The organism is Candidatus Melainabacteria bacterium (assembly GCA_003963305.1).
Classification (GTDB): domain Bacteria; phylum Cyanobacteriota; class Vampirovibrionia; order Obscuribacterales; family Obscuribacteraceae; genus PALSA-1081.
Genome location: RXJR01000004.1, coordinates 291,248 through 348,918, shown reverse-complemented (window position 1 = coordinate 348,918; position 57,671 = coordinate 291,248). Strand labels below are relative to the sequence as shown.

The window sequence follows — 57,671 nt, the reverse complement described above, 5'->3', positions numbered from 1 at the left end:
CTGGCCGACCTCGAAGTGCCCGACACCGATGTCAAAATGTACGATTTGCCCGAGAATGTCACTCTCGCCATGTCTGCGCTCTTCCTTGGTTACCCGGTGCAACGCAACGACGACTATGATGCACGCGCTTATATGGACTACATTTGCGGCTGGTTCGAAAGCAAAGGCAATACCGCCTGTTTGGCTATAACGCTTCCATCTAATTCGGCAACCTGCCTCGGTTATGTGTACAAAGGACAGTTCTGTGGTGCCTTCTATGTCGAAGACCAGCAGTTCAGGACCGACAAAGAGTTTGTCTACGAGCTTTTGCGCAATGATCCGCGCGCTAATGTCGAAGCCAGTATCTTGCCTCCCGAGATGACATCATCGGCGGTGCGGTTCGGCTTCAGCTTGAGTATGGCTAAAAAGCGCATAGACGGGCGCTAATTCGGCATCTCGCCTTAACCGGCATCGAACAAACTTCGGCCAACGCGCCTCGAGCAATAAGGAAACTCAAGGCTTCAATTATTTGGCGTTTATTTTTACGTCAAACGGTATTACAGATGGTATCGCTGGTTGGAAGTAATCTTTCAACTGCCAAGCCAGGTCATTGTCTCTATTTTTATAGCGTCTGCCCAGGCGCAAGAAATAAGTAGCAATTTCGGGGTCTTGCGGCGCCAGCTGATTGGCTTTAGCGTAGAGCATCAGTGCTGCTTTATAGTCTCTGCGGGCTTGTTCGAAGTCTTTGCCCAGTCTGAACAATCCCCGGGCAAAGTTTGGCTCCATCTGCAGACCTGCGTAATACTGGCTGATAGCCAGGTCGTTCAAGCCGGCGTGATCGAGTGTATCGCCGAGGGCGAAATAATAAGCAGCGTTTGGCTTGATTTTTTGCACTGCCGCGCTTATCGAGGGCAGTTCCTTCTCCACGATTGACCGGGGCAGGTTCGTCAGAACTGTGTTGAGCAGTCGTTTTGCATCGTAGTCGTTGGAGGTCAAGTTAGAGGTTGTATTCAAAAACATCAAAGCAGGCAGGAGCGCTTCCTGGAAATACCCACACCAGATACAGGCTCGTGCGTATGTTTTGGCCACGATGGCTTTGGTCGGATAATTTGCATATGCCACTCTCAGTGGTGACAACGCTTCTTGAGTGCGTCCCAGTCCCATCAAGGCAAAGGCTTTTACTTTGTAGGCCAGCCAGAATTGAGGATGAGTTTTGATCTCTTGTTCGGCTAAGTTGAGGGCGTCTCCGTAACGCATTTTCTCCAGGCAGACTTCGCCCAGAGCCGAGCGCAGCCCTTCGATTTCCGGATTTTTTTTCAGGGCCAGGTTGTAGGCAAAGGCGGCATCATCGATCTTGCTCCTGGCGGCAAAATAGTTGCCGTACCAGAAAAGTACCTCAGGATCGTCGGTAAATCTCTCGTGAGCAGTCTCAATCATATGCATCGCTACATCGGAGCGCCCGTTTTTCAGCTCTTGTTTGACGCGCAGCATCCAGAGGTGGGCATTGTTTGGTGCCAGTTTGACTGCAGCCATGTATTGTTCGCGGGCCAGGTCGGGCAGGGCCAGCTGGTCATAGCAAGCGGCCAGCTGACAGCGTGCATCGACGTCGTTTGGATTCTTATCCACTGCTTCAGCCAGTCGGTTCAATGTTTGCTGGCTGGGTTTTTCGTCTCGTACAGGGGCCGTGTCTGCCCCGGGCGTCATCGCTTGCACTGAATTTGGTGCAGCAAAAGTGACCAGCGTCACCGCCGCCAATGTCAATGCCTCCAGTTTGCGCATCTCTCTCTACCTTGCCACTGCCTTGAAAGACAATACCACCACGGTTCGGTAACCGGGTTGTTTGTTAGGGCTGATGCGTACAGTAAACGTGCTGCCTTCTCTGACTGCAGTCAATGTTTTGCCGTCTGGTGCCATGTCGAGCAGCTTCCAGCCGTAGCTAGTCAGGGCTGTTCTGTACCATTCCATGACCTGTCCTTCATCTTCTGTCGCTGCAAAGGTCAGACCGATTCTGTAACCGGAGCGGTCGTTGGGATAACGCAGCCCTGTCAAAAATTTTGTTCGCCCTGTGAATGTCGGCACATTGGGAATGTCGACCGGCTGGCTCAAATTTTCGCAGGCATATTCTCTGTCTGCTGTAACCGGTCGATACACCCTCGGTTGAGCTTTAGCATTCGAGTTTGTGTCTGCGATACATCGAGATGCTGTCGCTGCAAGTGCGACTGACGCAATTGCAGCGATGCAGAGAGTTCGAGCTGTGATTATGGTCATCCGCGTCCTTCGGGTGCTTCCATAATATTAGCAGGGGCAGTGCCAGGGTTGACCGGCATCGTAGGCGCAATTTGAGAAGCGCAAGATACCCTGCAAGCAATTGAAACCGGATGAATTGGTCCAATCGAGGTTGTTGCGGTAACTGGCAACACCGTTGCAGTCCCATGGATTTGGGAACCCTTGCTCACCTGGAATGTTTACATACGCAGGCACTACTGGCAGGTCGGTACCATTGACGCGGGTGTCGGCGTGGATGCTTGAACCGTCGGCAGTGATACTGGAGACGTTGATCCAGCTGGGCAAGTTGCCCTGGTCCGTGACTTTGAAAGTGCCGTTGCTATCCAGCCAGATGAATCGCTGTGCGCCCATCGGCAACGGAGTGTTGAGAACGGCTTGAATCTCCGAAGCGGAAGCGGTCGGTTTGATCTGATGCAGTTTGAGAGTCATGATTGAGTAGATTTGTGACTCAGCTGATGCCGTCTGTGGATACTGCGAGAAGCTGGTCAGCAAGCTGCCGATCGTTCCTACCTGTCCGAACTGGATTGGATCGTTTGGTCCGATTGCGGTCGGGAAATACTTCAGTCCAGTGCACACACCGCCGCTTGCAGAAGCAGGCAGATCGTTGATTACGGCTGGTCCGCCGCCTGGACGTGGGTTGATGACACCGGCTTTCTCACGTTCGAGAGCCATCAGTCCGTTCAACTGACCAGCGCCACCCTGCGAAGGCAAGTTGGTGCCATATACAGTCGCCATGGAAGTGAGGTTGTTTACGCAAGTAGGGTTGTAACCCGGCTCACCTGCTGACGAGTTGGTGTTTGTGCAAGCCGAAGGCGTTTCGTTTGGTTGAATGCCGTCAGCGAAAGCCTGTTTAGGACTTGGTCCATCGAGTCCATCAGCGAGGTTGGCAGGTACCGGCGTGGTTGGATTGCCGGCTGCTATCTGAGCTTTCTTCCAGTCCTGAATGTCGACAATTTTTTGTGGATTTTGTGACATCGCACCATTGGCGGTGACGTAGACCGTGTTGTACATGAGCACGTCGGCAAAAATGTCGCGACCGCCGCCACCGTAACCGTTGGCGTTCAACCCTGCCGCTGGAGGCTGAGTGTTGAGCTGGCCTGTGCCGGAGAATGGAGACTGGCCTGGTCCGTTCATGACTGCGATGAAGCCGCATGGGATGCTGGCTGTGAACTGTCCTGCCAGGGCGACTGTGCCGGCAATGGCGCATGATGTGGCGCCTGCGAGCTTGCCCTGATGAGACTCGTAACCTGAGCCGCCAGACTTGAATGCATTAGGTGGAATGCGACTGGCAACTGCTCCGCTGGCACCGGAAAGAGGAGTTGGCTTCAGGCGTCCGAAGTCGTACTCGCTTACCAGGTGAGGGTTCGTCATTGGTCGCAGGGGCACGCCCATGAGTGGGTAGCTCGAGTTGTCGGTTACTGACGGAATGTCGATGAAAGAATATCCCTTCAAGTAAGTCGAACCGGCCTGGCTGACGAGAGTGCTGCCGAGGAAAGTCGGATTGTTGAATGCCGGAGGAATTGTGTTTGGGTTGAGCTGCAAGTTCGTGGCGGTATTGGGTGCCATGTAAGAAACGTCTTTGATCGGACTGACGTTATCAGGGGCGGTGCCGTTATTGAGCATCTTTATACTTGCAATTTGCGCCAGGTTTTTGAAGTTGATATCCATCTGCTGGTCGCCGGCCAATTTGTTCGCCAGAGCTTTACCGATACCATCATTAGGATTGGCGAGCAGATCGATTAGCGTTTTAGCATCTGAGACACCAAGCGGATTAGTATCCGATGCAGCATTCATGGCTACCAGCATCGCCTGTCCGACTGCTCGGTTATACGTGAGCAGATCGAGTTCGTTGGTGGCCGGATCTCTCAGCTGTCCGAAATTTTGCTGGGCTAGAGCCAGACGAGGACCAGACATGTCGTAGGGTCCACCGTTGAAGAGTTTCAGCGACGGATAGCGCAGACTTTGTTTGGCGACGTTGAGGTTGCCTGAGTCAGTGGCGTTTTGCAGTTCTCGGGCACCGCCCAGTAACTTGCTGAGGAAGAATATCCCCATGCCGATTACCATGATTACTAAAGTGGTCACGACCACTAAAGATAGCGTTGCACCGCGCTTCCCATGACGTCGTCGCATATTAACCTCGCGAAGTGGTAAGTCAGAGTCTCTGTTGATTGCGAAAACAGCATAAGCCTAGCAAGCCAGCTAACCCGAGGTCGCTGAGTGTTTGTTAGAAAACGCATAGGTTGGGCCTCTGCGTTGCTCTGCCGTTCTATTATTATCAAGAGCTAATCTGTTTCCGTCAATGCGTAGAAGTACGAATGAGGATGCGTCAGGGCTCTGGAACAGGGCTTTTTTGGCGCTCATCAAACGTAATACTCCTGCAAAACGCTGATTGCTCTTGATTTTGCTCTTTCAGTTGGTTGCACTATGCAGAGATTACCTACAGGTGCCGCCATCTGATTCGAGCTGACTGTCGCTTGCTAAGCGCTTACCACTCTTCAACCTTTCAGATAACAACAGCGAGCTGACATTATTCTGAGAGGCGCATGAGCCTGTTTGGCGAGCATTTGGCAGTCGAGCGGGTTTCCTATAACGAACTTGATGTCCTTTATAGTAGCGTCGAATTATTACTGAAGTGTGACTAAACCGGACTAGCCGTTATCTTCGCCCCACTGCTGCGAGCCTGAATAGACACTCTGCTCATGTTGTTCGCTGTGCTCTTCCTGTCCGCCTTCACTGGCATCGCCTGTGGTGTCGTTCCAGGTTGGAGCTTCAGATTGATGTGAGCCTGAGGTGTCTTCATGTTCATTTGCACCGAACAAGTTCAACTGCTCTCCTTGCATCGAGCTAGAGCCGGATTCATGTCCATGCTGCTCATGCCCGTGCTCGTGAGAGTGGTCATGACCATGCTCGTGCGAGTGTTCATGTTCATTGTGCCCGTGCTCGTGTTGGTGAGCATGCTCGCCGTTGTGCTCGTGCGAATGCTCATGCTCGTGCTCATGGGAGTGACCATGGTCGTGATGCTCGGAGTGTTGAGAAGCACCTTCCTGCTGGCTTTCAGACTCGACAACTCGAGCTTTGAGCCGATACGTTCCTGTGACAGGATCGTATTCAGTTTGGAAGGGACTGCTGTCGGCAAACGACACCAGATCTTCTTCTGTCTCGTGTTCCACGGACACTTCCGGCTGCTCCTCCTGGCTCGACTCTTCCGGCTCGGCATGAACATGTGGCTCAGCTTGCTCGTAAGGTCGCACTTCGGAAGCTTCAGCGGCGATTTGTTCGGCCGGAGTTTCCTGGCGCGGGCGTGCACCCATTTCGTTGAAGACGTGTTCGACTGCAGTGATGTTTTCAGTCAACGTGGTCGACTCTTCCTCATCGTCGTCGCTGAAGCTTTCTTCAAAGAGATTGGCCTTAGGGGCGAAGTCTTCGTTGTGCGCGTCGAACTGGGCTTGATCGTTGTCTTCTTCGTCTTCAGACTCCGATTCATTGTATGCAGCTCTTTTTACGCCGCCTTTCAACTCGCGTTCGGCTGGGTCGGCGAGCAGGTCGTCCGGCATTTGATCCAGAATTTCCTCAGGCACGTCTGTGAAGTCTTCTTCCTCAACTTCGTCAACTGTCGGCAGAATTCGACCGTTGTGAGCGGTTGCTGCGCGCAACTGTCCACCACCGGCATTTTGCTGCCGGAGTGGTCTGCGGTTGTTGCCGCCGCGAGTTTTGGTCGTTTCTTCTGGACTCTTGAAGCTGATTACACGACGGTGTTCGGCAGTTCCAAGCTCGAGCGTCGGCACTACGCCTAAGCCTGAGCAGCCTGTGCAATGAACGGTGAAGAGCTCACGCAGGCTCTGACCCTGGCGGCGACGAGTCAACTCGACCAGACCGAGGTCTGAAAGTTGGCCGACTTGAGGCTTGGCACGGTCTTCTTCCAGCACTCTCTGGAAAACTTCCAGGACTTGTTGTTGGTCTTTGCGGCTGTCCATGTCGATAAAATCGACTATCACCATGCCGCCGATATTGCGCAATCGCAACTGCCGCGGAATTTCCTGTGCCGCTTCGACATTGGTTCTGCGCACGGTCTCAGCCTGGGTGCGCGAACTTGTGAATCGACCCGAGTTGACGTCGATAACGGTCAGGGCTTCGGTCGGTTGAATGTTGAGGTGTCCACCGCTTGGCAGTTCGACCCGGTCGGAGAGAGCGGCTTCGATCTCTTTATCGACACCTTTTGAAACCAGCAAGCTGTCATCGCCAGTGTGATAACTGACGCGCGTCGTGCGACCGGCCCAGCCTTGCAAGTATTCCTGGGCGCGCTTCTGCCCGTCCTGGCTGTCGCAGATGATTTCGCTTACATCGTTGGAATAAGCATCACGGATGACGCGGAACAACAAATCCTGGTCTCTATAAATGAGCGATGGACCGATTGAAGCCTCGCCTTCTGAAACCACCGTCTGCCAGCGATCCCAGAGCTGCTCGAAATCTTCGAAAAGTTCACTCTCGCCCTGTGCTTTAGCTTCTGTACGGATGATTAGACCGACGCCGGGAGGCTTCATCAGGTTGACCACTGATTTCAAGCGGGCTCTTTCTCTCGCTTCGCTGATGCGTCGTGAAATCGAGACTCCTCGCTCTTCGGGAACGAGTACAAGGAATCTTCCAGGCAGACTGATTGCTGTGGAAACTCTTGGTCCCTTGTGGCCGGTTGGTTCTTTAGTGATCTGCACCAGTAATTTTTGTTTGGGTACCAGGCGTTCTTTCAACAGACCCTGCCCGGGCACGTCGTTGGCGTGGAGAAAGCCCATTTTGTCTTTGCCCAGGTTGACGAAAGCAGCGTCGATGCCGGGCAGGATGTTTTCCACGGTGGCTGAATAAATGTCACCCAGCAGCAATTCACCGCGGTTTACGAAGAACTCGACCACACGTTCGTTTTCGAGTATCGCCGCAATGCTGTCTTGCTCGGAGATTACAAGTGACTTTTTCATAAGGTTCCTCTTATTGGTTTGAAAAATTGAATTGAGTACGCACCGTATTCGGAGCGCAAATCAGTCGAGTCGGGCTTGAATGCTCGATTGCATTTGCTAGCCCGGTGTTTGGAAAAGTGTTGGGTTTTGATTGAATCTGATTGAACATGGGATTTAGGTGTTGAACAAAGGAGTTTCGCCCCGTCCCTTCAACTGGGTGCGGGTAATCCGCCAGACAGCTTCGGGGAAAGGCTTATCGTCTGGTTGCAAGCACTTCAAAACATGGTCCGGCTTCACATGCATTGCTGGTCCGTGAGCAAGTTCCAGTTCGAGAGTGCCAGTTGAGGGATCAACCAGCTCGATGGAAAGGATTCCTGGGCGAATGTTTTTTCTTTTTGCAACGTTGGGCGCTGCATTTTCAGTTGATCCTTTCTGCGCGAGCTTTTGGGAGGATGAACCACCCGCTTGATCGGCATCAGGAGACTGTAAGAAGACTTCTTCTTTGGCGAGCAGACTCTGAATCAGTTCGTTCAAAGCGGCTCGATATGCCTCCAGCTCAGTTCGTTCTGCGTTGGCATCCGCAAATCGAACCAGGCGAACTCTGTATGTGGCAGAGCTGAGAATGGAAGCCAGGGCCATGTTCGAAACCGGAATTTCTCTGGCTTCGAGCATCTGTATTTCAGGAGGTAACTGCGCATTGAAGCGCTTGATGAAGTCGTCGGTTGAGACGACAACTGAGAGATCTACTTCGCCCACTTCACATTCTGATTCCTGGAACAGCGCCAGTGGTGCTGCAAGATTCAGTCGAGGAGCAGGATTGAATCCCTTTGTATAGGCAACATTCAAAACTGCCCGACGCGATGCGCGGGCGAGAAGATGCTGCAAATCGAGGTGAGAAATAAATCGCAAATCACCTTTCTTGGTGAATTTGAATCTAATTCTCTGTAGTGCTTCGTTGACCGGTGCCTCCGGTGGTTTTGTGAAGAACAGCGACGGATGACTGTCACCGTTTGATTCTTCGACTTTTACTGCCAGCTCTTTGACGAAAGGATTTTTCTTCATCACTTCCGGTTTAGGTGCAGAGAGCTGATGCGTGGTATCGAGTTCGGTGCAGACGCCGCAAGCATGGCAAAGGTTCTCGGTGCACGGAGCGGTTTCGACTGCCGCTACGGCTTTTTCCCATTCCTTTACGAGCCACCAGTTGTTCAGCCCGATGTGGATTGCTTCCCATGGCTGTTCGGAGCCAACCGGTCTGTCGGTACAGGCCATATCAATCAATGTAGTGTTCATGCGGGCGGCGACATTGTGCCAGATCTGCGGTTTGAAATGTTCGTCCCAGGCATCGAAAACGGCGCCGTCTTTCCATGCTTCGTAAATCATCTTGCTGACGTTTCGATCGCCGCGAGAGATTACGGACTCGAGCAAGCTTATTGTGGTGTCGGTTAAATTGAGCTGCACATTTCTCAGCCCTGATTCCCTGAGTTTCTGCCGCAACACTTTGTGCCGGCGCTCTGTCTCTTCCGGTGTCACTTGACCGAACCACTGAAACGGAGTAAACGGCTTGGGCACGAAGTTTGAAATCGTGCAGGTGAAGTCGATATCTTTTTTGTATTTTACGGGATCTGTCTTTTTGATGGCGCGACAGTGCATAGTTGCTTCTTTGAGAATATCTACGATGCCGGCCAGATCGGAGTCTTCTTCGAGAGGCAGTCCGCACATGAAGTACAGTTTCACAGAAGTCCAGCCCGACTGATAAGCGGCTTCTATTGCAGAGATGATTTGTTGATGCGACAGCCCTTTGTTTATGATCGCTCTGAGCCGCTCTGAACCTGCTTCAGGCGCAAGGGTGATACCACTTTTACGCACCGCTTTCAGCTCTTCGGCCAGTTCGAGATTCATGCGATCGGCTCGCTGACTTGGAAATGACAGCGAGGATCGTTTGGCTGCGTGCTCTTGATTGAGGGCCCGCACCGACTCGTGCAGACTGGTGTAGTCGCTCACGCAAAGCGACAACATTGAATATTCCTGGTGACCGCTGTTGGCCAGTGCCTGACTGGAGAGCTTCAGCAAGTCTTCAGTCGATCTCTCTCTGACTGGAAGAAAGGTGTAACCAGGCTGGCAGAAACGGCAGCCACGGTCGCAACCTCTGCGCACTTCCAGCACTTCTCGGTCGTGCACGAGTGACAGGTATGGGACGAGCGATGCTGTCGGCTGATTGTCGTTCGATAGTGGGATTGTCTGGCGCAGAATGCGCTCTGGCAGCGGCGTGGCAATATCTGCAGTGGAACAGTGTTCGTGATCGACGCTGCAGTTTTGACTCGGTTGTAATGTTTTCAGATCGACTGGCTTGGGTGCTTTGCCGTCGTTGTTGTATTGATAAAGAGACGGAACGTAGAGACCTTCCACACGGGTAGCCAGCTCGGACAGCAGCCTCTGGCGATAGCATGCACCTTGAGCATCGGGATAACGTTCTTTGAACTCTCGTACAATTTTCATCGTATTTGGTATCGCGGCTTCGCCGTCACCAATGATGAAGAAGTCCATGAATAGCGCCATTGGCTCCGGATTTACCGCTGAGGGTCCGCCGCCGAAGATAAGCGGGAAAATGTCGGTGCGATCTGCAGCCAGGACTGGCACCTGGGCGAGATCCAACATATTCAAGACGTTCGTGTAGCAAAGCTCGTACTGCAGCGAAAAGCCGACCAGCTCGAAATCTCTCAGCGGTCGTCGCGATTCCCAACCCCACAACGGTATTTTTCTGTCGCGTAAAATTTTCTCCAGGTCTGAGCCTGGCGCATAACTGCGATCAACCAGCAGACCTTCGGTGGCATTGACAATCTGGTAGAGAATTTTCAACCCGAAATTGGACATTCCCAGTTCGTAAAGGTCTGGAAAAGACAACGCCAGTCTGACCGTTGCCTGTTCGAAATCTTTGCGCGCCGCGCCCCACTCGTTTCCAAGATACTGACCGGGTCGGTTCACTTGTTCGAGCAACTCTTCAGTCAGAAGGCTGGAAAATTCCGAGTCGTTGACTTTCGCTGTTGATGTTGTCTTGACTTGTGGATCCTGTCGACCCACCATCGATTTAACTATTGTCCCGACTCCGAAAAGTACACAAGAGAAAATGCTTATAGGTTTCACCTACCGGCTTTCAGAACATATGACGACACGAAAGTGGTTGATGACTTACGTTCGCCAGCAAATCAGCGAGTCGGAAAGCCGCAGCCGATGAAAGTCTTTGAGTGTTCATCTCGGGTAGGACCCAATCGGCAGGTCTTCCGGAGATCAGCGAAACAAGATACGGTTTTGAAAAAGAATCTTGAGCTAGAACGCCCTCAAGTGTCTTTATTATAGCGCTAATGACCTATATGCATATTCACTTTCAAAACTTTAATTTGTATCGTAACAAGCTGCTGATAACAGCGGACCTTCGGGCTACACAACTGTCGGTCAAAATCGGCAGGAACTTGGCGCCTGTTGCAAATTAGTCGTTTGACCTCTTGTTTACCTGTGCTATAGTCGCAAGAGAAAGACCTGGTTTACATCGGCTCGGACAGCTCGCTTAAAACTGATCTGTTTGAAACAAAGAACTCTTGACTGGATGGTCCAACTTGATTCTCGAAGCATTCGCCGAATATCTCAAAGCCGCTGACCCCAGAACTCCGTCTACGGAAGTCCTGGCTCAATGGTTGATTGAGAAATTGAGTTCACCGCCGCGGAACAATGTCGATCGCGTCGTTCACTGCGAAATGGCAATGTTGAGAACTGGAAGAGATCAAGTGGAGCAAAAACTAAAAGACGTTGTAAGCGGACAGAAGGATTTTTCTGCTTACAAATTCACGGGGAAGTCTGCATCTGGAAAGAGATTGCTGCGCAGTCTTTACGAGTATTGTCTCAGTTATGATTCCCAGAAATGGTCTAGATTTGTCCATAACCTGAAAGCAAGCGATTTCAATCGTCGTTCGGTCGGCAATTAAGCTAGCATTTACTTTTGGGGAACATCTGAGTCTGGACATTGTCTCCTTGATCAGGCGAAAATGCCGGGGTCGGAGTCGCTGACTGGCGGCATTCATCTGGTGGAGACCTGAAGAGACCCTTTCGTCTTGTGGATAAGAGCACTATGAAATCAAGCAGCGGTAGTTATTCAAAAAGTTGTCTGGCAGTCAGTGCGGCAGTGGTAGCACTGGTGGTGAGTGGCAGCAAAATATTTGCCGCTGAGGATCTCAAGCTTCGTCCCGGAATTTCTTTCACCCAGGACATCGATGCCGGATTCCCTATCGTTGCAACGGATATAGATAACGCTTCTATCGATCCGAACCTGCCCACACTGATCTTCTTTGGTGCTGCCTGTGATTTGAATACTAATCGTCAGGCCAAAAGACTGGTGGACATCTATCATAAGATTCCCAAGGGGCAGGTGAAATTTATCGTTATTGATGTCGATCACCCCGCTAACGAAGATGCCAAAAAGCTGATCAGAACTTATTACAGCCCGCCTGGCAAAACCGGCTACATACCTTTCGAAGTGATTCTGGATAAGTCTGGAAAAGCTGTCTGGAGCCAGATTGGCGAAGTTGAAATCTCAGTCATCAAAGGGCAGCTGGACAAAGTCATCTAAGAGCCTGGTTGGCATGGCATTCTCTCAGCTTGCGTAGATTTTCTAGCGGCAGCGGTACTGACCCTACTGTTGGTGCATAGTCTTCGAACGGTCCGTGGCAATCTGATCCACCTGTGATGAGCATGTTATTTTTCTGCGCCAGTTCAATGAAGTGATTTGTCAGATCGTTTGAATGCACTCGATGATATGCTTCAATTGCAGCCAAACCTGCCTCTTCTCGCAACTGCAGGATGAGAGCGTCAATGTGCTTAGCGCCGCCCGGATGAGCAATCGATGCGATACCACCGGCGGCATTAATGGCGCGAACGGCATCTGCCGGTGAAACGCTGTTTCTCGGAACGTAATGTGGCGATTTGCGCGTCATGAATTTTTCCCAGGCTTCGTTGACATCGGCTGCGCCGCCCGCCTCGACTATGGCCATCGTGATATGAGCGCGCCCGATAGACCCGATGCCGGCGTGTTTCTGCACTGAGTCTGGGGTGATATCGATACCGAGCGCTGCAATCGCTTTGATCGAGTCGTACACGTGTTCTTTTCGGGCTTGTTGTTGTCGTGCCAGCACCTTTTGCAAGGTGGTATCAGTTGGATCGATAAAGTAGCCGAGTACGTGAATGTCTTCTCTTCTACCTGAAGCATGCGTGAAAATTGTATTGATCTCGATACCGGGAATTATTTCCAGTTGGCCACTCGCGGCATCCTGCGCCTCTTCTATTCCGAGAATAGAATCATGGTCGGTTATAGCAATGTGTTTGAGCTGTATCGAAATTGCGTGTTTAACTAGTTCGGCAGGCGACCAGGTGCCGTCTGAATGATGCGTATGTAGATGCAGATCTACGCTCATACCTTTTCAGAAACTTTAGAGGTTCTGGACTCTGGTTCAGTGGTGCTGCTGTCGCAAATTTCTTTGAATTGAACTCTCTGAACGCCGGTCGCCTTCCCAGAGGACCGGTCGATTTCGAATATCACACCATTGACCATGGCGGGACCTTCGGCTACTTCAAACCGGCTTGGTAGTTGTTTAACCATGCGTCGAAAAACTGCTGCCTGATCCATGCCGATGACACCGTTGGCGGGGCCACAGCAACCGGCATCAGTGAGAAAAGCAGTTCCTTTCGGAAGAATTCTCTCATCAGCTGTTTGCACATGAGTGTGTGTGCCTACGACTGCCGAGACTCTTCCGTCAAGATAGAGGGCCAGTGCGATTTTTTCCGCTGTTGCTTCAGCATGTATGTCGACGATGATGATGTTTGTCTCAGCTGACAATTTATCAACCAGCTTTTCAGCGACCAGAAATGGCGATTCGAGCGGTTCCATGAAGACGCGGCCCAGTACGTTTATAAGCCCGACCTTGACGCCGTTTGCTGTCTCGACCACGCAAGAACCAAGTCCGGGAGTTCCTTCTGGATAGTTAGCTGGTCGAATTACGTTTTGTTGCTGATCTATGAATTCAAATATTTCCTTGCGATCGAATGTATGATTCCCGCCCGTGAAAGCCTGCACGCCAGCATCCCGCAGCTCTTGCAGGTTGCTTTCGGTCGTGCCGAACCCATGGGCTGCGTTTTCCGCATTGGCCACGATCAAATCGGCTTGAGGCGCATGAGCGCTCAGAAATTGCTTGATCACCCGGCGACCTGGTTTGCCTATGACGTCGCCCAGGAATAAGACTCTGATGTTATTTTGAAGATCCATCGCTAGAGAATACCTTACAATGCAATTCAGAACTACTTTGCGCGTGCCATGTTAAGACTCATCCGCAACTTTCTATTTCTGGCGACCGCTCTGCAAGTTGGAACGGCAGTGCAGGCTCAGCCACAACCGGCTAAAGTAGGGGCTTCAAGTGCCCCCAAATCGCTCGCTGTCGGGCTGTCTTCGAAAGCCGCAACTAAGGATGCTGCCCCATCAAAGTCGGAGCCGGCGAAAGTGAAGACAGACACTGCGGCCACGGCTAAAGCTCAGAAGACGGTTAAACATAGTGCACACCCAGGTCCTGGGCTTGTGCCGCCCCCGCCGCCAGACACTCCGACCGTCTTTGCTGATGGGATTTTTCCGGGCTTCGGAGTACCTGATTACGCAAATCCGGCGATTTTAGCCGGGCGTCGCAAAGATATTGCCTCACAACTTGCCAGTGCGAAGAAGTTGCTCGCAGACAAAGAGCAGCGCAGCAAGGAATTGAAGGAAAAGGCCACTCAATTCGAGCAGTTATTTTCAGAGGGCGTGATCAGTAGACGTGAGTTGGAGAGCGCACAGAAGGATGCCGTCTCGGCAGCAACGGAACTCAACGATGCGCGCACTCAAATCGTTGCTTATCAAAACGCTATGACACGTTTGGACGAGCGCATCAAGCCAAAGTCTTCAGTCGTCAAGAAAAACCTGAAGACAAAAGCTGTTAAAACACAGGCAGCTAAGGTGCCTTCAGTCCAAACGCAATCAGACAAAACGAAAGCAGCGAAAATGCCTGCAGAAAGAATGCAAGCAGAAAAAACACAAGCAGACAAAGCGCAGTCAGACAAAGCGCAAGCGGACAAAGTGCAAGCGGACAAAGCGCAAGCGGACAAACCGCAAGCGGACAAAGCGCAAGCAGGCAGAGCGCAAGCAGACAAAGCGCAAGTCGACAAAATGCCAGCGGACAAAACGCCGACAGATATAAAACCTACTAATAAATCGTAGCCGCGACATTCGCAGATCTTTTATACTGAAGCTTTTAGCGGTAGCGAGTTGTTGCTTAATTTAGACTCTATTCCCGAAGATTGTGTAGACGCGTCGCCTTTACTGACAACCCTGTTGGTTGGTCGGGCTGGCGGTTCAGAGCGCTTGTATGTGAATATCGATCGGTTGCAGCCCGGTGCAAAGTCTTGCAAATTTCATAAGCACTCGCTGCAGGAAGAATTTTTTCTTGTCCTGAGAGGTCATGGCACTTTACGACTTGAGGACATGACCTATCAAGTTCGACCTGGCTCTTGTTTTTCCAAACCAGCCGGCAGAGGAATCGCTCATCAGTTCATTAATACGTCTGACGACGTGCTCGAGATCTTGGATGTCGGTATTCCACATCCCGAAGACGTGATTGAATATCCTGATGAAAAGGTCACTTACCGAAGGGCGGAGAAACTTGTCCATCGAGACGGAGAGCCTTTGTCAGATTGGACGAGTGACCCCAATCCATGACCCGTGCGACCGGTCGGAACTGTGCAGAATAGGCTAGGTAGCGGGGAAAAGTGGACGAATTTGAGGCCAGGCAAATATTTGCAAAAACAGGCATCACTATCGGTGAGGTCCTGGACAACCGTTATCAAATTGTCGAAGTCCTTGGGCAGGGTGGTATGGGTACCGTTTTCAAAGCGACCAATCTGTCGCTGAACAAGCCCGTGGCCGTGAAGGCGCTGCACATGTTTCTGGATAACTTTGCTGCAGCTCGCTTTCAGCAAGAAATCAAAGCTATGAGTATGTTGTCGCATCCGCATCTTATCAGTGTGCTTGATGCTGGCACTACGCATAGTGGCACACCTTATTTTGTCATGGAATTTCTGGACGGACCCGCTCTGGGTGACATTTTGAAGCAGCAGCATGTGCTGCCCGATTGGCGCGCAGTGCGCATGTTCATTCAAATGGCTGACGCCCTGGCCTATGCTCACGAGCAGGGAATCATTCATCGCGACTTGAAGCCCAATAACGTTGTCGTTCTTTCCCATCGCGGTAAAGATTTTGTCAAGCTAGTCGATCTTGGAATCGCTAAGTTAGTAAGTCCAGGCGCCGGCGGGCAGGGTCTGACGATGACGGGAGAAATATTTGGCAGTCCTATTTATATGAGTCCTGAGCAGTGCAGCGGTAGAGCTGTTGATGCTCGTTCCGACATCTATTCGCTCGGATGCTTGATGTTCGAAACAGTTTGTGGTGAGCCTCCATTCATGGGTGGAAGCGCACTGGAAACATTCAATCTGCATCTCACTGAAGATGTGCCCTTAATCAGCTCTGTCACGGGAGTGCAGATGACTGCTTTGCTGAAGAACCTGGAAGCAGTGATTGCACGATGCATGCAAAAACAGCCTCAGGCACGTTTTCAGTCTATGGAGGAGTTATCTCAAGCACTCGAAGTTATCGATAGAGGTGGCGGATATAACGCTTCCAACAACATTGCCGTAACAACATTGAATCCTCGCCACGAAGATGCCAGGTCGTCCAGCGCCGGCGTGCGTGACTGGGAAAAGCCCGAGCGCCCAGGCGAATCCGAGGTACCTATAAATCCCAACCGCCCAGTCGAATCCGAGGGACCTATAAATCCCAACCGCCCCACCAATCGCGAGCGCCCGGGCATAAACAAGAATTTCCTGGTAGGTGCCGGTGTGTTTGCCGTGGTCTTTTGTGTTCTTTTGGGTGCCTCTCAAATGCTGTTGCATCGTGCCCAACCTGCACCGGTGCCGGTGCCTACATTCATTCAGAATTCGCAGCCTTACGTTGACACTGCCTCCATTCAAAAGTCTATTGAAGCTGCCACCGACAAGCAACTTTCCCAGCACTGTACAGTCAGCTACCCTGAGAATTCTGGAAAGACGAATGTCCAGGTAGTCGCGGTCTACGCTGGTAAAGGTCAGGAAGCGGATAACTTCAATCTTCCTGGAAACGTAGAAGTCGAGGTTGGACCGTCAGATAAGCCGATCACTCTCGTTTTTAGCTCCTATATGCCTACAAACTGGAAAATCATGCGGCTGAACCCCGCCGTCAAAATTGACCGAGTTCTTGTGAGCAGCTATAAGTCACCAATTACGGTGACAGGCGTGCCTGCCGGCGTCTCTGTTGAAAAATCCTGGTATCAATTTTTGGGAGAGAACGGCCAGGAACTTGATTCGCCAAGAAAGAACAACCCATTTGAATTCTTCACGATGGGAGCTGCTCTGGTGCCTGGTTCCACAAACATAGAATCGCAAAGCAACTACAAGAGCATGAAGAAAATTGTAGAAGAGCACCTTCACGAACCGCTAAAGTCTTTCCAGGGCGCGTATCGCGAAGGTCATTTCAGCGTCCCTTGAGATGCTGTTGCCGATAGCGGAAATTTTTCAAGGTGGCTCTAACGAAGATGAAATCGGCTCACCCAACAATTAAATTGGAACTGATTGGTATACTGCTGTCTGCTCCTGAGGCGGTCAGTTAATGAATCAGCCCGTCAAATTCGATTTCGAGGGTGTTGTCTTCTTCGGAAGATGCATCAACGAGTATGTCGCGATGTTCAACTTGAATCTCGACGAAATGCGCGGAAAGCAAATTTTAGACTGCAGTTCCGGTCCGGCTGCGTTTGCAGTGGATGCGGCGGCGAAAGGTATTCAGGTCACGGCTTGCGACCCTTTGTACGTCAATGACGTAGCGACTTTGCGCAATATCATCGATGACCATTCAGCCATCGTGTACGAGAAGCAAAAATCAGCGATGTCGCTGTTCTATCCGGAAGTAGTCTCAGTGCCTCAAAGACGCAAGGCTATGGATCGGTTTTTGAAAGATTTTGTACATGGAAAGTTGATTGGCCGGTATGTTCCGGGTGTGCTGCCCAATTTACCGTTTGCTGGTAATCATTTTGATACCACCCTGTGCGCCAATCTGCTCTTTATTTACAGTGATATTGAATCTGGTGGCATGTTGCAGAATTCCACGCTGGATTATGATTTTCATGCTCGCGCGGTCAAAGAACTGCTGCGAGTGACGAAGAATGATGTGCGCATTTATCCCCTGCAAGGGCCCCAGGTCGCTGAGCACAAATACTTACCACGCCTTATCGATGAATTACGCGCTCTAGGTTTAGCCTGTGAAATCGTTCCTGTCAAACAACGCGACATAATCGGTGCTGAACAGATGTTGCAAATCAGTAAGCCCATCAAGTAGCGCTCAGGCGCAGGTTGATGATCCAGGTTGCCAAATCGATTTGCTCAAGTGCAGATTCATGCCCTAAGGCGCGAAATTAGTTGGAGCCTTTTCGCGACGTGCTCTAACTGAGGCTGCCAGATCTTCAAGAATCTGAACGCTTTCGTTCCAGCCGATGCAACCGTCTGTAATGCTCATGCCATATGTAATCGGCTGACCAGCAGCCCGCAAGCCGCAGTAGTTTTGAGCACCAGCAACGAGGAAACTCTCAATCATGACTCCCATGATTCGGGAGTCGCCGCCGGCAATTTGTTTGGCGATGTCGGCGCAAACTGGAATTTGATTTTCATGTTTTTTGCTGCTGTTGGCGTGGCTTGCGTCGATCATGAGGCGTTGCTTGAGACCAGCTTTGCTGATTTGCTGCGCTGCTGCTTCAACGCTTTCTGCGTCGTAGTTAGGCGTTTTGCCGCCGCGAAGGATAATGTGGCAGTCTTCATTGCCATTGGTCGAGAATATGGCAGAGTGACCACCCTTGGTCACCGACAAGAAATGATGCGGTTGTGAGGCAGCTTTCATAGCGTCGATGGCAATCTTGATGTTTCCGTCTGTACCGTTTTTGAAACCGACAGGGCATGACAGACCCGATGCCAACTCACGGTGTGTTTGCGACTCGGTGGTGCGAGCGCCGATCGCACCCCAGCTGACCAGGTCAGCAATGTATTGTGGCGTGATCATGTCAAGGTATTCGCAGGCAGCGGGAACACCAAATTCATTGATGTCTAGAAGCAACTGGCGGGCAACGCGCAATCCTTTGTTAATCTGAAAGCTGCCGTCTACATCCGGGTCGTTTATGAGTCCCTTCCAGCCTACTGTGGTGCGAGGCTTCTCGAAATAAACCCGCATTACCACTTCCAAATCTTTGCTGTGCTTTTCGCGTTGAGCGGCAAGAAGAGATGCGTACTCGATTGCTGCGATAGGGTCATGGATGGAACAGGGACCGATGACAACAAGCAATCTGTCGTCTTCGCCGTGCAGAATGTTGTGGATCGCCTGGCGTGCTCCGTAGGCGGTGGCAGCAGCTTGTTCTGTGCAAGGAAATTCTCGAGTCAGATGCGACGGGGGAGCGAGCTCTTTGATCTCCTGAATCCTGAGGTCGTCAGTAATGTGAGCCATCGGAGTCTCCGCTTTTGGAACTAAGTAAGATGAATAGGTATCTGGGGTGTGTTTCAACAAGATTTGAACCTCTATGTCTGCTGCTTTGCACCTTTCGGCGCTGTCGGCGTCGCCACTGCATCCGGTATCAGAGAATTGTGCTGTTCAACTAATCATTTATAGCACCATTGTCAATGTATTACCGAACCGGCTAGGCCAGGTAACTTTTCAGTTGTTCTTTCAGGGCTTCTGCTTCCTCGTTTCGACCTGATTCGGTCAGTAGTTTCTGGTAATTCTCAGCGCATATGCTGAGGATATTCATGGTGGTCGCGTAGTGAGCTTCCACCAACATATCTTCCATTCCGGGCATCATCTGCTCCATAAAACTGTCTACCTGGCTGCTTCCGAACTTTGCCTCGGCCGATTTTTCCAGAGGCTGGGTGCACAGGCTGATGATTTGCTTGTACAGCTTTTCGCACTCACTGGTATCGCCCACAGTTCTGAAAACGGTAGATAAAGGCAGCAAAATACTGGCTAATTCAATGCGCGCTGCCGTACCGGGCTGAGATTCAACTATGCCCGCTGCTTCTTTGAGTTTGTCGACTGAAATCTGGTAATCGTGGTCGTTGAACGCTTTTTCAGCATCGCGCTTCAATTTCTCCACGGTAACCATTGTGGTTAACATTTTTGTCGCCATTTCTTCGAATATCGCGTCAGATTCCATTTAGAAAATATTTCTCGAGCGCCAAGCTTTATTTCATGTCATCAACCGTGAATCTCATTCGAATGCTGTTGCTTTCAGTGATTCGCGATCTTTGCAGGTAGCTCAGTGCATGACACAAAAGTCCACAATCGCATAAACATGAACTATAGCTCCGTTTATTTACCTGCCAAGATGCCCAAATTAGCACAGATCAAGCGCTGATAAATTAGGTTTGATTAGTTTGCAACAAAACGAAATTGTTTTGAGTTCAAGATATCGATTCAACATCCTTGCGGCTTTAGCGCCCTGCTTGTCTTCTTTACATCCGCTCTGTCGCTGAGATTACCGACGTGAATGTGGTGGCGCCTGTGATGTGTCGAGTGCCCGTAATGCGCGTCATGATCCGGGCGCGCTTAAGGCATGGGAATGTTTGTCTCGTCGTCTGGAGGAATTTCTTTTGGAACATACGGGATTTCTTCATGACCGTGTTTGTAGCCGTAGCAAAAGTAGATCGCTACGCCCACACCCATCCAGACGAAAAATCGCAGCCATGTAATCAGCGGCAGACTGAGCATGAGGATGAAGCAGGAAATGATGCCCAGAATAGGAATTAGTGGAACCATGGGGCATCGAAAGGGTCTTACTCGGTCCGGTTCAGATTTTCGCAACTTTGTAACGCCTGCGCAGACTATTATGAATGCGGCAAGAGTGCCAATATTCGTCAACTCGGCAGCTTGGCCGATATCAATGCACAGGCAGGACACGCCCACGATTACGCCCGTCAGAATTGTCGGAATATATGGAGTTCTGAATTTAGGATGCAGTTTTGAAAAAAATGGCGGCAACAGCCCATCGCGAGCCATAGCCATGAATATACGCGGTTGCCCCAGTTGAAAAACCAGGAGTACGGAGGTCATGCCCGCCAGCGCGCCGACGCTGACGATCAGATGCGCCCAGGGATTGCCCGCCACTTGCAGCGCCGTGGCCACCGGTGCCGCATCGTCTGCGTATTTTTGGTATGGCAAGATGCCTGTAAGCACAAGTGATACCGCCGCATACAGCAGTGTGCAAATCAACAGGCTGCCGATCATGCCAATGGGCATGTCTCGCTGCGGATTTTTTGTTTCCTCTGCAGTGCTGCTGATGGCGTCGAAACCAATGAAGCTGAAGAAAACAATCGCCGCACCGCCCATGATACCGGAGAGACCGTGTGGAGCAAACGGGACCCAGTTTTCCGGGTGCACGAAGAAAGCACCGTATATGATGAAAAACAATACGATGATCACTTTAATGGCCACTGCTGCCGTGTTGACCCAGGCGCTTTCCTTGATGCCGACAACGAGGACCCAGGTAACTACTGCGACAATGAAGAACGCTGGTGCATTTATGGCCAGCGGATGACCAAAAACATCAGGCAGCGTGAGAGATGAATAGAATTGGCGCTGTGGACTGTCTAACGCAAGGTCCTTTATTCTGGTTAAAGCCGTGCCAGTATCAGTTGTAAGCCAAAGCGGTAGCTGCATCCCTGTCACACCATGGAACAGGTGCAAGAAATAGTCGGACCAACTGACGGCAATAGCGACGTTACCGACTGCGTATTCCAGAATGAGATCCCAGCCGATAATCCACGCAATCAGTTCTCCCAGCGCGGCCTGTGCAAATGTGTAGGCGGATCCCGAGACGGGAATCATCGCTGCCAGTTCGGCATAACATAGTGCGGCAAATCCACATGCCACCGCAGCAATTAAAAAGGAGATGACGATTGCTGGTCCAGCGCCATCGCGCCCCATCGGTGAGCCGAGTAAAAAGTTGATCAGGGGAGTCGAAATGAAATCTTTTGATGCAGAAACTTGCCCGGCAGCAGCAGTGCCGGTGAGGGCAAAAATGCCCGAACCTATCGTCGCACCAACACCGAATGCAAGAAGATCGAAGGCCGAAAGGCTTTTCTTCATCAGCCGACTTTCGCCGTACGCCTCATCGATTAATTGATCGGTCGGCTTGCGCCGTAGTAAGCGTTGCGCTTGCAAAGATGCACCTTTAGCCTGTTGCAGCCATGAATTGTTGCATACCAGGCAGGCAAAAGATAAGTTCTTGACGCTCACGAGATTGTCACGCAGTACTGTGCACTATGTCATCAGCGTACGAAAAATCTATGGACCAACTTGAAACTGCACAGCGGGGGCTTTGCATGGAGTATATAAACACGGATACCAGTACATTAGTGACGGCGGCAATTCTAGGTTGTTCGGTGGAACGCCTGAGAGAGGCGTACGCTGGATTAGAGAAGCGCGAACGTACGATAGTTCAGATCAGATCGCTGATTCGCACCTATCAGCAATATGCATCAGTCGCTGTCGACCGTAAATGCCGTTTGTAATTCGCTGCGATTACTACCTGTTTTCAGTAAGTTAGTGCGTCAAAAACCAAATTATTTCGACCAGCTGCGTAATTACCGCGGCTGGTTTTACATTTGTTTGATTCGAAACCGACTAAGTTGTGTGGCACGAGTCTAATTCGTCGTTTCTAGCTAGGAGCAATAACAAATGTTTGAATTTGATGCTAAACGCCAAGCTGCTGAGGCTTCTCCGTCGCAATTAAGTGAAGGTCTGTGGAGTAAAGGTAAACAAACTGCAATTGATGTAGCCATTGCAGGAGTTGGTACAGCAATTTTGACACGTTCACGTGGCGAAACACTGGCAACTATGGCGATAGCAGGTCTTGCTCCCCTTGCACTTGGTGAGCTTGGACTGCGTGTTCATTCCCCTCTCACAGAGGATATTTCAATAGGTGCAACTACCGGTTATGCTTACGGCAAATCACCGTGGGCAGTTCTAGGAGGAGCAGCGCTTGGTGCTGCCGTTGGTGTAGCAGATCAGATGATAATAACGCCTCTGTTTAAAAAGGCTGGTTGATTGCTCCGAAGTTGGCTACGAAAGCCAGTCGTAACCAGATCAGCTATTCGGTAAGAGTGTAGAAGCCCAAAAGCCCCACGAATGGGGCTTTTGGGCTTCTGTAGACTGGCGATTTGTGTTTCCGTTTTCTGGCGAATTCCTTTTCGACCTCTTGCGGATTTCCTGGTGTCTGACCACTGGGGGGTAATGGATGGTTCGCGTGACTAAATGGATTGTGGTGATGGGCGATACTAAATGTGGTGACGCTTCCTTTGCATAGGTGACGCCTCATTACTAGTGTTTGATTTCTCAACGGGCGACCCCTTGTATTTGGTTTAAGAATTATCGAATCAAGTTCTCTCGTGTTGTTTGTGCGTGCGGGAAAGCCACAGATCACTTTTCCAAGTTCCTAACTGTATTTCATCCTGATACAGGCAATCTCTCTACATTTGGTAAAATCATGAACGATTTGAGTATTTGGTCATTTCCAATGACACCGCGCTCGTGACTCGTCTCAAGGACATCTATGCAAACCAAATTATTTGTTTCGGCTCTAGTCTTCTGTCTTTCTACAGCGGCTCCCTGTCTGGCTCAGGGCGGTTCACCTTTGCCTGGGAACGAGGCAGTTGCACCACTGCCGGGGGCGGAACTGAGACCGTCAGCACCGGTATATCCACCTGAGCAGGCGCAGCGATTGACCGCACCAGCTCCCGCAGCTCCTGCGCCGACTCAAGCGCCGACTCCAGGCAGAAAGGGCGCCAGCGCATATGGACACCTGCCGCTCACAGTCAAAGATGCAAAAAACAGAATCGTTGAGTTGAGAACTGCTCTTGCTGCTTCTGGTCCATCAGGTCTGCATGATCCTATCTATCAGCTATCTGAGTGGTTGGCTGATAGTGCCGATGCACATATGAAGATGGCGACTGCGTTTTCTAAACACGATGAATTGAAGGCACAATGCGCAGCAGAAAAACAGATTGGATTGAAATTCAGCCAGTTGAAGCGCGACGCTCAGCTTTTAAAAGCTGATCTTTTGATAGCTCAAAAGAGATACCCTGAGGCTTTGAATCCTCTCGTTGAAATAGTTCTGGCCGACCCCACTTCGGCGACTGGAAAGACTGCCTACCAGCGCTTGAAGGACCTCGGCTTTTCGCATGATGCAGAAGGCGCAGCTGCAACCGTTGCAGCACCGGCGAAATCAGCTGATGAGTCTCTAGCACCATCGCCAGGGGGATCGGCTTCTTTGAGCTCGGTCAGCGCTAGTACAGCCGTCAAAGCGGAAGTTAAGACTGGGTCAACTAAGCCGGCCGTATCTCCAAAAAACTCAGTCGTGACTAAACCTGTCGTGGTTGCCAAACCTGTAATGTCTAGGCCAAACGCACATCCAATTTCAATTGCAGCGAAACGGCGCACTCACTAATGCGTTTATTAATTCGGTTTCCACTTGACACCCTTTGCGGCTTTCAAGTGTTTGACTGTATTACAACCTCTGGTCGGGTTAAGGTGACATAACCCTTTTAGAGATATCATTACGCAATCCATTTTTATTACTGCTGAGGCAGTCGTGAAGTTAGAGGTGTCTTCTTTTGTCTACATTTAAGATCCGCGTGCTGTCCGCAACACTTTGTTTGGCTACATTTGCCGGTCAGGTGCGCGCTGCAGAAATCGCTGTTAATTCGACGGTCAATACTGTACCGAGTGCGGTCATTAATGCCGGAGCTGCAGACGCAGGCTCGAACGACACTGCTAGTGTCCACGGTGAAGCCGGTAAAGAGCTGAAAGGTGTTGTTTCAAAGACCGAAATCGCGCCAGAGGAACTGATTGATCAGCTGGTCAGCTCAGCGTTTGAACGTGATGAGCGTGCAGAAGAGATCAAGTTGAAAGAGCAGAAGTATAAAGGGTCGCTTCGTCGGTCGATCGCTAAAGTTTCTGACATGGCAGAGTTTATGACTGCTTACAAAGGCTTCCAGGCTTCGAGCGAAGCTGCTGATGTCATCCTGGACGAAAAGCAGAAGCTGAAAAGTAAAGCCGCTGTCGAATGGGTCAAACAGAAACAACATGATTCCATTCATCCAAAAGTAGTTTCGAGTTTGATGCAGATTGCCTCAGGACTGGGCATGAGCGATCCGGTAAAACAGCAACGGAACATCGATGATGGTGTCAAGCAATTGGCTTCAATTGTCGGAGATGATGATGCGAAACGCGCTCTTGTAGCTATGACTGCCTGGGCTGCTTCAGTAAAAGATTCAGCTCCTCCTGCTACGCCTGGTGAACCGCTCAGCGTGTTGAAACTGGACTCTGCTACCAAGAAGTTGATGGAGAGCAGCTTGCAGCGTGATGCAGTGGTGCTGGAAACAAAAGCGAAACTGCAAAAATACAACCACCGCAGCAAGTTACTTTACGCCACTGCAAAGGTCGTAAACACTACGTTGAGCGTGGCTATGTTCAGTCCGACTATCGTCTCGCCTGCTGCTCAGATTGCGTTGCTGGCATTTTTGATGGCGACAGGTGGTCCGGAAGAGGCCAAGCTTCTCAAAGAACTCTACCTGGATCGACGCATCGAGTGCCGCTATAAAATGATCAATCAAGAAGCGGTTCAGGCAATCAATAACTACAACGTTGCTTCCATTACGGGAAACACCGTTCTCAGCCAGTTTTGCAATCTGACCGCCAGCAAGATGGCTGGTAAGGATGTGCTTGCGCAGGCTGTTAGCGATGAAGAGCCGGTTGCAGCGACTACAACTGCATCTGAAAAGGTCGAGGCTAAGGCTGACACCAATACAGCTGCGCCTGGAAAGGTCGAGGCTAAGGCTGACACCAATACAGCTGCGCCTGGAAAGGTCGAGGCTAAGGCTGAGACCACAGCTGTTGAGTCAAAAGCTGCGGAGTCAGATAAAAAATCGGGCGATGTTGGAATGAATATTCCTGCAACAAGTCTCTAATAGCTGGTTTCCGGACTTTTTGTTGAATTGCGCACTGGCGGTGCATTAATCTTGCTGGTGAAATTTATCTCATAGCGCTACAATCGACCTGAGGCGAATTCTCGCCATCGACGTTCGGTTGTACTTAAGCGGTAGATTTGCCGCGACCGTGGCATTATGAGTGCAGCGGTTTGTAAGGAGGCGTAATGCGCACGAGACTTGTATTGATGTTGGCGGCAGTCGCTGTTCAGATTTCGAGCGCCGCAGTGTCGGCAGAACCGCTCCAGGGCGGCATTAAGACCAACCAGGTGATGGAAGGCGCCGGAGACTATTCTTATCCAGCTCCGACTATGGTTCAGCCGCAGGTCATGCGTCCTCAGGCTCCTGTCAAAGCACCACCGAGCAGACCTCTTAACGCCACGATCCAGCAATCTCAACCAGTACAACGTCCGCCGATTCAGGCAACTGTTCAGAAGCAAGTCGTCCTTCCCCAGGGGTTCATGGGCTCCTGGCGAGTGCAGGGGCAGCGTTCCAAAGTCGAAGCGATGCCTGAGTTTCAAGCCGGTGCCGAGCAAGCGTTTAGTTTGAACACGAACAACACCTGGAACATCGGTGGGCAGCCCGGCAGTTATTCGATGTCTAACGGTGAGATGAGCACACCACTCTGGGTCGATAAAGTCGAAGGTGGAACTGCTTTCATTCGCTATCAGCATCCGGTCGGCAAAACGATGGCTCAAGAAGCTATCGTCCTCAGTCTGCTTCCGGGTGGAACTCAGTTCAACGGACTGGAGCGAATTTCAATCGTCAAAGAAGGTATGGCGCAGCCGAGAGCGAAGGTGACATATCAGCTCAGCGGAGCTCGTATGCGCTAGTATCCGCGCTGTGCCTCAGTTCTGCAATTACATTACTCAAATCGACGCGATAAATTTCGGGTCAACTGCTAGGATTGCCTCATTAGTTGCAGTCGGGTAGTCAGGTGTCTCATGAGCAAGTTTGTTTTAGCGTGTCTTCTTACAATTTCATGCTCAACAGTGTGCTGTGCAAGTGACAATCACAGATCCGAAGTGATCGCTCAAGCAGATGGTGAACCGGCTTTGAGGGGTGCTTTGCCTGCGACAACACCGGCTGCCACTCAGACAACATCAACGACTTCAACGGCAACTTCAACAACCACTGTTAATCCGTCATCTGGTGCATCGTCAACAACTACGACTACTAGCACCACTACCGTTAATACTTTCAATCCCTCGAATGCCGAAGCCCAGCAGGAGCTGAAACAATTTGACGCGACTTTGCCCGATGTCCAGGCGACCACTCTGCCCGCCGGCGCCTTACAGGGCACGGCGAAGATCACAGATATTGAAGTTTCAGCGCGGAACCTCAAAGAGTGCCCACTTCTACGCGATCACGATAAAGGTCTGAAGTACATAGAAGTTACTGTTAAAAACTCAGGTCAAAATATAGCGGTCATCCTCGGAAACAGCGCTCATGCAGATCTCGGTACAGGCAGGCTGCCGACGGCACCAGCTTCGGACGCCGAGGATTCGAACTTGCCGCGTTTGAACGGAAAAGGGAAATTGGCAGTCGGAGCTGTTGCTGCCTTTAGTCTCGGCTATGCTGCACCGATTTTTTATGAAAATCTGACACCGGATCAGCACGCAAAACGCAGTCTGGGAGATGCAATAGGGCGCGATGGTGCCCGTCGTGAAGTCGAGGCCGGCCACTTCGGAGTGCGTGTAATCATGCCCGGCGATGAAACAACCGGCTGGATAGCTTTTCGTTGCCCGCGCAATCAGGATCTGAAAAGTCTGGTCATTCCTGTTTCATACACACGTTCAGCCGTGCCCTCAGGCAGTGTTACCGTGCCTGTAGCCAATAGTCTGGCGAACTAATTTCTTCTAGTGCTGCTAAAATTCACTTCTGAGTCGAATATATAAGGAGTTGAAAAATGCGTTTGACACGGAAGACTTCAACGTCTCTGTTCTCATTGGTACTGTGTATGGTGGCATCAGCCGCCTGCGCGCTCTCAGCCATGGCAAAGGGTGGCGACCCTGTAGTTGTCATGGAAACAACTAAAGGCAAGATCAAAGTCGAAATCTATAAGAACGAAGTCCCCAAGACCGCAAACAACTTTTTGGATCTGGTAAGCAGAAATTTCTACAATGGTTTGACCTTCCACCGCTATGAACCAGGCTTCTGCATTCAGGGTGGTGACCCACAGGGAACCGGCGGCGGTGGTTTCATAGATCCTAAAACGCATCAAGAACGTACCATCGACCTGGAAACATCCCCTTCCATGGTGGCTGCTAATCCAAGCCTTAAACACAGCAGCGCCGGTGTGATTGCTATGGCTCGAACCTCAGTTCCTAACTCAGCCAGTTCGCAGTTCTACTTCACACTTGGACCCGCTAACTTCCTTGATGGTCAATACGCTGTTTTTGGCAAAGTCAAAGAAGGTCTTGACGTTGTGATGGCGTTGCGCAAAGGCGACAAAATGACTAAGGTTTACGTCCAACAATAGACACCAGTAACTCTGTAGAATGCTTTCAGGACCTGCTTTCGAGCAGGTCTTGTGCTAATGGGCGGTTGGCTTGCGGGTGGTATGATATACAGCTATTCGATATCGTTTCACCTCAACAGAAGGCATTTATGACAACAACAGATCCAGTGGTTGTCCTCGACACCACCAAAGGGACCATCAAAGTTCGAATCTACAAAGATGAAGTTCCAAAAACTGCAGGAAACTTTCTCGATCTCGTCAAACGCGGTTTCTACAACGGTTTGAATTTCCACCGCTATGAGCCAGGATTCTGCGTTCAAGGTGGTTGCCCGAAGGGAACAGGCACAGGCGGCTTCGTTGATCCTGAGACAAAGAAAGAAAGACGTATTCCTCTGGAAGTAACAAAAGAGTTGAAGCACAGTGAAGCCGGCGTAATCGCTATGGCTCGCGCTCAAGACCCCAACTCAGCCAGCTCGCAGTTCTATTTCACACTTGGACCAGCCAACTTCCTCGATATGCAATATGCAGTTTTCGGAAAAGTTGTAGAAGGGCTTGATGTAATGCAGAGTTTGCGTGTAGGCGATGTTATGAAAGACGTCAAAATACTCGAACCGGCTGCTAAGTAAGCTGAATTCAGAAATAACTGAAGGGGATCGCTCAGAGAGCGATCCCCTTTTGACTTTGATTGATTTAGAAGACTTGGATGATGCCTTGATTGATTTAGATTTTGATGTAGCGTCCGGAAGTCCAGGCGCTTCCACCTGCACCAACAGCGATACCAAGCCCGAGCAGGGCGCCGAACGTTTGCAGCATGCCATATTCGAGATTTTGAGGCAGCATCGGTGCGAAGCTGATCATCTGGTCTCGCACATAAGGGTCTATATACCAGTGCATGCCCCAGAGCACGGCGATGGCTAGAGCTGCGGCTCCTGCACCATATAATGCCCCCTGCAAGATCAGTGGACCCTTGATATAGAAATGACTGACTCCCATGAGGCTGAGAATCTCAATCTCTCTGTGCCGTGACTGAATAACGAGGTGAATCGTATTTCCGATAACGGTCAAAGTCGCCGCTGTCAGAGCGGCTGTTACGATTGCGCCGGCGAGCTCAATGAAGTGGCGAAACTCATTGATTTTTCGGGCTACCTTGAGGGGATAACGAATGTTCTCGATGCCGCTGAGCAAGTTTAGTTTCGGAGCCACCTTCTCTACGTTTTCGGCGCTGCTGACGCGGATGTGCAGAGTGTTAGGCAGAGGATTCGAGAGTGCTGCAACTTTGAATGTTTGTTGCATCTCTTCCCAGGAAACTTCTTTTGGAACGATCTCGACAAGTTGCACTTCCGGGAACTGACTGACTTCTTTTGCCACTTTCTTTGGATCAGCCGTATCTTTGATGTAGGCTGAAATTTCTAACTGTGAGCCCCAGGCTGAAACGACATTTTTCAATGTCATCGTGAACTGAAGAATGCCACCGAATATGGTTAAGGCGATGGCGAGAATGCTGATCACCAGCCAATTCGACCAGCCGCTCTGGCGAATGCCTATCATCGTCTCAATTCCAACTCTAAGAAGTATGCGTAGTTGCCGCATGAATTATCCTTTGCTCTCCACTTCATAGACGCCGTCATCGTAGACACCGCTGTCTACGTCGGAAACTATTTCGCCTGCACGCAAGCTGATGACGCGTTTGCGCATCGCATTGACGATTGGTTGGTCATGTGTCGAAATCAACACGGTGGTACCACGTTGACTGATTCTCTCCAGCAGTTGAACGATTTCAAGCGAGGTGGCCGGGTCGAGGTTACCGGTGGGCTCGTCTGCCAGCAAAACTGGCGGACCGTTCACAATTGCTCTGGCAATACCGACACGCTGTTGTTCGCCGCCTGACAGTTCGTCTGGGTAGGCGTCACCTTTATGATCCAGATTCACAACGCAGAGGGCGCTGTTGACACGCTTCGCTACTTGCTTTTCATCAAGCCCGAGGGCTCGCAAAATGTAGGCAACGTTATTGAAAACAGTCTGGCGGGGGAGCAGTCTGTAGTCCTGGAAGATGATGCCCAACCTGCGGCGCAGCAATGGCACCTGTCCTTTCTGAATCTTAGTCAGATTGACACCGCCTATCAGTACGCTGCCTCTCGTTGGCGTTTCTTCTCTGTAAAGCAATCGCATCAGAGTCGACTTACCGGCGCCCGATGGACCCACCAGGAAGGCAAACTCTCCCAGTGCGATATGCAAGTTTATGTTGGTGAGCGCAGGTCTCCCAGCGTAGTCTTTGCACACATTTTGTAATCGGATCACGTTAGCTACCTTTGGAGCACTGCCTGGCAGTGCGATCACAATCTGTTTAAACGCCCGCCATGCGGGTGGGCAAATCCTAACATAGTAGTCAGCAGGAAACCTTGAAAGCTTCCAACCTTGCATTTTGTTAAATGTCTCGAGCCTTTGAAAGTACTGAGAAGTAGCAGTCTGGGCATATCGATTCGGAGCCGTGCAACGATTGTGTTGGTTGCTTACATTTCGGGCAGATTGGAAAACCCTGTTTGCGCCGCCATTGGCGCAGTTTCAGCTCTTGCTCGAACATTGAAACGATGCGTTGATTCAAGTCCAGTTGTCTGCCTTTTGTGAAAATATCGCCGTCATTTTTTGAGCCTGGCGATGGGCGCGAAGGCTTCAGGCATTTACTTTCGCCGAACTTTGGCACTACGTTGAAATTTTTTAAAATGTCCAGGTCCTCTGAACTCTGTGGTGGCAAATCCTTTTGTAACTCTGCCAGCTCTTGCAAATCAGACTCGGAAAGGGTTATTTCAGCCAGTTCTTGCGGGGTCGGCTCAGACCGCCGCGGTTGTTTGTGCGCCTGAAAGCGATCTCCATCTGCTACAGGCGGCGTGCCGCCGTAATAATGCTTTAGATCGAAACGCATGCCGTTCACTTTCAGGTTCATACTCTTAGCGGCCATGCGCATTTTGCTTAAGATGGCGGGCTTGAGTAAACTGAGCTCCTGGGCTACAGACGCGTCCTTGACCGCGATTACTAAATTGCCTTCATAATCCAGAAAGAGCGGACGAGATTTGTCGGCAAAGACTTCTCCAATCATCAAGGGCCACAGGCTGAGGAGAGCATGCTCTTTCAGGCGCCGGTCCAGCCCCAGCGAGTTGACCAGTTTCGATAGAACGCTGTCAATCGAATCGAGTGAGCGCTTGCCACGTTTGACGCGGCGCTCCGAATTTTCTTGAGGTTTATGAAGATCGTCGTTATTCATTCTTTCGACATCGGCTAATGCGCGCTGCGTCTTAAAGTTTACAGTTTTCGTCTCTTGGAATGCGAGAAACTTTCCTCATTTTGCTTCTTGAGTGCGTTATAATCAGCCTGCTTAGCCGGTTTTCAACAACGGCTACAGTCGTCGGTCGGCGTTCTTTTGCGCGACGAAGTTTAAGGACAACCATGAGGATAATTCTGTGCCAGCCGCAGAGGTAATCGAAGAACTGCGTAAGCGTTTTAAACCGGAGAATGCACGCAATCTATCCGCCACTTATCTAATCACTGTCAGAGGGCAAGGCGGAGGCTCGTGGCTGACCAAAATATCCGACGGCACACTTGAAATGACGCAGCAGCCGCCCGGTGATGCGCCCCAGGCTGACTGCATGATTTCAGTTGAAGCTGATGATCTCGAAGAAATTATTGCTGGACGCCTGTCGGCAATGACCGCAGCTCTTTCGGGAGTGCTGTCAATCGAAGGTGAGCTGGGATTAGCTATGCAGTTGGTACCTGTCTTCTTCGAAGGTCAAGCGCCTTTTATTTAGCATCACATCTGGTGCTTGAGACTCTGCTTGAAGGCTGAGCGAAACACTTCCACTGGTGGCGAGAGTTCCGTCCAGAATTGAAAAGCTTTGTGCGCCTGTCGTATCAGCATCTCGGCGCCGTCAGATGCTTTCAGCCCGGCCTTTTTCGCCAGCGCCACCACGGCCGTGTCTTCCTTTGTTTTTGAATAAACCATATCGAAGACAAGGGTTTGCGGACTGACTGAGGTGAGAAAACCGTTCATCCAGTCAGGCACAGGCACGTTGTTTTGCCCCATCGGCGTGCTGTTGACGATGAGCGATAAATTCTCTGTTGAGCAAGCGTGCGCAGTAGTGGCGATCAACTTCAGCCTTCCATCCAGCACAGGCTCGATTTCGCGTGCCATAGATTCGGCTCTGGATGGGTCTCTCGACAGTATCGATACACTCTTGTAGCCGAGATTTCTGAGCGCCAGAATCGCTGCTTTTGCCGCTCCGCCTGTGCCGATTACGCAGGCGGCTGCACCGCTTTCTACTTTTGTAATCAGCTCGGACAGGGCTTCTTCAAAGCCCCCGATGTCTGTGTTATGGGCGAGCAAAAATTCTTCTTCTAAAATCTTCACCGTATTTGATGCCTGTGCTTGCGCGGCTTCTTTTGTATGTCCACCCGCCATGCGGTAGATAGCATCTTTGTGTGGAATCGTCACATTGAAGCCCGTATATCCCTCGGTCTTGATGCGCTCTATTTGCTGCTCAAGTTCGGCTGGAGCGATATCGAGAAGTTCGTATGAACCTTCCAGATTGCAATATTTCAGAGCAGCGTTATGCATCGGTGGCGACAGAGAATGCGACACCGGATGTCCAATTAATGCCAAACGATATTTCAATTTAGTCTTATGGTCGCGTCTTGGACTGACGTATTAGTAACTGCTCGCCTGAATCGTGGCTACTCTCATGCGTTTTATGCCGGCTTCAGCAGCCGCTTGCATTACTGCCACTACTTCCTTTTCTTTTGAATCTCCGTCGGCGTTGACTGTGCAGGGCACTTCTTTGTTGCCGAGTTTGACGATGATTTCCTTGATGCGCTGGCCGATCACTGTTGGATCGGTGCTGTTGACAAAGTTGCCGTTGATGGCAATCTGCCCCTGTTTGTCGATGTCTATAAAAATTCCTTTACTCTCATCAACTTTCTTAGCATTCTTGGTTTCAGGCGGCTTGATCTTCAAATCGGACTTGTCAATAAGAGGTGCGATCAAGATCATGATCACGAGCAGCACGAGGAACACGTCTGTCAACGGCGTGACGTTGATTTCGGTGAAGACTTCACCGGCATTAGTACCCATCGACATAGCAGTTCACCCTCCTCGACGAGAGTCGAATTTTAGTGAGCGTGACCTTCAGTACCAACGAAGCTCAGGAAGAGCAGCTTGAGGAGCAGGAAGTCATCGTTGAAGCCCTTTACAGTGTTGGTGTAGAGGTTGTTGAAGATAACGGCGAGAATTGAGACAACCAGACCGTATCCTGTCGCAATTAGAGCTTTCGCAACACCGGTTACAACAACTGGAGTGCCACCACCGGCGACGCCTAACTGGTCCAGTGTGAAAATAACCCCGACCACTGTTCCGAACAAGCCGATGAACGGGCAGGTAGCGCCGATCGTTCCCAGTACTACTAAGTGACGTTCCAGCTTTCTTGTCACCAGACCGACTGTGATATCGAACGCTTTCGAGAAGTCTTCTTTTTGTTCTGCCATCAAGCGCACGCCTTCTTCGGCGACTTCACCGACAACACCACCGAGGCGGCTGCATGTCTGTTGCGCTTTCTGCAATTGTTGGCTCTCTAACTCGCGTTGCAGCTGGTGGATGAATTGAGTTACGTCACGGCGATTTTTCTGATAGTACAGATATCGCTCAATCATCACAGCCGCAGTCGCTACAGAGCACAGGGTAATGGGAATGGAAGCGAACCAGTCAGTCATCATGAACTGAATAAAGTAAGTGAAAAATTTGCTTTCCATTTTCTCTCCTGAGTGCTGCGAACGAAATGAGTTTATCAGAACGAACGGAAGGTGCCGTGTCCACCGCCGCTGAATACGTTGTAATCGAACGTGAATTGAATGTCTACGTCATCGCTGGCGCCCGCAGGTAATGGTCGGAACGGTGCCGCGTTTTCAACAGCTTTGAGGGCTGCCTGGTCGGCAATCGCTACGCCAGATGATTTATCAAGTCTCAAGTTGGAGAGTTCTCCGCCTCTGTGAACTTTGAAGATAACCACCACTCTCTTGGATTCATTACCTTTTGGAGGGAACCATGCGCGTTTGATTCTTCTTTGCAGGTCAGCCATGTATGGTCCGAAGTCCACATCGGCTTGTGCTGCCACAGATGGTCTGCCGTTTGGATTGTTGTTGGCATCAGGATTACCCTTGACACCTTCGCCACCGCCACCACCAGTCGGTCGTGGAACGCTTGGCGCAACTGCAATTGGACCGCCGCCGGCTGAACCGCCGCCACCGCTTCTGCCGACTCGGCTGGGAGCTGGTGCCGCTGTAGGTCCGGAACCGCCGCCTACTCTAGGAGCACCACCGCCGGCAATAGGAGAAGGCGAAGGTGGTCCACCCCCAGCTGCGCCTGAACCGGTGGACATAGGAGCTGGTGCTGGTGCGGCTGTGGAGCCGTGTCCTGGACCTGCTCCAATCTTTGGCACTGGCGACAGTGAAGGACCGCCACCGTGTGCAAAAGCTAACGGCGAAGGCGATGGAGAAGGAGTTGGTGATGGGCTTGCAGAAGGATGTGCGAAAGGCGTTGGCGTTGGCATTGCCATCGGCTTTGGCGTTGGAGATGGTGTCGGCGTCGGCGACGGTGAAGGTGTCGGGCTCGGATGAGGAGTTGGAGACGGCGACGGATGCGGAGAAGGAGGTGTTGGAGTTGGACGCGCTACAGGCGTTGGCGTCGGTTTTGGCGACGGCGTGGGAGTCGGCTTGGGCGTCGGTGCTGCCTTCTCTGGAGTCGGTTTGGCCGCTGGTGCTGCTTTGCTTGGAGCCTTAGGAGCAGGAGACGGCGCCGTTACTGGTTTTGTAGCGTCATGCTTACCGGCATTTTCAGAGTTCTTTTGAGCGTGTCTTTGTGATTTGACTTTGTGCTCAACCGGAGGTTGATTCTGAATGAATTCGATGTCTGTGATCTGTTGTTTGGGCGGCGGCGGCACCAGGAAGAAGAATGCCAGCACGAAGAAACTTGCCATGAAAGCTACGTGAAGGAGATAGCTTCCGCTGGTGGCTTCGGACATGGCCATAACATATTCCGGGTATATGCGTCGGCGCTGAAGCAGGGCGGCATGGTCGTAAGCGTCGCGAATAGCGAAAGCTACAAATGAGAGAAAGAGTCCAAGAACGACTAAAGAGGCTGGACTTCCCATGTGAATCTGGGAAATCGACGTGACCAGCTCGCGGTTCGGCTTCATATGATTGCTTATGCCGAATTCGACCAGTCCTCTGAGAATAGGATCGGTGAAAAGCAGGAGCAAGAAGACTATAAAGTTGATTGCGGCGACCGCGAGGAAGAGCATTCCCTTGCGTTGCTCGCCGTTGTAAAGCTGACCAAATCCGGGGATGATCGACAGCATGGCTGCCATATTCGGGTCTTTAGATGATTGGTGAAAACCAGGAGGTTTTGCTGTGCTAGTCATGTCTGAGATGATTTCCCGCTGTTGTGATTGTGGAAAACGCAGGCAACGCCGCCTTCGGGTTCGTGTTCTCCAACCATCCTGCCCAAACTACTCAAATTTGGCATCTCAGCTCGGTTTTTCTAGTAAATCCAAATACGAAATCAAGCATTGATCGCTCTTGGATAGTCTATTGCAGCAGGCTGCTCGACTACCGCAGTCGATTAATGACTGGTTAAGTATAACATAAGTGGATTGCTAGCTCGGACTGGGACTGTCATTGATGCGTTTTTGCCGAACCTTGCCAGAAACTGAATCTGTGGCGGTGGAATTTGATTGTTGAACGGTTTTGAACCAGGTTTCCCAAAATTCAATTTACCGCTTTTGTCAAGCCAACGCTTCAGGGTTTCCCCTGAAAAGTTCGAAAAACGCTTACTGTCTCAGACCGAAGTTATCCGTTTATACGGTTTCGATTACATCATCGGCATGCGCAGGGCTTCGGCCAGCTCGATTTTGAGCTCGTCCCCGGGACGCACGTCGACCTTTTTGCCTTTCTTGGCGCATAGAATGGCTATACCAACTGCTGCACCGATACCGGCGCCGAGTGCCATTGCTGCCCCTGAGGACAGACCGTTGTTGTTGCCATTGTTACCGTTATTGTTGTTGTTATTGTTGTTATTGTTGTTGTTACTGTTGCCCGCGACCAAGCCGATCAGGGTACCAATCACCAACGGAGCAGCAACTGTTCCGGAATCGATTGCGTAATCTTTGAGTCCGCGTTTGGCGTGCACAACACCACCGTGTGCGACCAGGTTGGCTACCAACGGAATCTGGCGATTGTCAGGGGTTGTGACTGTGTCGAACTTCAGTGCCACCGAGCCGCTGCGGTTTAAATGCTTGGGCGAGTTGAGTTGGGCGATTCTGCCCTTGATGATCGAGCCTGCCGGTACGACAATGGCACCGTCAATGGTTAAGTCTTCAGCAGTTCTTGCTGAGAACTCGTCTCCTTCCTGGCTGGTATCGCTGTCGACTGCAGTATCCATGATGATTGGAATCTTGGTCTGAGCCGGCACTTCTCTAACGTAACCTTGCAATTTAGTGCTTGATGCTGAGGCTGTTTTCGTTTCGCTATCAGTAGCGGAAGTCTCTGTTTTGTCACCACTTGTGGTATCAGCTGCAGATGTTGAAGCGGTATCTGTTGTAGTAGTGGTAGATGTATCAGTAGCGCTACTTGCGGCCGAAGTTGCTGCAGCGGCAGCGTCTGAGTCAGTGGCAGCTGTAGTTGCAGGAGCCGACATGACAGGCTCTTCTTTTGTAAGTTCTGGTTTTAATTCCGTTACACTTGCTGAATCGTTACTTTTATCAGCGGTAGCAGTGTCGGTCGAGGCTGGGTCGGCAGCTGCAGGAGCGGCTGTGGCGGACGGAGTGGCTGCGGCAGGGACTTCGTCAGGCTGCGCGGGAGCGGTTGATGCACCGTCGGGACTATAAATCTTAAAGTTGAGCTGAGAGTCGCTTGCTGCAAATGCCAGCGGCATTGAGCCTGCTGACAGGAGAACGCTCAGTGCTATAGGAAGAAAGCCACGGGTCATTTATTATCTCCAGTTCATCGTCGAATCGTAATCGCGCGGACTATGGTTGAAGCCAACTCTTGGGCATTTTTCGAAAGAGGTCAAGCGGATTGAGTGCCAGCATACCACGGCAATTTACTTAAACAATTAGCGGATTTTGAGAAATCAATAGGTCGAACTTATAACTACGACATTTGGGCGCATGATTGCATTAAACTAAGTAGGGGGATTTAGGCCCCATTCCGCGTCGTGGCGGTGTACTGTAGATACAGCGCCCGGGCTTGACGCAGCTGAACTCAATTCTGGAGAGATGACGAAGTGATTGAATGTCCTATTTGCCACGTGATGAACGAGGAGCAAGCTCATTTCTGTTCTGAATGTGGACAACGGTTTGCACCGGCATCGCCCCAGAACTCTTTTCAAAACCCTAACGCAGCTGCGGCTCCAGAGCCTGTCTTCCCGAGCTTTCCTCCTGCTGATAAAGCACCGTCGCCGCAACCACAGGCGGTTCAGGACTACCAGCAAGCCAGTAATTTCGGGACATCAGCCAATCAATTCGATAATTCTGCGTTTGGCGGACCGCCCTCAACTGGTGCCCCACCTCAGTCTCCAGGCATAGCACCGCAGCAAGCTTCTTTCAATCCGCCCCAGACTCCGGCATTCAACCCGCCTAATACACCGGCGTTCAATCCCCCGAACACGCCGGCCTTCAACCCTCCGAACACGTCTGCTTTCAATAATGTCGCGCAGCCGGCAGGTCAATCTTTCGATACAGAAACTCCTTCCTCTAATGCGTCTCAAGAGACTCAATCGAAGACTTTCCCTCCAGAACCGGAAGTCTCGCAGAGTCCACCTCTGCCTGCCCGCCCCAAGTTGCATTCACCTATATTTGATGGACCTGACGAACCGTCGACCAGACCGCAGGCGCCTAAACCTGCCGGTGGTTTTGGCGGCATGAGTAAGCCAAAAGGCTTGCGGTCGCCGCTTCTTGGCGAAGACGACAGTGAAGTCGATCCACCAGCCCCTAAGCCTCGGTCGGGCGGTTTGCGGTCACCGTTGCTCAGAGGGGAAGATGATCCAGATCTGCCTCAGCGCGGCAAGGGTAGTCTCAGAGGTTTGCCTGCCGATGATCCGCCAGCCCCTTCACCGGGCAAGAGCAAGGGTGGTCTTCGTTCACCGCTTCTCGGTGCTGCCGAAGACGACTTCGTTCCGCAGTCTAAGCCTGTGAAACCACCAAAGGGCTTGCCTCCACGCACCGGTAGTGCACATCTTCGTTCGCCGCTTCTCGGTGGTGTGGATGATTACGAGGGCGACGAGGAAGATGATGATTTGCCGCCCGTGCCTGGAAAGACACCATTTCCGCACGTGCGTCGACCGGCATCGGCCAGGGATAAAGATCCAGCCGATAAAGCCCCGGAATCGACTGACCAGACCAGTTCCGGCAAATTTCCCGGACGAAGTCATTTGCGCTCACCTCTATTGGGAGGAGCCGATCTGGACGATGAGCCGGCTCCTGCGCCTTCACCGTCTCGCCCTGCAGGCGGCAGACCGCGTTTGCACTCACCGATAATGGATGGAGCAGGCGGACAGAGCTTTGAATCTGATTACGACGAACCATATTACGAAGAGATCGACGATCCCAATGTGTTGCGTTCACCTCTACTGGCAGCGCGTTCCAAGCACATCGCGCCAGAACCAGCGGCACCACCGGCGCCATCAAAGATAACGCCCGGTCCTGCTCCGGCTGCGCCACCACCGGCAGCATCATTCCCCGACACTAAATCTTTTGCAGATACGTCTGCGCCGGCTCAACCGGAATTTCGTGACAGAGGTTTTCCTGACCCGCAGCCACCCGGTGATATGTGGCGAGATCGTGGATTCGCTGAGAGTCGTGCTGCTGAGCCAAAAGTCGTGCCACCGGCGCCGACAGCACCATCGACACCACCTGAAGTGGCATCAAAAATAAAAGATAGTTCACCTGCCCCTGCTTTGCGGCGGTCGTCAAGATCTGGACTGTTAGGCGGCGGAGCTGATGACATCGATGAACAGCCGATAAATAATTATCGAAACTCTCCTGCTGCTCAGCCTAAGCCGGCGATGATTTTAATCATCCCGTGTGTCATCGCTGTTCTCGCGAAGCTCTGGTACATGAGCATCATGGGTCCGACACTGATGCAAAGCATGCCGTTTCTTGCAGACCAATTGATGCAATTGGTTGTCATAATTGCGTTAATAATCTTTGCCGTGACGGCAGGAAAACGCTAACTGCCGGTAACCGGAAAGTGCCTACCTGACGGCTATTCGACAACTTCATACGTAGCTTTAACATTGGCAAAAGGTAACTTTCAAAGAGGTGTTATCGTGCTATAGTTTGCGTGGCTTAACAGGCAAATTTATTACTTTTCGGAAGGTTACTCACTGATGGATATGGCATCGCAATCCAAAGTATCTATAAACAAGAAACTCGCGTTTGTAGCGCTGGGGATTTCACTGATCGGTCAGACCGTTAGCCCTTGTCTGGCTATCAGTTTGTCGAAGAGTTCACAAAAAAGAGCCACTTTGCAGTATGAAGTCTATTCGAAGCTCAGCCCTGGTGCTGGTCCTCAAACTAACGACTTGCAAAAACAAGATCCACAGCTGGACAACAGCACCCCTGCTGCTCCGGTTGCAGCCAAACCGGTCGATTTGACTCCGGTCACTTTAGATGAAGGGCAGAAATCGGATACATCACTTGGACCATCAGAAGCAGGCGTTTTCAAAGCCACTGTTAAAGTCGACAGAACGGCTGTCAGTGGACCGGTCGACCAAGCCGCGATACTTGCACCCAAGAGTGTTAAGAACACAACCAGTGACAAGGTTTTGAAAAATGAACACAACATCTCGAAAATGGCTCGAGATGTGAATGCAGTTCCTATCGAGTTGATGCCGAGTCCTGAAGAAGAACAAAATCAATTAGACGTTAAATTCAACGCAGAAAAACTTGAGCTCGCTGATTTGTGGGATTCAACCCTCGCTCGTTCGCAAGACATTCAATTTGTCGTTCAGAAGCTGATGCCGAATCAGAACAGTGGTAAGACCGCTAACGTCATGATGAAGATGCTCAGTACCGCCGTATTTGGTGGCATGAGCATGATGACCATGATGGCACCGAATATGGGCGCGCAAATGGGCGCCAACATGGGCGCCAGCATGATGCTGCAAGCTCTGAATGGCGTGCAAAGTGCCAATGACAAGAAAGCTCGTTTGAGTCAGACAGAAGCGATCATTCTCTACAACATGGTTCGCGGTACTGCAGACAAAGTTGTTCGAGCCTACAAAGACTACAAGATCAATTTGAGTGATCTGGAAAGAACAAAAGCTGCCCTGACTAAATTGCAAGGCATCTGCAACGAAGTGCGCGGATCTCAATCACCTGTTCAGCAAATTCAGATGGAAGCTGAGCTGATGAAGATGCAATCTGAAGTCGATAAAAAGACTGACCTGGCTGCACGTGATAGACAGGCTCTCGTTGATCTTTCGGGACCCGACGCAGTCAACAAGCTGGACAAGCAGTTGATCGCCGATAAGGAAAGAATCGAAGATTCTTCAATCATTACGGATGCTCCTAAGTCTGCTGTTGACGAGAAAAATTCAGTCGCTGACGGCACTCAGGTAGCGCCTGCAAATGGTGCGGTTCCTAACTAAGATCCATGTCGACGACTCGAGTCAATCAGCGTTGGTTTGTTTGGCTCGTCCTCGGTCTGTGCATCATCGCAATTCCTGTTGGATTGCTTAGCACCACTATTGCCAAACATCTGGATAAAGTAGATGGTACCGGCGATAGTATCATGACGCGTTTTACGGATCACATCGAGGTGGTCCGTTTGAGCGGAATGATTCAGGACAAAGAAGATAAGTCGATATTTTTCGCCTCTGAAGATTCGACCTCGAACGTCTTGAAGGTATTTCGTAAGGCGCTTAAAAACGATCATGTCAAAGGAATTTTGCTGCGCATAAATTCGCCGGGCGGAACTGTCTCCGCATCGCAAGAAATTACCGGTGCGCTCAAGGCGTTTCGCAAGAGCGGTCGCCCCGTCGTCGTCTCGATGGGCGACTTGACCGCATCAGGTGGATATTACGTCGCATCTGCAAGCGACCGTATTCTCGCTGAGCCGGGCACTCTCACAGGTTCAATCGGCGTGATCATGCATTTGACCAACTTCAAAGGGCTGGCCGATAAGCTTGGTATACAAGCCGAGGTGATCAAAACAGGCCAATTCAAGGACATCGCGTCCAGCTATCGCGCTATGACACCGGAGGAGCGAACAATATTGCAGACTCTCTGCAACGATTCCTACGATCAGTTCGTGGCCGCCGTTGCCGAAGGCCGCAAAATGAATGTTGCAGATGTTCGCCAGATCGGTGACGGTCGCATCTATTCCGGCAGGCAGGCATTGAAGTTACACCTGGTAGATCAACTTGGCGGTTATGATGAGTCACTCGAGGTATTGCAGAAGATGTGCAAGGACAAATTGCATTTGACTGAGAACCTGCCTGTAGACGACAAATCGTCTGAGTCTCTTCTCAGCACGCTTATAGAATCTGCAACTGGTCTTCCAGCTCTGCATATGCGCAACGAAGCCGAGTTTGTCGGGCAGCTGTTACCTGAATCGATGAATCCTAAATTCATCGATGTTCCGCTCTGGATGATGCGTTGAGCAATGTCCGAAACTGAAGCAACACTTCCAGCAGCATCAAAGACCAGTGAGCTCAATCAGTGGGCTGACATTTTCTATGGGCTACTGGTCGCTCCGATTCGAACAATAGAAGTGTTGACTGACGACGACGCCCTGGGAGCGACCGCCAAAACAGTTCTGGGTGCCGCAGTAATGGTGCTTCTCGCAAACGGCATCAGCGGCTGTGTAGACGCCGCAAACAGCGGAGCGCGACCGACTTTGCCAATCCTTATAAGCGTAGAATTCCAGGCTCTTGTTATGTGGCTGGCATTGTCCGCACTGGTGCACATTATTTGCGGCTGGGTCTCAAAACGGGAAGTCGCATTCAGCACTTCGCTTGTCGGAGTCGGTTGGGCTTTTATGCCTCTTGTCTTTGCTGCGCCGATGAGTTGCTTTCGCTCGTTCGGCATTGTTTATGACTTGTTAGCTGCCATCCCTATATTGTGGATGTGTTATTTGCAATGGCTCGTTTTCAATCATTCCCTTGCCGTAGGCAGTGTGCGCATGTTTGCACTGTTGGTATTGGGTCCGCCTGTTTTTATCTGCACCTATCTGTTCTGGTTGACCGTTGCCTTTATTTCAGTGGCCCAGGTGTTCATGTGAACGAAGTGCCCCGGCGCTGATTGGAAATATTGTGAGTCTTCCCACCGTCATTGCCATCATTGGACCGACCTGCACAGGAAAGACTGCGCTCAGCATCAAAGTGGCGCAGACCCTGGGCGGAGAAATTATTGCTTGCGATTCTCGAACGATCTACAGACATATGGATGTGGGAACGGCGAAACCTTCGATGGAGGAACGCTGCGGAGTTCCTCACTATATGTTTGATGTGGTCGATCCGGATGTTCCTTATACGGTGGCTGAGTATAAGGTGCAGGCAACTGATGCAATCAATGACATTTTTGCTCGCGGTCTGACGCCGATTGTCTGCGGCGGGACAGGCTTTTATTCTCGAGCTTTGCTGGAAGGATTGGTCATCCCCGAAGTAGCTCCTCAGGAAGAACTGCGTAAGGAGTTTCGCGAACTCGCCGAGCGCGAAGGTAACGAGGCTCTATTTCAAAAACTCGTTGAGCTCGACCCTGTGACCGCTCAGCGCCTCAATGCAAACGATCTCATGCGCGTCATTCGTGCTCTGGAAGTATCAATTTTTTGTCAAAAACCATTTTCAGAAGTTGTTAGCAAATCTGATTTGCCTTTTTCAGTGGTGTGGATTGGTTTGCGTCCGAGCAGTCGTGAATTGCTGCGAGAGGCGATTGCCAGGCGCTTTGAGGAGCAACTTCGTTCCGGTCTGGTTGATGAAGTTGAACGGGTGTATAAAACGTTTGGACCCTGTCGCACGCTTTTGAATACAGTCAACTACACGGAATTTATTGCATACATAGATGGGAAAACAGACTTTCAGAGCGCTAAAGAGGAGAGTTTGACTCACAATAATCAACTCGCGCGTCGGCAGTTGATCTGGTTTAAAACAAATTCTGCAATCAATTGGTTTGAATTTGATCAATTCTCAGGCGATCAGCTTTCGCAATCAGTTCTCAATACGATTTCGCAAAAACAATAGCCTGTGGCGCATTGCGGAATCAGTTTTTCAAAATCGTTTGCTAATTGAGAATAGATCAATTCGAAAATGTTATTTGCATTACTAAAAAGTATGTGCAATTTATACGCTTGTGATGCGGGTTTTGATCGTGGCCCTTTACGTAAAAGAAATTGGAGCTATACTACTTTATAGGTTTGCATCGCAATCCCGACGTGAATCAAAGATTCTCAGTTCGCCTGTTCTACGCATTCAACAATCAAATCATCGTTGAAGCGTCGTGTTATCAAAACAGAGTCGGAAAATTTTTCGAATGTCGAGGATTGATGAAACAGTTTAGCAATCACGAAGTGCACGAAGTTTCGCTGCCCTGGAGCGATGGAACTCTCTCAGCAAGATTGTGGATAGTTGGTGATAAGACTGTAGTCGGTGTGCCTGAGTTGGGTCTTCATTGTTATGGAAAGTCCCAGACTGAGGCTGTTTTCAGGCTTTTTACAGCACTTCTCAAATACTATCGGCAGCTCAAATTGCATCAGAGCAAACTGCCCAGTCGCGGACTTGACCATCTTGAGCGCTTATCCGGATGGGTGCAGTCGATCGAAGACAGAATGAAAGCTCCAAAGCTGGAAGCTAATGTCGTTTCAATCGGTCGCAGAAAAAACTGACAATCTCTTAAAAGAATGGACGTTCGCTCATGAGTTTCGCATTGCGATCTCGCTCGTTGCGTGCAACCATGATCAAATCAGTCTTCAGTTGATGCAATGACTGTTCCAATCCCACCGGATATTGATGAGGGTTGAGCAATCGCTTGATGCCGGGGTGCAGTTTTTTCAACTGCTCTTTTGAGTAGTCTCTGATTTCAGTCGCCGTGGGAGGTTCATAGACGAGCTTTCCCTGTCTGAAAATAGGCTGGAGAAGGTCAATATATTTCGTCTCTGGCGGTACGACTTTTCTGCGCGTGAAATCGATAGGATCTACGATAACCGACTTCTCCGGCATGTTTCCAGCTTCGTCGTAAATCATGTCTCCAATGAAAAGTTGCCCCTCGTCGCTTTCAGTGTAATAGCGTCGAATTTGTTGAATGCCGGGGTTGGAGATTTTGACTGACTGTTCGGATAGTTTGACTTTGTATTGCCACTGTTCTCCGGGATGGCGCACAGCCGTCAGTTTGTATACGCCGCCCAGTGAAGGTTGATCATAGGCAGTGACCAGCTTTGTTCCAACGGCCCACACATCGACCTTTGCACCCTGATCGTTCAAGCTTTGAATGATGTGTTCGTCGAGATCGTTTGAAGCAAATATCAGAGCATCTGAAAAGCCTGCCTGGTCCAGCATCTTCCGCGCCTCAATGCTCAAATATGCAAAGTCGCCCGAGTCCAATCTGATTCCCTGCAGTTTATGACCTTTGCTCTTCAACCATTTACCGGCTTCGATCGCATTTCGGACGCCATCTAGAGAGTCGTATGTGTCCACGAGAAATATCGAATTATTGGGCATAGCTTGCGCATAAGCCTTGAATGATTCAAGCTCGTCGTCAAAGGACATCACCCAGCTGTGCGCATGCGTTCCTTTGACAGGAATGTCGTAGAGCTTTCCTGCGAGCACGTTTGAACTGCCGTCACAGCCGCCGATGTATGAAGCGAAAGTGGCTGAAATGCCCCCATCTGCTCCCTGCGCGCGGCGCAGACCAAATTCCAGTAATGCTTTGTTCCCGGCAGCAAGACGCAACCGGGCTGCCTTTGTGGCCACAAGCGTCTGAAAGTTGACAATGTTGAGTAGTGCCGTTTCGAGTATCTGGCAGGGAATTATCGGGCCTTTTACTCTCACTATCGGCTCGTGTGCGAAAACGACCGAACCTTCCGGTACAGCATCAATATCACAGTCAAATCTGAGGGCGAGCAGATAGTCTAAGAAAGCACTTTCAAAAAGAGGTTTGTTGTCGTTTCCTTTGAGTTTACTCAAGTATTCGACATCGATTGCGCTGAACCTGGCGTTCTGCATGTATTGAATTAAATGCGAAAGCCCGCAACTAATGGCGAAGCCGCCCTTGAAGGGGTTAGAGCGGAAGGTGAGATTGAAGACAGCCTCTTTGTCTGCGGTGCCTGATTTCCAATAGCTGTAAGCCATCGTCAGTTCGTAAAGGTCGGTGAGCAGACTGAGTGAGTCTCTGTACAGTTCGTTCAGTGGATGTTTCATGGGTTTCCGTCGGGTTCGGCGATTGGCGCATCGGACCCAACTTTAGCACATACCCGCATTATGGTGGCATCCGCACCATATTCAGTGTCAGTGTAATGAGAGAAAGCGCAATGAACTTTTTATCGCCGCTGCACGTAGTAATGTTTAAGAGGTGCTTGGATGTTTGCGCAATTCGCACGAAAAACAGTCTTGTTTATATCGGGCTTGTTTTTCTCCATATGGCCCGGTCTTTTCGACCCCGCCCTGGCGGGCGAACCCGACCAATCGTCACGGGTCGAATTGTCCGGACGTTCAGTAGCAGGCTCAGTTCAGGACAAGCCGAATCCTGACAGCCTGTCGTCTGATGGTTCGGCAGCACAAGGTGTTTATGACCGGAGCGGTGAAGTTATGACCCCAACGGGGTTGCAGACAAGCGCCAGTCATTTATCAGTCGCCAAGCCGTTCGCAGCTGATTTACCAGTCAAATATTGGGGAAATTCCTTTTCGTTAAAATTTCATCGGCCATCGTGCCCCTTTGCAAAGGCTATGAGTGCCCACCACGTCATGTTTTTTAACTTTCGAAAGGACGCTGTGGATAGTGGACAGGTACCATGTCGCTATTGTTTGCCGCCCAGCTGGACATCTGTTCGTGCGGTTTTGTGGCATTCTGCTGAGCTGCCGGCAAAAACTCAATCACCCTGAGTCACCAAGAGCAAAGTGGCCGCAATCCTTGCTATTGTTGATGGTGTGACCGCTGCCGTTGTACCCGGTGGTTACGCCGGCAAAGGTGGTATAACGACACGAGAAGTTACTTTCTGAGCAACAAGAACATATGAGCCTTGAACAAATTCAGCAGAATTATGCGGACGCGACTGGCTTCGTAATCGACCGCACAGTCTCTCCACCAAAAGTCTTGGGTCAGGCGTTCCTGGTATCCAAGAGCCGAGCCGTCACATGCGCCAGTTCGGTATTCAATTATGTCGAGGCGCCGTGGGCACTCGGCTTGAATTTCATTCATCCTGACGTCACCGATAGCATCAAGAACATTACTCTCCACCAGGATTTCGACAAAGTTGCAGCCCGTAAATGGTACCTGGCGCAGACCGGAAACCCCGGAGATCAGCTGATTTTGCCAAACGATATGGCTTCATTGAGTCTGGATTTCAACACTCCCAATGTAGAACCTGACAAACTTGCCGAATTGAATCGCGCCCTGTCGTTACCATTCTCCAGCGAAGGTGTCGAATCGTCCGGTAATATTCGCGGCATCGAATTTCTTACTGTGTTGCAGAACATTTTGCAGACTGGTAGAGAGGGGCTCTTCACGTTGCTGGACGGGCGCAACCTGCCTATAGGTCGGATCCAGGTCGCCTCTGGGAACATCCAGAAGGTTTACTTCAGAGGCTTGCTGGGTGAGCTGGCCTTCTTTGAATTGGTCTATAGAAAGCCGGCTGAGGGTTTTTCGTTCCAGACTACCGTGCCTTTCAACTGGGGCAATGTGCGCGACATCACGGCTCCTGCACCTGCGCTGATTGAAGAAGCGCAGCGTCGCGTCAGTGAACTGCCGGGCATGCTCAATTATCTGGGCGGTTCTGAAGCACGTTATCAGAAGCGAGTTGAGAATGTTGAACCTTCGCAAGTGAGCGAAAACATTCAGTGGTTGATGGAGCGGCTCTGGGCGACTATTGACGGCTACATGACTCTGGACAAAATGTCTGAGCGCGTTGGAGCCGATACATTCACGGTCGTTCAAGCGATGCGCGAATGTGTCAATCGCGGATTCGTTTCGATGATCAATCGCTCCACGCCGTTCCACTGCAGTCATGAAGTGGGAACGCCGCTGGTCTCGCACACCGACTTTGAAGTCAATGCATGGGATCCTCTGCAGGCTTTCTATCTCGATCCATTGTCTGGAAGACCAACCTGGATGCAGGGAAATTTCTTCGGTGTCGCTAATGCGCTTCAACCGAAAAATATGTTGCATACAATAGCAATGCCAAACAACCTTCCAGGCGCTCTGATTCTCAAAGACTACAAGTTGATTGGTATTCACAGCGGTCCGCAGATACCTAAGCCTGGAACACCTTTGCCGCCGGTCAAACTCTATCAAATGATGTGGATGGGTGCGTTGCTCGAGATGAGCAGCAAGCGCGTTAAGAGCGATGACGGTGCAACCGGTGAGCAATCGTCCGCAATATCGGGACTGCGCGGCAAGATGGAACTCGACGACGAAGCAGTTGCCGCTGCTGCCTCTCAGGAAAAGCTGGAGAAGTATGTCTGTTCCAACTGCTATACGACCAATACAAAGGTCGGGCCTTGCTTCAACTGCGGCACAACAATTGAGCCGCCTCCACCTGAGGAGGAACCTGAAGACGCGAAGTCGAAGGCAGTTTCTGAAATAGCTAAGCTGCAGAAAAAATACAATGTGACAAATGCGCAGCTTGCTCTCGTTGCTGCTGTAGTAATTGGTGTGCCTGTGTTTGGATTCGCATTCTGCGGTGGCGGCGGAACGCCACCACCGGCGGTTACCGATCCTAATCAGTCTGCCGAGCGAGTGCACAAGAGTTCTGACAAAGCTGTTGCTCTGGCTACCAAATATGCAGGTTTTCAGGGCACTGCCGTGGGTGGTTACTGGTATGACGATACTTCCGATAAGACGAAGCCTGCACAATCTTTCGGTTTGAATTCGGAGTTGAGCAACCAGAGAATTTTGTTTGTCATCATGGACGATTTGGCGCCTGTGCAGAATCTTGGAAACTTTGTTGGATTGCCGCCCTTTGTAGACGACATCAAGAGGGCGCCACCGGAAAAGGTGAAAGTTGACGAAGGGCGTCAAATTATCGGAGACGGTGATTTGCAGTGGTTTGTCGGCTCCTACGAGGATGCGAAAGATGGCCCTCATCGCGAAGTTTTGACGGCAGCTTATGCGTCTCCAGAGAAAAATAAGTCGATTCTGGTGGTCGGTACTGCATATGATCCTTCAAAAGGCTATGATCCCAAGATGACGCTGGGAGTTATAGACCAGATGGCGAGTGAATTCACCGCCAATGGAAATAGCAAGCGCACCGGCACCGAAAAGAAGTTGATTGTAGAGAAACCGAAAGATTCGCCTGATGATACTCCACCCCCTGAAGAGAAGCCTCTGGCTACCGACAGCGAGTTGGATGAATTCGTCGAGGCAGTGGGTTCGGTCATTCAGAATAAGCTGAAAACGCCTGACGACATTGCAGAGTTGCTTGCGAAGAAGAAACCACCGAAAATTAAGTCGACTCTGTCGGTGGTGCTCAACGAAGACGGCACTGTCAAAAAGCTTGAAATCATCGATCCGGGCGACTATGAATCCGCCACTACAGCTTTGAACAAAGCCGTTAATGCGGCTTCTCCTTACGAGAATGTTCCACATACAAAAGACGGTCAGGTTTCGCTGATCGTTAAACTCGACGGAAACAAGATTAAAACCGAACGTCCATAGAGGGAACGAGAATTAAGTTTGTGAGATGCGCCTCAATGATTGCGCGTCAAAGCAGGGCGCGTCAAAGCAGGGCGTGTCAAAGTAGGGCGTGTCAAAGTGTCTGCCTCCAGGGGCAACCTGTGTGCCTCAGCCTGTGCCCGACCGGGTACTAGTTGCGGCTTGAAAGGCTAACAAAGCGCTTAGTGCTTTTTCGATTGAGCTGGTTTCTTACCAGCTTCTTTTTCGCCTGGTTTGGTTGTCGGCTTAGTCGTTACTGGCGCATTTGGATCTTTGTCCAATCCATATTCTTTTATCTTGCGTTGAATTTCAACGTATTGCGACTTGAAGGTGGCTAGTTCTGCACTCTTCGGATCGATTTTTTCGTGGATTTCGATCAGTTCTTTGTATACCAGCGCAGCTTTTCGATATTCCTGCTGGTCTTTGTACATCATTGCCAGATATCCAAGGCATGTCGCGCGACGTGGGTCGTCTTTGCCGAATTCTTTGGCACAGAGTTTTTCGGCCTTTGTATAGGCGTCTTCTGCTCCCGCATAGTCTCCAGCAGATAGAGCGGTGTTGCCTTTTGCAATAAATTGGTCGAATTTCTTGGGTTCGCCGCCGCCGCCCATATCCAGAGGTTGGCAAGCTCCCGCTCCGCAGAGCGTAAAGCAAATCGTCAAGAAGAGGAAAAACCAAACCTGCGATTGTTGCTGCACGTTTTGTTTACCGAATTCTGTTGCCATGTACTAACCCTTTAATTCCCTCTGCCGATTATATAGCGGAGAGTCCTTTATTGTTGGCTATGTGGGACCAAAGTTATGAAAACCACACCTGGTTGTCGAGAGGAAGTGGTACCAAACTTAGTGTCAAGTTTTGGTGATTTCGCTGTTTCGAAAGTAATGAGCAAGAATTTGTTTGTAGTTCTTGCCTCTTTTGGCCCAGCCCTGTGCTCCTGTCTGTTGCATGCCCACGCCATGTCCCCAGCCCAGTCCGTTAACGGTAACGTAAGAGAGCAAACCGATACTGTCATGCTTAAAGTCAAAGAACAACTTCGCACTCTTCAACCTGGTTAACTTCAACTCGCTGTTTTTGAAAACGCTGCGAATGACGAGTTCTTTTTTCACAGTCCAGACACCGGTTGAGGTTTCTATTGCAAGCTCGATTGCGCTGCCTGACTTACCTCGTTTTGTTACTTTGAACGATTTGATGTGACCGAACTCTTGTGAGGCTGGAGCCACTATAAATGGTGCGATGGTCGGGTCTTTTCTCATTTCGGAGATTTCGTGATGCATGTGCGCTTCCAGAGCCGAGGCCGGCATGTTAACGCTCCAGCGGAAATGTGGCGACCACGAGTCGGCCGAAACAAATTCCCGGTTGAAGTAGATTGCTCTGAGTGATGCCTCGGTGAGAGATTGCTTATTCTCTGCAAAGTCTTTTTCGGATTCGCTTTGTAGATAGGGCAGAGCTTGCGGGGGAAATGCTCCAGTTGCCGGATCGGAGAAACAGTTTTGATAATCCTCAGTGCAACTTCCTGCATTCGAGCTGAAGAGAGCAAGAATTGGTTTGCCTTCGTAAGTAAGAATCTCATTGGTTGTGCCTGCTATTGCTTCCCGGTGACGCTCGCTGATGGTCTGAACGCCGGCAAAGTATTGGCAGCACAGAAAGGAATCGCAGACATTGGAAAAGTCGTTTGTATGATCGAGCCGTGGCCTTAGCGCATAGGTGCGCGCTGCTACCGCTTGAGCTTTTATAGCTTCAATCTCATAGCTGGCAGGTATTTCTGATTGCAAAACGCCTTTGACATAACTTTCCAGATCGGTAATGAGAATTATGCGCACAGAATCGTTGACCGGTTTGATTTCGAGTGAGCCAAGATAGTGCGGCGCGGGGTTGGCAGCGCCATGCTGTCGTTTCAGGCTTGTCACTATCAGTGGAGCTGTTCCGAGCGAGCGTAGAGTAAGTGATTCGCCACTTTTGAAAGGAGGCAGCGATACGCCTGAAACCTGTAAAACATTCCCTTTTGCAGAGACGCTGATGGTCGAATCTGCAGCCGTCTTTGCTTTTGCTGAATCGAGTGAGGCGACAAAACAGCCAATTCCCTCAACACTCGAGACGCTAACTGACGTATGAATCAGTTTTGTTAGATCTTTTGTTGATAGCGCGACACGAATTTGCATCCAAGCATTTTAGTTCATCTACCCCTTTTGATGCCGGGTCGAACAAGCCGGAATCCAAGAGGGCGGAAATGAAACTGTCGAGGCAGTCATCTTGAAAATGAAAAGTGGCGGAGCAGGAGGGACTCGAACCCCCAACCCTTTCGGGCAGCCGCTTTCAAGGCGGTGTCTTCATCCAGCCAGGTCTGCTCCATAGCCAGGTTGGTATATTACTACGTTAGCACTGCGGTCATTGTGTCGGACGGCGAGAATTTGAACTATATTAACGTCAATGTACACAAGCCTTCCGACGCAGGCGACAGGCGAATTTAATCGGAAGTTAATCGGAACTAAGAGTGGCTAAGGGACAGCGGCTAGATCAGCTAATTCTTGAGCGAGGCTTGTTGCCTACTCGTGAAGTGGCTCGCACTGCCATCATGGATGGTGCAATTCTGGTCAACGGTCAGAAAATGACGAAGCCCGGAATGAGTGTTTCTGAAACGGCAGTAATCGAGCTACTTCCAGGTTTTGCCCAGCCTAAATTCGCCAGCCGAGGTGGATTGAAGTTGGAGAAGGCGCTCGATACATTCCAGATCGATGTGCAAAAAAGAATTTGTCTGGACATTGGAGCTTCTACGGGCGGGTTTACCGATTGCCTGCTCAAGCGTGGTGCGCTCAAAGTCTACGCTGTCGATGTCGGTTATGGACAGCTTGATTGGTCCTTGCGCAGCGACGCGCGTGTGGTTGTGCGGGAACGATTGAATGCTCGCAACTTGAAACCTGCAGATTTGTACGAGTCCGGAGTTCCGGATGCCAGTCTTGTAGTAATGGATGTTTCGTTTATCTCCATAACTAAAATTTTGCCTGTGCTTGCTTCTGTTACAACCAATGACGAGAACCTGGATGTTGTTTGTCTGGTCAAGCCACAGTTTGAGGCGGGCCGTAACGCAGTAGGCAAGGGCGGTGTGGTTAAAGCCGCTGAGACGCATATTCAGGTTGTGCGATATGTCTGTGAATTTGCTGAATCAGTTGAGCTTTACCTTGTTGCTTTGACTTACTCCCCGGTGAAAGGACCAGCGGGCAACATTGAATTCTTGGCTCATTTTCGAAAAGCCGCTAGCCCAGGAGTCTTCGACTTAGACCAGGTGGTAAGAGAAGCTCATGAAGCGTTGAAGGACTAGACCAGAGGTCTTGCGTGGTGGCTGTACTGGGTTTTTGCCGCTACTGAAACAAATTCGTCCTCTGGATAACGATAAGCTGTGAGCTTGCCACCAAAAACGCAACCGGTATCGATGCAGATGGTTTTGTTAACTCTTCTTGGCTCGAGCACCGGCGTGTGTCCGTGTACTACTAATGCCTGACCAGTGTAGTGCTGACCCCAGTCTTTTCGAATCGGCAGACCATACTCGTCATTTTCACCACTGACGTCGCCATAGAGCGTGAAGGCACGCACTTTTGGATTGTCTTTGCCTTGCATCGATTCTTTTACGCCTGCGTGCGCGACGATAAGCTTTCCACTGTCGAGGATGAAGTGGCTGGGCAGTGACTCGAAAAAATCTATGACCTTCTCAGCAAAATCAGCCGAGCAAGTAGCCATCTGTTCAAGTGACTCAGCTAATCCGTGGGCGATTTTTACGTCGTGTCCTTTTAGTTTTCTGACCAGTTTCATGTCATGGTTACCCGGAACACAGAGCGCCTGATTTTCGGACATCATGCTCATTGCCAGACCTAGCACAGATGGAGTGTCGGGACCGCGGTCTACCAGATCACCAAGAAAAATCAGTCTTCTCGAAGGAGGCGTCATCACAGAAAAATGTTTTGCCTGTGAGTTGACTTCAGCTACTGCGTAACCCAGTCGAGAAAGCAGTTCTACCAGTTCCGAAAAACAGCCGTGCACGTCGCCTATGATGTCGAAGGGTCCGTGCAGATTTTCCTGAAATATTGGTCTTAGCGAGGCACTCATTCAGGAAATTGTAGCTCACGGGAGTGTGAAGCTCTGATTGAGAATCTTGACGAGCCAGGACGTTCAAAGTTTTTCTAGGGCAAATTGTTGTGCAAGGCGGTTAGAAGCTTCCTGTAAAGGAAAATAACCGGACAAGGTTTGACGAGTGGGCGGGTGTTCTTAACTTGCAGCAGAGAGGCTGCTACCGCGCTTTGAGGAGATGTTTACTAGCGGTCCCAACTCAAATAGCAGAGAACGATGGCACTTCCGAAAAGAGACAGGTCGAGCAAAGCCAGGTGTAAATGACCGGGCGTGAGCATGCAGTTGAGGGAGATTACAAGAAAAAGCAGGGCTGCAGCTGCCGAGCCGATTCGCGGCTTAAGTGCCACCATTAATCCAATTGCTATCTCTATCGGCGCTAACAAAATCATGGTCTCGTGTGCACCGATGTGGGTGATCTGCGGGATGAACGGTGCGAGATAGTTGTCCCAGTTGGTGGTGAGATGGAAGAATTTGTCGAGTCCCGAAATTATCGGCAACCCGACGAAGATTACTTGCAGGATTCGAAAAGCTGTGAACAGAGGGTCTTTGCGTTTCGGAAACGCAGGTCTGACTGGCTCAACCCACGGTTTTTGCCGGCTGCGGAGCGCATAATTCATGATGACTTCTTTCTAGTTTGAAAACGTGTATGTAGTCTATATAGACGCTCAGCAGTTCAGTCAGTTCCTGGCAAATATTTTCTCAGACACTCGAACGCCGGCGCGATTTTTGTTTACCTGCGATGAAGCATAGTTGAACTTAGCACCGCCTGCACCTGATAAGCAAATAAATTGTGGGACTACTTCTTTTTGATCCGGGAAATCGTTGTGAAGAACAGGCTTGAAATAAGAATTCCGAGCGACCAGATCAATGTCGAGATGTTCATGGTCTGAGTGGAATTTTCACCGCCCATACCCAGGGCCGTGTACAGCCCGCACAGTCCGAAGATCGCACCAGCTATCAGTCCAATCGAGCCGGCCTTTTTATGACCGAAGTCGACGGCGCTGATTTCCAGCGTGCGTCGGGAGATCCAGGTAAAGAGCCTTTGGAATATCAACATGGACACAAGCAGCATGGCGATTAGAAAAATCTGCATCGAACCTGCCGCGCAGAAGGCAAACACCGCCATTGCAATTTTTTCGCGGCTCGGACCAAGCGCTGCCTCCAAACCCCGGACCTGGTGGAAGACCAGCGCAACGACCTGGGCCGAGAGCGCAAGCAAAATTCCCCAGGTCGTCATTGTGTTGCTGATGATTATGGGGAGAATGGCTCGTCCCAGTGAAACGAACCTTCCCTTGGCCTTAACCGAATTGACCATCACGACAATTCGCACCGCGAAGATTGGAAACAGAAGAAAGCCTGTCATGAAGACAGGTTCACCAGGTGAAAAGAACAAAGCACAGGAGATCGCGACGATGTTGAAAATCGCAAATCCGAAGGTGCCGTAATCCAAGAGCAGAAAGGGTAGGGACCGTAGCTGCTGTGCTGGATTCTGTGGGGTGCTTTCGCCTTTGGAAGAACGGGCGAATCGATTTTTCCACGGCTGCAGCGAGTGTTCTAGTCCCTGACCCGACGATTGCGACTTCGACTCGGACTCAGGCTGCGATTCGGACTCCGATTTCGGTTTAAACTCCGACATCGAGTCGGACTCCGATTTCGGTTTGGACTCCGACATCGAGTCGGATTCCGATTTCGGTTTAGACTCCGAGTTGGACTCGGACTCCGATCGCGATTTCGAGTCAGTAGCTGATTGATCAACGCCGACCACTTCGGTCAGGTCAGCGTCATCCTCTCCTACTACCAGGTCGATTTTGACTTTAGATGGGTCTTCAAAAGACATTCAGCCTCGACGTTCCTGCGCATTCACCATGGAGCAGCCTGCTCCTCTTCGCTACTTTTTCTGGGGCGCTGGTTTATCAGTTGTTTTAGCAGGTGCAGCGGCACCGCTAACAGCTTTGTGCGCAGTTACGTTGACTGTTACGAATACAGTGTCAGCTAACTTCTGAAAGACAATTTCTGGACGCTTGATACCGTGATCGGCAAAAGCAACCGGGAAGGTAGCGTTGATCTGCAGCAGATCGCAGTTCTCGAACTTGCCTGCAGTGGCGGGGCAGAATTTGAAATAGGTGACATCGACAGGAATTTTCTTCTGCACTGTTTTGCCGTGAACCGTGAAATCTCCACTGGCTTCCAGGTGCACCTTCTGTTTGTCTTTCAGCACAGTGGCGCCGCTTGCAAGCGATTTCAGTTTGAAGGTAGCTTTCGGGTATTTCCCAGTTTCCAAAAAGTTGTCACGCATATGTTCGTTGCGCAGTGCGATGCCGGTGTCGATACTGGCGAGGTCGACGTTGAATTCGGCTGCGATCGGCTGTTTGCTCAAATCGAGAGAATCGTCGATAGAGACGGAACCGGTAATTTTGCTGGTGTGTCCGTTGATTACTTCAATAGGCGCGTTGGAGTTGAAGTTGACGTTGTCTCTGCCTTTCGGATCGCCTACCTCAAATTTGAGTTCTTTTGCCAATGCGCTCTGAGCTGCGGACGCAACAGCGATAACGGATGCCAGAAGTGCGATTCTAGAGACTTTAGTCATTTCAACAGTCCTTTGATTTTGGGTGAGTCGATTTCGAAGTTGCCGAGTGCCAGTTGGCGCCCTAGGAAACTTTTATGCTGCCAATGAACACTTGCAATTCCTGCAGTTTCTCTACCAGGTCGAGAAATTCTACAACAGTTTTCTGTGGATCGGGATTTGCCGCTCGCGCTACGGCGAGACTGATCAGATCGGCATACGAATGAGGCACATCGATGCTGGCTTGTATAACTTCAAAGGCAATTTCGCCAACATCCAGGTATTTGCAATGGTTCGTCAGTGGATTCCTGAAGATCGCCACGCGCGAAACCTGTGGCTTTACCGAGCTAATGGATTGTTTCTTGTCGATTCTCTCGATGACAGATGAAATTGGATACTCGTATTGCCGCAAGATCAAAGCTGGATTCAGTAATGGACCAAATTGAATGAATTGGTCAGGCTTAGAAAGCACCAGATTCGGTTGCGGTGTGACGTCTTTATCAACTTCAAGCAGCTCTAGTTCCAGCCATTCGTACTCTGCCAGTTCCACGAGGAATGGATATTTCTGCAAAAACTGTTTGCCTTCATTCTTCAAGAAAAGTGGAAATCGTTGGGCGGCTCGATTGAGGTTGTAGTGGTTAGCTGGATAGGTCAAGAAATACTCGCGAACTGTCGGCTCCCACTTCTTTTTCAAGATCCTGGCGCAATATGGGTAAACCGACGCCATCAGATCTTGTTGACCGTACTCAATTAAAGTCGCATACAGTTCGACTCCACTTTTGTCTATACTTCCTGCAATGCTAGACGCGATGCAGCCTTCGTCTTTCTGAAAGCTCCGGCGAACTGATTCCTTCAACCAGAGCGAAGAAAGTATCTGTTCTACTTCATGCAGTGAGGGCGGCGCCAACATTTTCGCGTCCTTTAGATGATTCGATGATCGGTGCGCTTTGATCGAAGCTCAAATGGGCCCGACTAACTGATGCGAGTGTGGGTTGCACCTCGTTTGCTATGGCACGAATGCGTGCCAGCTCGTCCAATAGTTCGGAAAATTGAGGGAAGTTTTGATCGCGCTCAATCATCACCGCTTTGACGTCAGTGCGTTCAAGTACAAATTTCAGTAGTTGAAAAACAGGCTCTATAATTGCTGAGCCGTGCGTATCGATGATTGTGCCTTCACCGGTTGAATGGCCGGCGACGTGAATCTGTACAGTTCTTTCAAGAGGAATCTGTTTGAGAAATTCAAATGGATCGAATTTGTGATTTTGCGAATTTACATAGACGTTGTTGACGTCGAGAAGCATGCCGCAGTCGGCTTCCTCCAGCACTGATGAAAGGAACTGCGCCTCAGTCATCTCGCCGCCCGGCATGTGCATGTAGGCAGAAATATTTTCAATCAGAAAAGGTCGGTTGAGTGTGTGCTGCACTTGCCGCGCGCGACTGGCGCAATGTTTCACGGCTTCCTTTGAAAACGGAAGCGGTAATAGATCATGCAGGTAGACACCATCCACACTGGTAAAACAGAGGTGGTCGCTAAACCATGGTGCGTCGATTCGGTCGACCAGCTTTTTTAGCGCCGCCAGATAGTCGGGGTTGAGTTCGTCAGTCGAGCCGAGAGACAAGTTCACCCCATGAGAAACGAGGGGGAAGCGTGAAGCAACTTTCTCAAGTCGCTGTCTCGCAGCCCCCCCAAGTCCCATGTAGTTTTCAGGAACTAATTCCAACCAGTCAATTTTGTTCGCGTTGTCGAATGTTTCATTGGCTAGTTCTCTGCGCAACCCTAAACCGATGCCTAAATTTGGCAGCTGTTTTTTTGCAGCTAAGAACTGATTGGTCATGAAGTGATTCTACACCGCGCACAGAATGCGATTGACCGTTTCAAAAAAAAGACCAAATAGTCACTTAGAACTATTTGGTTTCTTCTGATTTGGTTTCAGTCTTAGTTTCTGTGGACTTGTCGCCCTTCTTTTCTTTCTTGGTGGTCTTTGTTTCTTTCTTCTTTGTTTCTTTGGTCTTGCATGAAGCATCTTTGCCCTTGCAAGCGCCTTCTTTGCCCTTTTCAGTAGCTGTTTCTTTCTTTTCAGTTACTGTTGTTGACTTTTCAGCCTTTTTCTCAGCGTCAGCTGCAAAGGCGGCTCCGCCCATTGTCAAACCAAGCACCGCAACCAAAGCTGCTGCCAATTGAGTCTTCTGCATTGTAGTCCTCCTACACTTCTAAACGAACTCCCCATGGAAACGTCATCCATGAG

At 50.5% G+C, this 57,671-nt stretch carries 52 protein-coding genes and 1 tRNA gene (1 of these 53 cut by a window edge); 23 read left to right on the top strand and 30 right to left on the bottom strand.

Features of this window, described 5'->3' with window-relative positions; translation table 11 throughout:
- Nucleotides 1–426: the end of a hypothetical protein gene (locus tag EKK48_05780; protein RTL44757.1), read on the top strand. 960 nt of this gene lie to the left of the window's left edge; the window shows 426 of its 1,386 coding nt (coding positions 961–1,386); its start codon lies beyond the left edge, outside the window; the stop codon is at nucleotides 424–426.
- A 78-nt stretch (nucleotides 427–504) separates the two neighbouring features.
- Here the strand turns inward: EKK48_05780 and EKK48_05775 are convergent, their stop codons facing one another.
- The 5 genes from EKK48_05775 to EKK48_05755 form a co-directional block, all read right to left on the bottom strand.
- On the bottom strand, nucleotides 505–1,758 hold the full coding sequence (locus EKK48_05775; protein RTL44756.1) for a tetratricopeptide repeat protein: 1,254 nt from the start codon (nucleotides 1,756–1,758) through the stop codon (nucleotides 505–507).
- Nucleotides 1,759–1,764: 6 nt separating this feature from the next.
- Nucleotides 1,765–2,247, bottom strand: a complete 483-nt coding sequence (locus EKK48_05770) for a hypothetical protein (protein RTL44755.1) — start codon at nucleotides 2,245–2,247, stop codon at nucleotides 1,765–1,767.
- A 27-nt stretch (nucleotides 2,248–2,274) separates the two neighbouring features.
- A complete protein-coding gene (locus tag EKK48_05765) occupies nucleotides 2,275–4,395 on the bottom strand; it encodes a hypothetical protein (protein RTL44754.1) in 2,121 nt (706 codons plus the stop codon).
- 518 nt (nucleotides 4,396–4,913) lie between these two features.
- Nucleotides 4,914–7,232 (bottom strand): Rne/Rng family ribonuclease, encoded by a 2,319-nt coding sequence (locus EKK48_05760; protein ID RTL44753.1) that lies wholly within the window; start codon nucleotides 7,230–7,232, stop codon nucleotides 4,914–4,916.
- A 153-nt stretch (nucleotides 7,233–7,385) separates the two neighbouring features.
- Nucleotides 7,386–10,292: a TIGR03960 family B12-binding radical SAM protein gene (locus EKK48_05755; protein ID RTL44752.1), complete on the bottom strand. Its 2,907-nt coding sequence runs from the start codon at nucleotides 10,290–10,292 to the stop codon at nucleotides 7,386–7,388.
- A gap of 512 nt (nucleotides 10,293–10,804) precedes the next feature.
- Here EKK48_05755 and EKK48_05750 point away from each other — a divergent pair.
- Both EKK48_05750 and EKK48_05745 read left to right on the top strand, forming a co-directional pair.
- On the top strand, nucleotides 10,805–11,188 hold the full coding sequence (locus tag EKK48_05750; protein RTL44751.1) for a hypothetical protein: 384 nt from the start codon (nucleotides 10,805–10,807) through the stop codon (nucleotides 11,186–11,188).
- 143 nt (nucleotides 11,189–11,331) lie between these two features.
- A complete protein-coding gene (locus EKK48_05745; GenBank protein RTL44750.1) occupies nucleotides 11,332–11,829 on the top strand; it encodes a hypothetical protein in 498 nt (165 codons plus the stop codon).
- Here the strand turns inward: EKK48_05745 and EKK48_05740 are convergent.
- The 3 genes from EKK48_05740 to EKK48_05730 form a co-directional block, all read right to left on the bottom strand.
- On the bottom strand, nucleotides 11,822–12,670 hold the full coding sequence (locus EKK48_05740; protein RTL44749.1) for a PHP domain-containing protein: 849 nt from the start codon (nucleotides 12,668–12,670) through the stop codon (nucleotides 11,822–11,824). The genes EKK48_05745 and EKK48_05740 overlap by 8 nt on opposite strands.
- Nucleotides 12,667–13,500, bottom strand: coding sequence for a TIGR00282 family metallophosphoesterase (locus EKK48_05735; protein RTL45002.1), 834 nt, complete (start codon nucleotides 13,498–13,500; stop codon nucleotides 12,667–12,669). Before EKK48_05735 ends, EKK48_05740 begins: the two co-directional genes overlap by 4 nt.
- A 635-nt stretch (nucleotides 13,501–14,135) precedes the next feature.
- Complete coding sequence (locus tag EKK48_05730; protein RTL45001.1) at nucleotides 14,136–14,513, bottom strand: hypothetical protein; 378 nt, start codon at nucleotides 14,511–14,513, stop codon at nucleotides 14,136–14,138.
- Between EKK48_05730 and EKK48_05725 the strand changes: the two genes are divergently transcribed.
- The 3 genes from EKK48_05725 (at nucleotide 14,512) to EKK48_05715 (ending at nucleotide 17,697) form a co-directional block, all read left to right on the top strand.
- A complete protein-coding gene (locus tag EKK48_05725) occupies nucleotides 14,512–14,994 on the top strand; it encodes a cupin domain-containing protein (protein RTL44748.1) in 483 nt (160 codons plus the stop codon). The genes EKK48_05730 and EKK48_05725 overlap by 2 nt on opposite strands.
- Nucleotides 14,995–15,044: 50 nt before the next feature.
- Nucleotides 15,045–16,853, top strand: a complete 1,809-nt coding sequence (locus EKK48_05720; protein ID RTL44747.1) for a serine/threonine protein kinase — start codon at nucleotides 15,045–15,047, stop codon at nucleotides 16,851–16,853.
- Nucleotides 16,854–16,974: 121 nt separating this feature from the next.
- A complete protein-coding gene (locus EKK48_05715) occupies nucleotides 16,975–17,697 on the top strand; it encodes a hypothetical protein (GenBank protein ID RTL44746.1) in 723 nt (240 codons plus the stop codon).
- 63 nt (nucleotides 17,698–17,760) lie between these two features.
- Here the strand turns inward: EKK48_05715 and EKK48_05710 are convergent, their stop codons facing one another.
- From EKK48_05710 to EKK48_05700, 3 genes are all read right to left on the bottom strand, one after another.
- Nucleotides 17,761–18,849, bottom strand: a complete 1,089-nt coding sequence (locus EKK48_05710; GenBank protein RTL44745.1) for a 3-deoxy-7-phosphoheptulonate synthase — start codon at nucleotides 18,847–18,849, stop codon at nucleotides 17,761–17,763.
- Nucleotides 18,850–19,039: 190 nt separating this feature from the next.
- A complete protein-coding gene (locus tag EKK48_05705; protein ID RTL44744.1) occupies nucleotides 19,040–19,552 on the bottom strand; it encodes a hypothetical protein in 513 nt (170 codons plus the stop codon).
- A 392-nt stretch (nucleotides 19,553–19,944) separates the two neighbouring features.
- A complete protein-coding gene (locus EKK48_05700) occupies nucleotides 19,945–21,483 on the bottom strand; it encodes an amino acid permease (protein RTL45000.1) in 1,539 nt (512 codons plus the stop codon).
- A 591-nt stretch (nucleotides 21,484–22,074) separates the two neighbouring features.
- On the opposite strand from EKK48_05700, the gene EKK48_05695 reads away from it, so the two are divergent.
- From EKK48_05695 to EKK48_05665, 7 genes are all read left to right on the top strand, one after another.
- Nucleotides 22,075–22,443: a hypothetical protein gene (locus tag EKK48_05695; protein RTL44743.1), complete on the top strand. Its 369-nt coding sequence runs from the start codon at nucleotides 22,075–22,077 to the stop codon at nucleotides 22,441–22,443.
- 505 nt (nucleotides 22,444–22,948) lie between these two features.
- The gene (locus tag EKK48_05690; protein RTL44742.1) at nucleotides 22,949–23,842 is read left to right on the top strand and encodes a hypothetical protein; all 894 of its coding nucleotides are present in this window, start codon (nucleotides 22,949–22,951) and stop codon (nucleotides 23,840–23,842) included.
- A 166-nt stretch (nucleotides 23,843–24,008) separates the two neighbouring features.
- The gene (locus tag EKK48_05685) at nucleotides 24,009–25,364 is read left to right on the top strand and encodes a hypothetical protein (protein ID RTL44741.1); all 1,356 of its coding nucleotides are present in this window, start codon (nucleotides 24,009–24,011) and stop codon (nucleotides 25,362–25,364) included.
- Nucleotides 25,365–25,549: 185 nt separating this feature from the next.
- Nucleotides 25,550–26,215, top strand: coding sequence for a hypothetical protein (locus EKK48_05680; GenBank protein RTL44740.1), 666 nt, complete (start codon nucleotides 25,550–25,552; stop codon nucleotides 26,213–26,215).
- 111 nt (nucleotides 26,216–26,326) lie between these two features.
- Nucleotides 26,327–27,235 carry a hypothetical protein gene (locus EKK48_05675; GenBank protein RTL44739.1) on the top strand — a complete coding sequence of 303 codons (909 nt, stop codon included), beginning with the start codon at nucleotides 26,327–26,329 and terminating at the stop codon, nucleotides 27,233–27,235.
- A gap of 140 nt (nucleotides 27,236–27,375) precedes the next feature.
- The gene (locus EKK48_05670) at nucleotides 27,376–27,864 is read left to right on the top strand and encodes a peptidylprolyl isomerase (protein RTL44999.1); all 489 of its coding nucleotides are present in this window, start codon (nucleotides 27,376–27,378) and stop codon (nucleotides 27,862–27,864) included.
- A gap of 128 nt (nucleotides 27,865–27,992) precedes the next feature.
- Nucleotides 27,993–28,469: a peptidylprolyl isomerase gene (locus EKK48_05665; GenBank protein ID RTL44738.1), complete on the top strand. Its 477-nt coding sequence runs from the start codon at nucleotides 27,993–27,995 to the stop codon at nucleotides 28,467–28,469.
- A 94-nt stretch (nucleotides 28,470–28,563) separates the two neighbouring features.
- Here EKK48_05665 and EKK48_05660 read toward each other — a convergent pair whose 3' ends face one another.
- The 3 genes from EKK48_05660 to EKK48_05650 are packed head-to-tail and all read right to left on the bottom strand — an operon-like array spanning nucleotide 28,564 to nucleotide 31,102.
- Nucleotides 28,564–29,433 (bottom strand): FtsX-like permease family protein, encoded by an 870-nt coding sequence (locus EKK48_05660; GenBank protein ID RTL44737.1) that lies wholly within the window; start codon nucleotides 29,431–29,433, stop codon nucleotides 28,564–28,566.
- A 3-nt stretch (nucleotides 29,434–29,436) separates the two neighbouring features.
- Entirely contained in the window at nucleotides 29,437–30,264 is an 828-nt protein-coding gene (gene ftsE / locus EKK48_05655) for a cell division ATP-binding protein FtsE (GenBank protein RTL44736.1), read from the bottom strand.
- Between the two features lie 4 nt (nucleotides 30,265–30,268).
- Complete coding sequence (locus tag EKK48_05650) at nucleotides 30,269–31,102, bottom strand: DUF721 domain-containing protein (GenBank protein RTL44735.1); 834 nt, start codon at nucleotides 31,100–31,102, stop codon at nucleotides 30,269–30,271.
- Between the two features lie 196 nt (nucleotides 31,103–31,298).
- Between EKK48_05650 and EKK48_05645 the strand changes: the two genes are divergently transcribed.
- Nucleotides 31,299–31,643: an SCP2 sterol-binding domain-containing protein gene (locus tag EKK48_05645; GenBank protein RTL44734.1), complete on the top strand. Its 345-nt coding sequence runs from the start codon at nucleotides 31,299–31,301 to the stop codon at nucleotides 31,641–31,643.
- A gap of 2 nt (nucleotides 31,644–31,645) precedes the next feature.
- On the opposite strand, the gene EKK48_05640 is transcribed toward EKK48_05645, so the two are convergent.
- The 5 genes from EKK48_05640 to EKK48_05620 all read right to left on the bottom strand — a co-directional run bounded on the left by EKK48_05640 (nucleotide 31,646) and on the right by EKK48_05620 (nucleotide 36,868).
- Nucleotides 31,646–32,473 (bottom strand): shikimate dehydrogenase, encoded by an 828-nt coding sequence (locus EKK48_05640; protein RTL44733.1) that lies wholly within the window; start codon nucleotides 32,471–32,473, stop codon nucleotides 31,646–31,648.
- Between the two features lie 66 nt (nucleotides 32,474–32,539).
- Nucleotides 32,540–32,968 (bottom strand): biopolymer transporter ExbD, encoded by a 429-nt coding sequence (locus EKK48_05635; protein RTL44732.1) that lies wholly within the window; start codon nucleotides 32,966–32,968, stop codon nucleotides 32,540–32,542.
- Between the two features lie 32 nt (nucleotides 32,969–33,000).
- Nucleotides 33,001–33,636, bottom strand: coding sequence for a MotA/TolQ/ExbB proton channel family protein (locus EKK48_05630; GenBank protein RTL44731.1), 636 nt, complete (start codon nucleotides 33,634–33,636; stop codon nucleotides 33,001–33,003).
- A 35-nt stretch (nucleotides 33,637–33,671) separates the two neighbouring features.
- Nucleotides 33,672–35,303, bottom strand: a complete 1,632-nt coding sequence (locus tag EKK48_05625; protein RTL44730.1) for a TonB C-terminal domain-containing protein — start codon at nucleotides 35,301–35,303, stop codon at nucleotides 33,672–33,674.
- 449 nt (nucleotides 35,304–35,752) lie between these two features.
- Nucleotides 35,753–36,868, bottom strand: a complete 1,116-nt coding sequence (locus tag EKK48_05620) for a hypothetical protein (protein ID RTL44729.1) — start codon at nucleotides 36,866–36,868, stop codon at nucleotides 35,753–35,755.
- A 297-nt stretch (nucleotides 36,869–37,165) separates the two neighbouring features.
- On the opposite strand from EKK48_05620, the gene EKK48_05615 reads away from it, so the two are divergent.
- The 6 genes from EKK48_05615 to EKK48_05590 all read left to right on the top strand — a co-directional run bounded on the left by EKK48_05615 (nucleotide 37,166) and on the right by EKK48_05590 (nucleotide 43,764).
- On the top strand, nucleotides 37,166–39,112 hold the full coding sequence (locus tag EKK48_05615; protein RTL44728.1) for a hypothetical protein: 1,947 nt from the start codon (nucleotides 37,166–37,168) through the stop codon (nucleotides 39,110–39,112).
- 162 nt (nucleotides 39,113–39,274) lie between these two features.
- Nucleotides 39,275–40,531, top strand: a complete 1,257-nt coding sequence (locus EKK48_05610) for a hypothetical protein (protein RTL44727.1) — start codon at nucleotides 39,275–39,277, stop codon at nucleotides 40,529–40,531.
- A 5-nt stretch (nucleotides 40,532–40,536) separates the two neighbouring features.
- On the top strand, nucleotides 40,537–41,544 hold the full coding sequence (sppA, locus tag EKK48_05605; GenBank protein RTL44726.1) for a signal peptide peptidase SppA: 1,008 nt from the start codon (nucleotides 40,537–40,539) through the stop codon (nucleotides 41,542–41,544).
- A gap of 3 nt (nucleotides 41,545–41,547) precedes the next feature.
- Complete coding sequence (locus tag EKK48_05600) at nucleotides 41,548–42,165, top strand: hypothetical protein (protein ID RTL44725.1); 618 nt, start codon at nucleotides 41,548–41,550, stop codon at nucleotides 42,163–42,165.
- On the top strand, nucleotides 42,131–43,123 hold the full coding sequence (miaA, locus tag EKK48_05595) for a tRNA (adenosine(37)-N6)-dimethylallyltransferase MiaA (GenBank protein ID RTL44724.1): 993 nt from the start codon (nucleotides 42,131–42,133) through the stop codon (nucleotides 43,121–43,123). The genes EKK48_05600 and miaA overlap by 35 nt, the downstream gene beginning before the upstream one ends.
- Before the next feature lie 302 nt (nucleotides 43,124–43,425).
- The gene (locus EKK48_05590; GenBank protein ID RTL44723.1) at nucleotides 43,426–43,764 is read left to right on the top strand and encodes a hypothetical protein; all 339 of its coding nucleotides are present in this window, start codon (nucleotides 43,426–43,428) and stop codon (nucleotides 43,762–43,764) included.
- 7 nt (nucleotides 43,765–43,771) lie between these two features.
- On the opposite strand, the gene EKK48_05585 is transcribed toward EKK48_05590, so the two are convergent.
- A complete protein-coding gene (locus EKK48_05585) occupies nucleotides 43,772–45,295 on the bottom strand; it encodes a nicotinate phosphoribosyltransferase (GenBank protein RTL44722.1) in 1,524 nt (507 codons plus the stop codon).
- Nucleotides 45,296–45,454: 159 nt separating this feature from the next.
- Between EKK48_05585 and EKK48_05580 the strand changes: the two genes are divergently transcribed.
- Together EKK48_05580 and EKK48_05575 are read left to right on the top strand one after the other, a co-directional pair.
- Nucleotides 45,455–45,976: a hypothetical protein gene (locus tag EKK48_05580; GenBank protein ID RTL44721.1), complete on the top strand. Its 522-nt coding sequence runs from the start codon at nucleotides 45,455–45,457 to the stop codon at nucleotides 45,974–45,976.
- A 130-nt stretch (nucleotides 45,977–46,106) separates the two neighbouring features.
- Entirely contained in the window at nucleotides 46,107–48,746 is a 2,640-nt protein-coding gene (locus EKK48_05575) for a DUF4388 domain-containing protein (protein ID RTL44720.1), read from the top strand.
- A gap of 179 nt (nucleotides 48,747–48,925) precedes the next feature.
- Here the strand turns inward: EKK48_05575 and EKK48_05570 are convergent, their stop codons facing one another.
- From EKK48_05570 to EKK48_05560, 3 genes are all read right to left on the bottom strand, one after another.
- Nucleotides 48,926–49,468, bottom strand: a complete 543-nt coding sequence (locus tag EKK48_05570; protein ID RTL44719.1) for a tetratricopeptide repeat protein — start codon at nucleotides 49,466–49,468, stop codon at nucleotides 48,926–48,928.
- A gap of 123 nt (nucleotides 49,469–49,591) precedes the next feature.
- Nucleotides 49,592–50,902: a SpoIID/LytB domain-containing protein gene (locus EKK48_05565; protein ID RTL44718.1), complete on the bottom strand. Its 1,311-nt coding sequence runs from the start codon at nucleotides 50,900–50,902 to the stop codon at nucleotides 49,592–49,594.
- Nucleotides 50,903–51,007: 105 nt separating this feature from the next.
- A tRNA-Ser gene (locus EKK48_05560) sits at nucleotides 51,008–51,091 on the bottom strand.
- Nucleotides 51,092–51,234: 143 nt separating this feature from the next.
- Here EKK48_05560 and EKK48_05555 point away from each other — a divergent pair.
- Nucleotides 51,235–52,059, top strand: coding sequence for a TlyA family RNA methyltransferase (locus tag EKK48_05555; GenBank protein ID RTL44717.1), 825 nt, complete (start codon nucleotides 51,235–51,237; stop codon nucleotides 52,057–52,059).
- Here the strand turns inward: EKK48_05555 and EKK48_05550 are convergent.
- The 7 genes from EKK48_05550 to EKK48_05520 form a co-directional block, all read right to left on the bottom strand.
- The gene (locus EKK48_05550; GenBank protein RTL44716.1) at nucleotides 52,056–52,841 is read right to left on the bottom strand and encodes a hypothetical protein; all 786 of its coding nucleotides are present in this window, start codon (nucleotides 52,839–52,841) and stop codon (nucleotides 52,056–52,058) included. The two genes, EKK48_05555 and EKK48_05550, sit on opposite strands and share 4 nt — an antisense overlap.
- 206 nt (nucleotides 52,842–53,047) lie before the next feature.
- Nucleotides 53,048–53,479: a hypothetical protein gene (locus EKK48_05545; protein ID RTL44715.1), complete on the bottom strand. Its 432-nt coding sequence runs from the start codon at nucleotides 53,477–53,479 to the stop codon at nucleotides 53,048–53,050.
- Nucleotides 53,480–53,658: 179 nt separating this feature from the next.
- Entirely contained in the window at nucleotides 53,659–54,699 is a 1,041-nt protein-coding gene (locus tag EKK48_05540; GenBank protein RTL44714.1) for a hypothetical protein, read from the bottom strand.
- A 51-nt stretch (nucleotides 54,700–54,750) separates the two neighbouring features.
- Nucleotides 54,751–55,449 carry a YceI family protein gene (locus EKK48_05535; protein RTL44713.1) on the bottom strand — a complete coding sequence of 233 codons (699 nt, stop codon included), beginning with the start codon at nucleotides 55,447–55,449 and terminating at the stop codon, nucleotides 54,751–54,753.
- 61 nt (nucleotides 55,450–55,510) lie between these two features.
- On the bottom strand, nucleotides 55,511–56,335 hold the full coding sequence (locus tag EKK48_05530; protein RTL44712.1) for a hypothetical protein: 825 nt from the start codon (nucleotides 56,333–56,335) through the stop codon (nucleotides 55,511–55,513).
- Entirely contained in the window at nucleotides 56,310–57,260 is a 951-nt protein-coding gene (locus EKK48_05525) for a DUF692 domain-containing protein (protein ID RTL44711.1), read from the bottom strand. Before EKK48_05525 ends, EKK48_05530 begins: the two co-directional genes overlap by 26 nt.
- 70 nt (nucleotides 57,261–57,330) lie before the next feature.
- The gene (locus EKK48_05520) at nucleotides 57,331–57,618 is read right to left on the bottom strand and encodes a hypothetical protein (protein RTL44710.1); all 288 of its coding nucleotides are present in this window, start codon (nucleotides 57,616–57,618) and stop codon (nucleotides 57,331–57,333) included.
- Between the last annotated feature and the right edge of the window lie 53 nt (nucleotides 57,619–57,671).

What these genes read in the sequence shown, in the direction of transcription:
- EKK48_05715 (RTL44746.1), top strand. Translation starts at nt 16,975, where the DNA reads ATGAATCAGCCCGTCAAATTCGATTTCGAGGGTGTTGTCTTCTTCGGA.
- EKK48_05670 (RTL44999.1), top strand. Translation starts at nt 27,376, where the DNA reads ATGGCAAAGGGTGGCGACCCTGTAGTTGTCATGGAAACAACTAAAGGC.
- EKK48_05705 (RTL44744.1), bottom strand. Translation starts at nt 19,552, where the DNA reads ATGGAATCTGACGCGATATTCGAAGAAATGGCGACAAAAATGTTAACC.
- EKK48_05755 (RTL44752.1), bottom strand. Translation starts at nt 10,292, where the DNA reads ATGGTGGGTCGACAGGATCCACAAGTCAAGACAACATCAACAGCGAAA.
- EKK48_05665 (RTL44738.1), top strand. Translation starts at nt 27,993, where the DNA reads ATGACAACAACAGATCCAGTGGTTGTCCTCGACACCACCAAAGGGACC.
- EKK48_05580 (RTL44721.1), top strand. Translation starts at nt 45,455, where the DNA reads ATGTTTGCGCAATTCGCACGAAAAACAGTCTTGTTTATATCGGGCTTG.
- EKK48_05745 (RTL44750.1), top strand. Translation starts at nt 11,332, where the DNA reads ATGAAATCAAGCAGCGGTAGTTATTCAAAAAGTTGTCTGGCAGTCAGT.
- EKK48_05660 (RTL44737.1), bottom strand. Translation starts at nt 29,433, where the DNA reads ATGCGGCAACTACGCATACTTCTTAGAGTTGGAATTGAGACGATGATA.
- EKK48_05540 (RTL44714.1), bottom strand. Translation starts at nt 54,699, where the DNA reads ATGTCTTTTGAAGACCCATCTAAAGTCAAAATCGACCTGGTAGTAGGA.
- EKK48_05520 (RTL44710.1), bottom strand. Translation starts at nt 57,618, where the DNA reads ATGCAGAAGACTCAATTGGCAGCAGCTTTGGTTGCGGTGCTTGGTTTG.
- EKK48_05535 (RTL44713.1), bottom strand. Translation starts at nt 55,449, where the DNA reads ATGACTAAAGTCTCTAGAATCGCACTTCTGGCATCCGTTATCGCTGTT.
- EKK48_05565 (RTL44718.1), bottom strand. Translation starts at nt 50,902, where the DNA reads ATGCAAATTCGTGTCGCGCTATCAACAAAAGATCTAACAAAACTGATT.
- EKK48_05590 (RTL44723.1), top strand. Translation starts at nt 43,426, where the DNA reads ATGAAACAGTTTAGCAATCACGAAGTGCACGAAGTTTCGCTGCCCTGG.
- EKK48_05570 (RTL44719.1), bottom strand. Translation starts at nt 49,468, where the DNA reads ATGGCAACAGAATTCGGTAAACAAAACGTGCAGCAACAATCGCAGGTT.
- EKK48_05620 (RTL44729.1), bottom strand. Translation starts at nt 36,868, where the DNA reads ATGACCCGTGGCTTTCTTCCTATAGCACTGAGCGTTCTCCTGTCAGCA.
- EKK48_05690 (RTL44742.1), top strand. Translation starts at nt 22,949, where the DNA reads ATGCAAACCAAATTATTTGTTTCGGCTCTAGTCTTCTGTCTTTCTACA.
- EKK48_05765 (RTL44754.1), bottom strand. Translation starts at nt 4,395, where the DNA reads ATGCGACGACGTCATGGGAAGCGCGGTGCAACGCTATCTTTAGTGGTC.
- ftsE (RTL44736.1), bottom strand. Translation starts at nt 30,264, where the DNA reads ATGCAAGGTTGGAAGCTTTCAAGGTTTCCTGCTGACTACTATGTTAGG.
- EKK48_05575 (RTL44720.1), top strand. Translation starts at nt 46,107, where the DNA reads ATGAGCCTTGAACAAATTCAGCAGAATTATGCGGACGCGACTGGCTTC.
- EKK48_05530 (RTL44712.1), bottom strand. Translation starts at nt 56,335, where the DNA reads ATGTTGGCGCCGCCCTCACTGCATGAAGTAGAACAGATACTTTCTTCG.
- EKK48_05550 (RTL44716.1), bottom strand. Translation starts at nt 52,841, where the DNA reads ATGAGTGCCTCGCTAAGACCAATATTTCAGGAAAATCTGCACGGACCC.
- EKK48_05610 (RTL44727.1), top strand. Translation starts at nt 39,275, where the DNA reads ATGGCATCGCAATCCAAAGTATCTATAAACAAGAAACTCGCGTTTGTA.
- EKK48_05525 (RTL44711.1), bottom strand. Translation starts at nt 57,260, where the DNA reads ATGACCAATCAGTTCTTAGCTGCAAAAAAACAGCTGCCAAATTTAGGC.
- sppA (RTL44726.1), top strand. Translation starts at nt 40,537, where the DNA reads ATGTCGACGACTCGAGTCAATCAGCGTTGGTTTGTTTGGCTCGTCCTC.
- EKK48_05760 (RTL44753.1), bottom strand. Translation starts at nt 7,232, where the DNA reads ATGAAAAAGTCACTTGTAATCTCCGAGCAAGACAGCATTGCGGCGATA.
- EKK48_05650 (RTL44735.1), bottom strand. Translation starts at nt 31,102, where the DNA reads ATGAATAACGACGATCTTCATAAACCTCAAGAAAATTCGGAGCGCCGC.
- EKK48_05545 (RTL44715.1), bottom strand. Translation starts at nt 53,479, where the DNA reads ATGAATTATGCGCTCCGCAGCCGGCAAAAACCGTGGGTTGAGCCAGTC.
- EKK48_05585 (RTL44722.1), bottom strand. Translation starts at nt 45,295, where the DNA reads ATGAAACATCCACTGAACGAACTGTACAGAGACTCACTCAGTCTGCTC.
- EKK48_05710 (RTL44745.1), bottom strand. Translation starts at nt 18,849, where the DNA reads ATGGCTCACATTACTGACGACCTCAGGATTCAGGAGATCAAAGAGCTC.
- EKK48_05770 (RTL44755.1), bottom strand. Translation starts at nt 2,247, where the DNA reads ATGACCATAATCACAGCTCGAACTCTCTGCATCGCTGCAATTGCGTCA.
- EKK48_05600 (RTL44725.1), top strand. Translation starts at nt 41,548, where the DNA reads ATGTCCGAAACTGAAGCAACACTTCCAGCAGCATCAAAGACCAGTGAG.
- EKK48_05630 (RTL44731.1), bottom strand. Translation starts at nt 33,636, where the DNA reads ATGGAAAGCAAATTTTTCACTTACTTTATTCAGTTCATGATGACTGAC.
- EKK48_05695 (RTL44743.1), top strand. Translation starts at nt 22,075, where the DNA reads ATGTTTGAATTTGATGCTAAACGCCAAGCTGCTGAGGCTTCTCCGTCG.
- EKK48_05675 (RTL44739.1), top strand. Translation starts at nt 26,327, where the DNA reads ATGAGCAAGTTTGTTTTAGCGTGTCTTCTTACAATTTCATGCTCAACA.
- EKK48_05680 (RTL44740.1), top strand. Translation starts at nt 25,550, where the DNA reads ATGCGCACGAGACTTGTATTGATGTTGGCGGCAGTCGCTGTTCAGATT.
- EKK48_05635 (RTL44732.1), bottom strand. Translation starts at nt 32,968, where the DNA reads ATGTCGATGGGTACTAATGCCGGTGAAGTCTTCACCGAAATCAACGTC.
- EKK48_05775 (RTL44756.1), bottom strand. Translation starts at nt 1,758, where the DNA reads ATGCGCAAACTGGAGGCATTGACATTGGCGGCGGTGACGCTGGTCACT.
- EKK48_05700 (RTL45000.1), bottom strand. Translation starts at nt 21,483, where the DNA reads ATGAAGAAAAGCCTTTCGGCCTTCGATCTTCTTGCATTCGGTGTTGGT.
- EKK48_05625 (RTL44730.1), bottom strand. Translation starts at nt 35,303, where the DNA reads ATGACTAGCACAGCAAAACCTCCTGGTTTTCACCAATCATCTAAAGAC.
- EKK48_05740 (RTL44749.1), bottom strand. Translation starts at nt 12,670, where the DNA reads ATGAGCGTAGATCTGCATCTACATACGCATCATTCAGACGGCACCTGG.